A 56,310-nucleotide genomic window follows, 5' to 3' on the forward strand; every position below is an offset into this window, starting at 1 on the left:
GACCCTCGAGAAGGCGGTGCCCCGCCTCGAGAAGGAGGTGAAGGGCAAGAAGACCGACAAGGCGGTGCTCGACACCGCTCTGGCTGCCCAGAAGGTGCTCGAGGAGGGCACGACCCTGTATGCCGCGGGCGCGGCTTCCGGGGTCGACATGGACCTGGCGAGGGAGCTGGGCCTGCTCACCACCAAGCCGTTCCTCTACGTCTTCAACGTCGACGAGGAGCAGCTGACCGACGAGGCCCTGCAAAAGGAGCTGTCGGCAATGGTCGCCCCGGCCGACGCGATCTTCCTCAACGCCAAGCTCGAGTCCGAGCTCGCTGAGCTCGACGACGAGGAGGCGCGCGAGCTGCTGGAGTCGGTCGGTGTCTCCGAGCCTGGCCTGAACCAGCTGGCGCACAAGGGTTTTCACACCCTCGGGCTGCAGACCTACCTGACGGCAGGGCCGAAGGAGTCGCGCGCCTGGACGATCCGCAAGGGCTGGACGGCCCCGCAGGCTGCCGGTGTGATCCACACCGATTTCCAGCGCGGCTTCATCAAGGCCGAGATCGTCTCGTTCGACGACCTGGTCGAGGCCGGCTCGATGAACGCCGCCAAGGCGGCCGGCAAGGTCCGCATGGAGGGCAAGGAGTACGTCATGGCCGACGGCGACGTGGTGGAGTTCCGCTTCAACGTCTGAAACACGGCCATCACCGCAGGTCAGCGACCTGCGACCTCCCCGTGGGGCACAGGTGGGGCACATGCGGCCCAGGCACTGTCGACCGCTCGCCGGGTTCGGTCCTCCGAATCCGGCATCAGGTGGCCGTACGTGGACAGCACCAGCCCCGCGTTGTGGTGCCCCAGCCGCTCGGCCACCGCGATGACCGACTCGCCCTGGGCCAGCAGCACCGAGGCGTAGTGGTGCCGCAGGTCGTGGGACGTGGTCGACTTCGGCAGTCCGCTCTTGGCGACTGCCTCGGCGAAGATCCGCGTCCCGTAGTAGTCGTGCCGGTATGGCGCCCCGAACCGTGTGGTGAAGAGGCTGCCGTCCTCACCCGGCATGAACTCTTCGAGATGGATCGACAGCGCCTCGGCCACCACCTGGGGGAGTGGCACGGTCCTGGTCGACCGCCGCGTCTTCGGGGCGCTGCGCGTCTTCTGCCCGGGAGCGAGCTGCCACTCGATGCGCACCGACCGACGCATGAAGTCGACGTCCTGCACTCTCAGGCTGAGCAGCTCGCCGATCCGCAGCCCTAGACCGGCTTGGGTGATGACCATTGCCCGATTGCGGCGCGGCATTGCCTCGGCAAGAGCTAGCACCTGCTCGACCGACAGCGGGACGACGCGTTCCCGGTGCGTCGGCGGGAGGGAGAGCCGCACTACCGGGGACGAAGCGACCAGCCGGTCGAGAACGGCCGACGCGTAGACCGACCGCAGCAGGCTCACGAGGTTCCGCAATGTCGTCGGTGCCAGAACCTGGGCGCGGTCGGACGCCCACGCCTGCACCTCCGACGGGGTGACCACCGCGAGACGTCGTGCGCCCAACGTGGTGCCCGCGATGTGGGTGTCGATCATGCTCTCCACGCGCCGTGCTGTCGTCGGCCGATGGATGCGTGCTCCTGCCCAGCGGCGGGCGTACTCGAGGACGGTCGTCGTGTCGAAGGGGTCGACGTACTGCCCCCGCAACAGGTCCGCCTCGAGCTGCGTGACGAAGCGTTGGGCGTCGATCTTGCGGCTGAACGACCGCTTGCGCTGCCTCCCCGTGTCGTCGCGCCAGCGTGCGAGCCAGGTGACCGTGCCACCTCGCTCACGCTTGTCGATGCTGGCCACGTCACGCCGCCGAGTCCGTGACCCAGGCCCTGACCCGGTCGGGGTCGAAGCGGACGTGGCGACCGACCTTGAAGGCCGGTGGACCCTCGCCGCGGACGCGCCACTGGTAGAGCGTCCCCACCGGAACCTTCAGGAAGTCCGAGACGTCCTGGAGCGTCCACAACCGGGCGCAGGTGGGCGGTCGAGACGCACCGGTTTCACCAGCCGGCGCTGGTCTTCGTGCTGGCATCACTGTCTCCTCTCAGGGGGATGTTGCGTCGGTGTGCTGCGCGCTCCTGGGCGTACTCGCGGGCGCGGGCGGCTGCCGCGACGGCCAGGGCGGTCTCGCCGTCGTTCGCCCAGCCGGAACCGGCGTAGGCCCATGACCCGATGACGACGGTGGTCTCGTCGTGGTCGTCGGCGACGAGCTCGGCCTCGAGCTGGCGCAGGTCGATCGGGGTGCCGGTTCGATTGGCCTCGGCGATCCGGGCCTGGGCTCGCTGCCGGGCGCGTCGGAGCTGGCCGAGGGTGACCGAGTAGCGGCGAGACTTGGTCGCGAAGTGCCCGCGGAAGCCGAGGCTGTGCGCCCACTTGCCGAGCAGCCCGTACGGCGCGTCGGGGTCCTCTTCGAGACTCGCGGTGCGGCCGGCGAGGTGGCGCGTGGTGGCCTCCAGCCGCCGCAGGTGGGCGTTGTCCTTGGCCTCGGTGTCGCCGGTCGACTTGGTGGCGTACTTGGCGAGGTAGCCGGCGACCTGCTCGGGGGTCAGTGACCGGTCCGGGTCGTCGGTGCGGCGGCTCGTGCGGACCGGCCGGGTGTCGACCTGGGCGCCGAACGCCAGCAGCCGGGCGGGGTCGTCGTCGTGGACCGGTGGGGCGGTGAATCGCACGGCGGTGGCGGCCTGCCCGACCAGGGCGGCCAGGACCGGGGCGGTAACTGATGGTGGGGCGGGGGCGAAGCCTTCCGGGGTTTGCGGGCCGTCGAGGCGGACCAGGGCGTGGAAGTGCACAGCACCCCGCAGCTGGTACTCGGCGACCTTGGCGTACTGCAGGCTCGCCACCTTCCCCAACCGCCCGGGGGTCGTACCGAGGTGGTGGGCGAGCAGGCGGCGCAGGGTGATGGTGAAGCGCCGCCACAGCTCGGGTGCCCACCACTGCCACACCACCTGCGAGCCGTAGTCGTAGCAGTCGTGACACAACGGCTGTCCTGTCGCGGGGTCGTCGTCGCTGTGGACCGCCATGCAGGACATCGGGTATCCGTGGGGGCAGCGGCGGCCGGTGTCTCGGCGCGGCCGGCACCGGCCGCCGTTCGGGCGGGTGCCGTGGACCGGACCGAAGGAGGGTGCCGTGAGGGTGGCGAAGACCAGCGGATTGTCCGCGACCGTCTCGGGGACGGTCTTGCCCCCGGCGATGCCGGCGCGGATCAGCTGGAACGTGTCCGCCGCGTAGAGGCGGGAGCAGGACTCGCACTTGTCGGCCCGGCGGTTGCCGCAGCGGGTGAACGTCACGCCCAGCGCCTCGTCGGCCGAGCCGTAGGAGCGGACGAGTTCCCCGGTTCGGGTGTCGAAGGTCTCGGAGCGGCCGATCAGGCGGATCGGGTTGGCGCAGAAGCCTACGCGCGACAGGACTTCGGACCAGTCGTCGAAGTCCCGCGAGAAGAGGCGGGCGACGAGCTGACGCTCGGTGACCGGGTCGAGGTCGAGGTCGAGCGGCCGTTCCTCGTCGAACTGCACGGGCGGCAGGGCGGTCCAGACCTGGTTACGTGTTGCCAGAGTCATGGCCACCCCCTCTCCCGGTGGGTGTGCCGTGCGGAACGGGGGGGCTTATCCGCACGGCACACCCGGTCCTTGGGTGGGCCACCTCAGTGAGCTGCCCAGCCCCCGAAGCCCCGTCGGTTGCTGGTCTGTACAGACCCCGCCGGCCTGATCGAGGCTGTCGTGCCGCCTGCCCAGTGGAAACCACTGACAAACAACCGCAACCAACAACGACCAGCCGTGAGTCCATCTCTCGAATTCCGTTGCCTTACAGCGACTTACGGACTTCGCCCTGCCTGCCGACGAGCGCGCTGTCGACGTTTTGACGGTGGCAGGCAGCCAACGGCTCAGTCCACACTTTGTCCCTTTTGTCCCGTCTCCTTGACCAGATCTTTACCTTTTGGAGCGGTGATGGCGTGGCGCGCCGAGCCGCACTCCCCTGCGTGTCAGCAGCCACCGGTGGCCCCGGATGGTGGGACCCTCTCGCCATGGCACGGCGGGGGAACTGTGGGTCAAGCTGGTGCGCGCGACGCAGAACTGGCACGTGCGGACATCACCGGGCATGACAATGTTCGATGAAGCCGCAACGTGGCGACTCGCCCTGGCGGGAGATGGGGACGCCTTCGGTCGCGTCTTCGATGCCCATCAGCAGCGCGTCTACCGCCATGCATTCCGGATGGTCAGTGACCAGCACGACGCCGAGGACGTCCTCGCGGCCACCTTCCTGGAACTGTGGCGGCGCCGTCACGCTGTGCGTGTGGTGGACGGCTCCGTTCTGCCCTGGTTACTCGTCACTGCCGGCAATCTGAGCCTCAACCACGGTCGTGGGCTCCGCCGGTACCGGGTGTTCCTGAACCGCCTTCCACGTTCCGAGGGGTTCGTGGCCCCAGCCGAGACGCAGGCCTTGTCGCAGCTCGACCTCGACGTCGACCCGGCCCTGCTGGCGACGATCACATCCTTGAACGTCACGGACCGACAACTGCTGTCACTCGTCGCGCTGGAGGACTACCCCCTGCGAGCAGCCGCCGAGGTCCTCGGGCTGAGCGAGCAGGCCGCCCGCTCCCGCTGGCAACGGCTCCGGCGGCGCCTCGCACAGCAGCACACCCCTGACTCCCTGACCCTTGCGGTCGAGCACTGAACCGGAGACCGACCATGAACACCACTGTTGACCCCGTCTTCGCCGCCGCACTCCGCCGCGAGCTCGTCGCCCTCCCCGCAGCCAAGCCGCGCCGCACCCGCCGGCGCGTCGCCATCGTCACCGGAGGCACCATCGGCGTCTTCGCCCTCGGAGGCGTCGCCGCCGTCGCCAACCTGCGCCCCGCCGGCGAGATCGCCACTCCAGCGCTGGCCGCGCCCGTCATCGTCAACGGCGTCGGCCCCGCCACCGTCGCGCTGCCCGCCGCGCCACGGGACGCGACGTACGTCCGGATCGAACTGGCCTGCTACGACGGTCTACGCTGCGCAACCCCCGGTGGAAGCGTGGAAGGCCCGAACAGCCCGGACTACACCAAGGTGCAGCGGGATGCACTTCCCCTGACCAGCGCCACCGATCCCAGCAATGCCCAAGTCCTGGCACCCGTAGATCCCGCCAAGGGCATCCCCGTCGACGTGGACGCGGGCACCCACTGGCGCCTCTACGCGGTCTACACGGACCGGCTGAACCCCAAGTCAGCCCCCGTCGGTGACGGTCGGATCCTCGGCATCCCGTCCAACACCGAGATGCCCGATCTCGTGCCGGCCGTCGCCAACAACGGCAAGAGCGGATGGGTCGACTACCACCAGCTGACCGACCAAGCCAAGCCGACCCTGACCGATATCGGCACCAGCCAAGCGCCCATCCCGGTCTACGAAGACGACGGCAGGACCATCATCGGCAACATCGACGTGAGCCGACCTCGATCCTGAAGCGCAGCGGCATACCAGCGAGACTGCCCGCTTCTGCCTTGGCCACTGAAGGCCGGACCCAGAGTCACAGATCGAATCGGTGAGTAGTTTCTTCACTGGCTCAAGCGCGGCTTCGCCGCGACGCGGGGCCCCGCGATGGGGCCCCGCGCTGCGGGCGGCGCTGGCGCGCCGTCCTCGCGCACCCCACCGCACCCCGCGCGCAACGAAGTGCCCCCGAACCAGTCCGAGGCACTCCTCACCACCGAGCCGCCGACCCGACTCCGCAGCATCCGGCCGGCATCGACGAGCCCGTCAAGGCCGCAGCTCCCAGCGACTCCCGGTGCACACTCCGTGTACCGCCGGATCACCACCGCGTTCAGGGCGACCTTGACCGGCTCGACGGCCGCCCTCCACTGCTCCGCCATCGGGTCGGTGGCTCTCCCTGGCCGGCCAGCGTGGGGCACATTTGGGGCACACGAGAGATGCGCCCTGCGGCAGCCACCGTCATACGACCGGAACGACACAAAGCTCTGACCTGCACGAATGTCACAGCCACGCAGGTGGCTACCCTTGGGTCGCAGTTCCGCTTCAACGTCTGAGAGACCGGCTCTCTCTGACCCGGCGTTGTCCTCCCGCCACACGCGTGCGCAGTTGACCGACGGGGGTTCAGCGCACCTAATGGTGAGGTGTCCACGCTGCGCGCCGTCGTGCTGGTCGAGGGGGCCAGCGACCGGGTGGCGCTGCACACCTTGGCGGAGCGCGGCGGCCGGGACCTCTCTGCCGAGGGCATCGAGGTCGTCGCGATGGGCGGGATCACCAACACCCGCACCTTCGCGACGCGATACGGGCCGCACGGGCTCGGAATCCCCCTGGCGGGGCTGTACGACGCCGCTGACGAGGCCAAGCTCCTCCACGGCCTGGCCGCTGCGGGCCTGGGCGGCGCACCCCTCGAGGCTGGGGTGCCGTCGGGTCTGGGCTTCTACAAGTGCTCGGCGGATCTGGAGGACGAGCTCATCAGGGCACTTGGTGCCGATGCCGTCGAGGGCGTCATCGAGGCGGCCGGCGAAGGGCGCTCGCTGCGGCTCCTGGCGGGCATGCCCGCGCAGCGGGACTGGGCGCGAGAGGCGGTGCTCCGGCGTTTCCTCGGGGCCCGGTCCGGGCGCAAGGCGCGCTACGCGGCGCTGCTGGTCGAGGCTCTGGAGCCCGGCCGCGTGCCCGAGCCGTTGGCTGCCGTGCTCGCCCGGGTCTGAGGGAGCCCGTCACTCCCGGGCATCGCCACCTGCGATGTTGACCAGCCAGGCGATGCCGAAGCGGTCGGAGCACATCCCGAACGTGTCGCCCCACATCTGCCTCTCGAGCGGCGTCGTCACCGTGCCGCCCTCGGACAGCTTGTCCCAGTAGCCGCGCAGTTCCTGCTCGTCGTCGCCGCTCAGGCTGATCGAGATGCTCTGTCCTGGCGTGTACGCCATTCCCTCCGGGGTGTCGGCGGCCATGAGCGTGAAGCCCGAGTCGGTCTCGAGCATGGCGTGCATGACCTTGTCGGCGTCGGGGCTGTCCACGGCGCCGAACTCGCCGAACGTGTTCATCGAGAGCGTTCCGCCGAAGACGCTCCGGTAGAACTCCATCGCCTCCCGAGCGTCGTCCTTGAAGCTGATGTAGGGGTTCAAGCGCGAAGCCATGGTCACTGCTCCTCTCGGTGGTCCAGCCGGTCGGGTGCCAGGGCGAGGCACGTCACCACCATGCCTCGCCGTCCGTCAGGACGCGAGCCCGCTGCTGCCCAGGTGGTGCTGGAGGACGGCCAGCCGTGGCTCCACCCGCAGGAGGCGCACCTTGGTCCAGGCGTGGAGCAGGCCGGTCAGGAGATCACAGGTCTCCCAGAGCAGCACGCGCTCACGGGAGACCGTGGCGTGCCGCTCGTAGGCGGAGAGGAACTCCTCGCACAGGCTGTCCATGAGGGCGAGGTGCTCCCCGAGGGGTGCGCCCGCGAGGGGCTGGCCGGTGTAGAGCAGCGAGCTGATGCCGATGTCGCGCAGCTTGGCCATGAACCGGCCCAGGTCGAGGGCGGGTTCGGCCATCGAGGCGCCGTCGAAGTCGATGAACCCGATGCGGCCGTGGTCGAGCAGCACCTGGGCGGGCCGGAAGTCGTGGTGCGCCGGCACGACCGGGTCGGCCGGGTGCCGCTGGGCCACCTCCTCCAGCCGGCTCAGCAGCGGCTCGGCCGCGCCCTCGATCTCCGGGATGGTCAGCTCCAGCCGGTCGAGCACCTCGCGGATCTCGGCGACCTCGTCCTCGAGGGTGGCCGTGCGGCCGTATGCCGCGCCCGAGCCGTGGAGTGCCGCGAGCGCGCGCCCCGTCCGGGCCAGCTCGGTGCGCAGCCGTGCCAGCAGCTCCGGGTCGCCGCCGGCGAAGGCCTGGCGAGCCAGCTCCTTGAGCGTGAGCTCCTCGCCGATGGGCCCCTGGACTAGGATGCGGTCCTCGGGAAGGAACGCCAGCGGCTGCGCCATCTCGACGATCCCGCGCCAGGCCTCTGGTCGTTCCCACAGGGCCGTCATGGCCGCCCACGCCGTCTGGCCCTTGTCGCCCTGGTGGGTCTTCAGCACCACCGGTGAGGGCGGTCGCGGGCCCGGCGTGGCGGCATACTCCACGCCCACCACGACGGTGCACCGGCTGCCGGGCTTGTAGCGGACCACGACCGGGTCGCAGGAGGTGATGGTGGCCTCCGGGTGGCCCGCCTGCCTCACGACGGGCTCGAGCAACGCCGCGACCGCATCGGGCTCGGTGAGCAGGGGCAGGGCCGGGAGGGCCACGTCGGTCTCCTCGTGGTGCAGGTGCAGGCGCAGGTCGGGCAGCCAGACCGACCACGCCCCCTGGCCCAGCGCCACTCCCTGCACCCCCGGCGCCACGCCGGGTGGTGCCGGCTGCGACGGTGCGACCAGGTTGCCGACGAGCACGACGTCGCGCTCACCGTCCGGGTCGGCCACACGCAGTCGGTAGCGCGCTATCCACTCGCCGTCCTTCGCGCGCAGGCGTTCGGGCTGGCACTCGACCAGAGTGGCTGCGCCGGAACGGAACTCGGGCACCGCGTCCCGGAGGCTGGCGGCGACCCGTTCGGGCTGCATGCCGGCGGCGAGCCACTCGGGCAGCACCGCGAAGGAGTTGAGGGCGTCGTTCACCTGGTTGCGGTCGGAGATCAGCGTCATTGGTCCACCCTCCTGGTGGGACGGGACTCGAGCAGGGACAGGGCCAGGTCGAGGCGGTAGGCCTTGAGCTGGCGGGCGGCACGCAGGGCGCTGCGGGACAGCGTTGCGCTGCGGTAGAAGGTGATCCGCTCGAAGGCCGAGGCTGCGGCCGACGTCCGCTTGCCCATGCCGCCGTAGCCGGCCAGGAACGAGCGGGCGAGCTCGCGGGCGAGGGTCCGGCCGGACCGGCCACCACGCTTCGCGGCGAGCAGCTCGAGGTGGGCGATGAAGCGGCCGAGGTCGAGGGCAGGGTCGGCCCAGCACAGGGTGTCGAGGTCCACGACGGCCGCGTTCCTCCCGTCGAGGAGCACCTGCGACGGGGTGAAGTCCCCGTGCGAGAGCACCACGTCGGGAGCCTCGGGAGGTGGCTCGAGCAGCACGGGGCTGCTCGCCCGCACCCGGTCGGCGGCCTCGGGCCAGAAGCGGGACACCAGGTCCAGGCCCTGGACCAGGCCGTCCTTCTCGTCGGCCGCGGTGTGGACCGGTGCAGTGGCGAGGTCGCTCCCGTGCATCAGGGCGAGCGCCTCCCCGGCGGCCCGCACCGCGGCGTGCAGCTCGGCGCTCTCCTTGCCGAGCTCGGCGGCCAGCGGCGTGGCCAGCACCGAGCCCAGCAGCCTGGGGATGACCGGCTCCCCGGGAAGGGCCTCGGTCACCAACAGGTGCAGGCCCGGTGCGTAGATCACCGGCTCCGGGAAGCGCCGGCCGTTTGCACGACCGGCCGACGCACGCCCGCTCGCGCGTCCGGCCCCGCGTCCGGCAGCAGTCCTCGCACCGCGCGGCTGGCGCCCGAGCGCGCGGAGGAAACTGTCCACCGCCTCGCCCTCGAGCCCGGGATACACCTTGCCGTACAGGCGTCGCGGCCCGCTGTCGTCCTCCCCGGCAAGGGTGTAGCGCAGGACGCAGGCTCCTTCACGCGGGTGGTGCACCACCTCGACCAGGGGCGGCTCGGCGCTGCTGAGCGGGCTGTGGGCCAGCCGGGCCACCGTGCGGGGGTTCATCGCCTGCCGCAGCGTCGGCAGGTCGGGATCGACGGGGAAGACGTGCAGCGCCAGCGCGGCCTCGGGCACGACGGCTGCCCGCGCTCGCCATGGCGGTCCGGCGGCGCGCCGCCCGTCGGCCAGGGGCCGCAGCCGTTGCTCGAGGTAGGCACGCGCCGAGTCCTCGTCCTGGTGCACCCGTCCGAGGACGACGTGCTCGCTCTCGGCCCCCTCGGGGGTGACGACCCGCACGTCGTAGCGCAGCGTGCAGCTGCCGTCGTCGCGCAGCCAGAACGTGCCGGGGCTGACGCTGCGCACCCAGTGGCGCGTGTCGAGGAGGCACTCGCCGATCCGCTCCGCCATGCGAGCGGGGTCCAGGGCGTGGACCAGGCCGGGCAGGTGCTCGTGCAGCCTCGGGCTGACGGGCACCGCCGGTGACGGCTCGGCGACCGGCTCGGGCGGCGGGGCCACCTCGGCTCCCGCGCCCGCGGCATACAGCTCGGCGAAGTGGCCCCGGCCGCGCATCAGGGCCTCCGGCGTGCCGGACTCCACGATGCGGCCACGGGAGATGACGAGCACCCGGTCGGCACCCTGCACGAGGCCGGGGTCGTGCGAGATGACGATCGTCGTGGTGCCGCGCATCAGCTCGCGCAGCGCGCTCACGACGGTATGCGCCGACTCGGCGTCGAGGCCCGTCGTCGGCTCGTCGAGGATGAGGATGGGAGCTCGCCGGATGAAGGCCCGCGCGATGGCCAGGCGCTGCCGCTGCCCGCCGGAGAGGGTCGAGCCCCGCTCGCCGAGCACCGTGTCGTAGCCGTCCGGCATGGCCATGATGAAGTCGTGCGCGTTGGCCATCCGGGCCGCCGCCTCGATCTCCTCAGGGGTGGCGTCGGCGATGCCGTAGCCGATGTTCTCGGCCACGGTGCCGCTGAGCAGCACCGTCTCCTGGAGGACCAGGCTGACCTGGCTGCGCAGCGAGGCGAGGGTGAGCCCGCGCACGTCCATGTCGTCGACGAGCACCGCGCCGGAGTCGGGGTCGTAGAGCCGCGGGACCAGCTGGGCGATCGTGCTCTTGCCCGCTCCGCTGAACCCGACGAGCGCGACGACCTCGCCGGGGGCGACGTCGAAGTCGATGTCCCGCAGCACCTGGGGCCGGGAGGTGGCAGCCGAGCCGTCCTCGTGCTCGGCGGGGTAGGTGAAGCTGACGTGCTGGAACGTGAGGCGGCCCTCCAGCGGCGGCGCGGGCTGGGCGTGCGGGCTGTCGGTGACCACCACCTCCCGGTCGAGCAGGTCCTCGATCCGCTCGACGCTGGCGAAGACCTTACCGATCTTGTACCACTCGCTGACGATCTTGCGCGCCGGCTTGAACATGTTCTGCAGCAGCAGGACGAAGAGCACCAGGGTGCCGATGCTGATGGCGCTGCGGTCGACCAGCCACACGCCGAGCCACACCACGGCGGAGATGGAGAGGGCCTCGACGAGAGCGATGACGAAGCTGAACTTGGCCTGGATGTTGGCCGCCTTCAGGGAGGCCAGCATGCTGCTTCCGGTCTGGTCGGAGAACTTCTCGAGGTCGACGGTGCCGCGGCCGTAGCTCTGCACGAGGCGGATCGAGGACAGCATCTCCTGGGCCGTGGAGGCGAGGTCGCCCTCCCGGTCGCGCTGGGTCTTCGACGCCACCTTGATCCGGCGCGAGTAGTGGTTCGACACCAGCGCGAGGGATGGGACGACGACCACCGCGACGAGGGCGACCGTCCACGACTGCCACAGCAGGAAGACGAAGCTGCCGACGAGCACCATGAGGCTGCCGAGGATGTTGCTGACCGACTTCACGACGAAGTCCTCCACCACGAGCACGTCGCCGGTGACGCGGGTGAGCACGTCACCGGTGCGCTTCTTGTCGTGGTAGCCGAGCGGGAGCCTCTGCAGGTGCGAGTACATCTCGACGCGGATGCTGTAGCCGAGCGACCGGCCACCGCGCGCCATGCAGACCTCCGTGAGGGAGTCGGCCGCGCTGTTCACCGTCGCGATCCCGATGATCGCGATGGTCAGCAGCAGGATCGTCTCGAAGCGCTCCGAGGCCAGCACCTGCGGCGCCCCCAGGTCGCGCAGGCTCTCGCGGCTGCCCTGGAGGAAGTCGATGAGGAACGCGATCGGCCACGGCTCGAACACCGCGGTGACCGCCTCCACGACGAGGAACAGCACGCCGAGCACGTACACCTTCCGGCCGCCCATGAACCGCCGGAACAGCCGCACGGTCCTGCGGAGGTCACCGGCCGGCCGCCGCTGCCCCTGGTGCCTGTGCCTGGTCACGCTGCCTCCCTGAGGTCGTCGAGGCACCGTTGTGCCTCCTGGATGAGTGCCGCCGCCATCGGGGAGCGGGGAGCCCGCGCGAAGGCGCGCAGTGCCTTGCGCTCCAGGGCGACGGCCACGTGCCAGTGGATGCGCGGCAGGTCGCCGACCTCTCCGCCTGCCCGCAGGTAGCCGTCGAGGAACGATGCGGCCAGCGTGTCGAGTGCCTCGTCGGCCGGCCCCCGGTTCGCGAGCCGTCGCCGGATGCCCTGCTGGCGCAGCGACGCGAGGAACGTCCCCACGTCACCGGCCTGGTCGGAGACGCCGACGTGGTCGAGGTCGAGCACGCACACGCGGGTGCGCCCGAGCAGGAACTGGCTCGGCTTGCAGTCGCCGTGGACCGGTCCCACGCGCGGTGGTGGCAGGAGGCGCTGGGTCGCGCCCAGCCGGTGCGCGAGTGCGGCTGCGGCCTCGCCGAGGCCACGGTCGACAGTGCCGACCCGGGCCGCCCGCTCGCCGAACCGCGTGAGCTCGCGGTCCACCGGGCGCTGGCGCGTGGTCACCACCGCCTGCTGGTGGAGCTCGGCGAGCGCGGCGGCAGCACGGACGACCCCGGCGCGGGCGGCCGCGGTGTCGGGGCGCCGTGACGTGGTGAGCGCGTCCAGTGGGGTGCCCGACACGACCTCCTGCACCACGAGCGCCAGCTCGGGCACGTATGCCGCGGTGCGCGCGAAGGCGAGCACGCCGCCTCTGCCGCCCCTCGGGCTCGGGGCCTCGGCGACGACGGCCGCCGCCTTGTCGTCGCGGTGGTAGGCCTTGGCGACCAGGGCCAGCGCGGATCCGGAGTGTGTGGCCAGGACTGTGGCGCGCTTCTCCGGGCGGTAGCGCAGCAGGGCGAGGCGCACCAGGTCGGGCCGGCGCGCCCACGCCGAGTCGCGCTCGACGGACCCGCACTCGACCAGGGCCGCGGCCAGCAGCGGGCCGAGCTCGGCCGGGTCCATGACCCGCGGCAGGCTGGGCAGGTCGGGGTCGTGGGGGAAGGGGGAGAGGCGCACGCCCGGATCGACCACGACGCCCCCCGAGCCCCCGGCCGGCAGGACGTCGCCGCGCACCAGCCGTCCGGCCGTCTCGTAGAGCACGACCGCCCGCACCCCTGGCTCGAGCTTGGCGTCGAGGACGTGGCACCGTGCCGTGCCGGTGCCCAGCGCGGCCCCGAGGCGAGGCCCCATGACCCGCGCCGACAGGGCCACGCCGAAGCGGTCGGCCAGCGAGCTCTCGAGGCGGGCGGTCACGCGGGCACCTCCATCGTCGGTGCGCCGGCGGTGAAGAGCGCGTGGAGCCGGCGGGCCGCGTCGTCCACGTCGTAGCCCGCCACGACCGATGCCCTTGCGGCGGTGCCGAGACGTTCCCGGAGCCGGGGGTCCTTCAGGGCCTGGTGGAGCGAGTCGGCCAGTGCCGCAACGTTTCCGGGCTCGACGACCAGGCCGTCGTGCTGGTCGTGCACCAGCTCGGGGATCCCGCCGACGGCCGTCGTCACCACCGGCAGCCCGCACGCCATGGCCTCGACCAGCACGTTGGGGATGCCGTCGCGGTCGCCGTCGTCGGTGACCCGCGGAGCGAGGGTGAACACGTCGGTGGACGCCAGGGCCGCGACCACCTCGTCATTGTCTCGCGCGCCCATGAGGTCCACGCGCGAGCCGAGGCCGAGCTCGTCGCGCAGTGCCACCAACCGGTCGTGAAGCGGCCCCTCGCCGTAGAGCCGGAAGCCGAAGTCGACCCCACGGTCGCGCAGGAGCGCGAGGGCGCGCAGCAAGTCCTCGAAGCCCTTCTTCTCGACGAGCCGGCCGACCGAGGTGATGACAGGGGTGCCGTCTGCGCCCTCAGCCCGCGGCGGCACGGGAGCGAACCGGCTGAGCTCGACACCGTGGTGGACGACGAGGACGGGCGGCAGGTGCTCCGCCGGCACCGCTTCGCGGATGTAGTCGGCGTTCGCCTCGCAGCACGTGACGACTGCGGAGGCGGCCCTCGCCCGGGCAGCCAGGCTGCTCGCCGGGATCTGCAACAGGTCTCGCGCGTGCCCGGTGAACGTGAAGGGCAGGCCGGTCAGCTCGGCCGCCATCAGCCCGACCAGCGCGGGGTCGTGCGCGAAGTGGGCGTGCAGGTGGGTCACCTGCTCGCCGGCCGAGCGCCGCCGGACGGTGGCGGCGGCCACGGCGACGGCGTGCCCGAGGCACTCCAGCGCCGTGGCCTCGCCGTACCCCCAGGCGAGGTCGGGGTGGCGCAGTGCCAGCCAGGCCATGCGCGCCAGGCCCAGCGGTGAGCGCGAGGACAGCGTCGCGACGTCGCGGGCCAGGGCCCTCACGCGGCCGACACCCCGGCCGTCCAGGTGGACGACGTCGGCGCGCACCTGTGCCACCTGGGGCTGCACGAGCGTCTCGCCCGACCGTGCCAGCGCGAAGACCGTGAGCTCCACACCCCGCCGCTCGAGCGCCAGGATCTCGTTGACCACGAAGGTCTGCGAGAGCCGCGGCCAGCTCCGCACGATGTACATCACCCGCTCAGCCATGTGACCCCCCTCGTCAGAGCGTGAGCCACCCCGGCTGCGCGCTCGCCACTCGTGCTGCCACGGCACGGACCGGTGCCCCCGGCCCACTGCCGCGCGATCTTCAGCCACGCGTATGCCGCGTAGCGCGGCAACGTCTCGCTGCCCCGCCAACCCGTGGCGGCGGCATACGTGTCGACGAAGGCCTTGGCGAGCGTCCCGTCGTCGGCGCCGAACGCCTCCAGGTAGGCGCAGAAGTGCGCGACGTCGAAGGCCGGGTCGCCCTGCCGCGCCTCGTCGAGGTCCACCACGCAGACGGAGCTGCCCACGAGCACGTGCCCGGGGTGGAAGTCCTTGTGCAGCGGCACCTGCCGCGCGGGGGAGGCGGGCATGGCGTCGGCCCAGCCGCGGGCGAGCAGGTGTGCCGTCTCGGCGTGCTCGGGGTGGGCTGTGGCGACGAGGTCCGCCCACACCTGCGTGCTGGCGCGCTCCTGGGCGTGCGACAGGGTCCGGGGGAGCACGACGGCAGACGTGTGCAGCCGCGCCAGCCAGCGGGCGGCCTGCTCCACCCCGGCGAGGGCCTCGGGGCCCGGTGGCAGGAGGGAGACCGGCGTCCCCTCGCCGCAGCGGTAGAGCACGACGGTGTCGTCGGCCAGCAGCGCGAGCGGCTCGGGCACGCGGAGGTCGTCGCCGACGAACACGGCCTCGGACAGCAGGCGCAGGTGGTGATGGAGGAGCCGGGCGCGCAGCGGCTCGCTGAAGGACTTGCCGACGAGGGTGACCGGCGAGGGACCGTCCAGCCCGCGAACCGTGCACCGCACCACGCTGCGCCGGCCGGCGACCACCGTCAGCTCCTCCGTCGTGTCGACCTCCAGCTCCTGCGGGTCTGGCCTGTTCGCCTGCAGGGCAGTCCTGAGCAGGACGGTCAGGCGCGGGCCGTCGAGGAGCACCGGCAGCGGCGCGGGCTGCTCGGCCACCAGGTCCTCGGCCACCAGGTCCTGGGCCGCGTCGACCAGGCTCGCGGCCAGCCCCCAGCTCTGGGTCTCGAGCCGGCGGAACCGACGGGCCGCGACCTGCAGCAGCCCGGCCGTTCGCCACCAGCGCAGCGACTCGGGCGCGACGGGGCCGACCGTCTCCTCGTAGGCCGAGACCACGGTGGACCCAGCGGCCCCGAGGGCCTCCCGCAGGTGCGGCAACCTCAGCCCCTGCCAGGCCAGGTGGGCCAACAGCGCGCCGAGGTCGCGGCCGCCGTCACCGCGGCACAGGCCGTCGAGGTCGAGCAGGGTGAGGTGGCCGTCGGCGTCGACCACGAGCTGCCCCGCGCGGAACCCCCCGTGCGCCAGCACCGGCGTCGCGGGGGAGGGCACCGTCCGGGCGAGGGCAGCCACCACCTCTGCACACTTCTCACCCAGCCGCGGTGCCGCGACGTCGACGGCACGAAGCTGACGGGAGAGCGTGGCGAGCTGGTCGGCCGGCGTGAACGCCGGCACGACGAGGCCTTCGTGCAGGTGCAGCACCGCCAGGAGCCGGCCGACGGCGCCGGCCACGGCCTCCCGCTCGACGCCGGCGAGGTCAGGGTCGCCCAGCACGGCCGACCCGGAGCGGCCCACGGCGCCTCGGACGACCACGGCACGCAGGTCGGGCCAGACGGCGACGACGCCGGGCACCGCTCCCGCCAGCGCCGGAGCGGCGGCCAACGCGTCCGCGACCGAGGAAACGGCCCGGAAACCGTCGTGCGACAGGACCTTCGCGAACAGGGTGAGCTGGCCCTGCGGCACCTGGACGTCGTAACGGACCACGCACCTCGAGCCGGCGCGGTAGCGCACGGGCTCCACCGTGCAGCGCAGCCGTCCGCCGAACAGCGGGGCGAGCCGGGCGCTGACGGCGCCGGGGTCCAGCGCGGTCGCGAGGCCGGGGAGGCCCGGGTCATCGAGAAAATGGGAGGTCGCCACGCCGTCGGGGCCGACCCTGACGTCGTGGAAGGAGGTCACCGCTCCTGCCTGGCCGGGCGCCCGGAAGGCGAGCCGGCACCCCTCTCCCGGGGCCCAGCGCGCGTCGTGGCGCTGCCAGCCGGCTGCCTCCGCACGGGCCAGGGCAGCCTCGAGGTGGCGCAGGGCGGGATCGACCTCGGCCAGCGCGAGAGCGGGGCTGCCGTGGGCAGCGACGGAGGTCGTCATGACGCGGCCCCGCTGAGGGTGGCTCGTGCCGCCGCGGCGACCTGGGCCCGCACCCGGTTCGTCCAGCTCGGCTCGTGCACGGGGCAGCGTCGGGCAGCGAACCGGAGCATGAAGACGGGCACCAGCGCCTCAGCCCGTGCCCAGCGGTCCTCGGCAGCAGGCCCGTAACCACGCCGCAGGGCGGCGACCAACCCCGCCGGCCCGGTCGTCGTCGGGGCGGGCGACCACCAGTGCAGGTCGGCCACAAGCTTGGCCAGGTCGACCGCAGGGTCGCCCAGCGCGGCCCGGTCGAGGTCGAGGAGGTGCAGCTGGCGGCCCGCGAGGAGGTTGTCGGCCTTGAGGTCACCGTGGACCAGAGTCGGGGACCCGGGCGGGAGCGACGCGAGGGCAGCTGCGCTGGCTCGCACGATGTCGTGGAGGCTGTGGCTGACGGAGGGCAGCAGGGTCTGCAGGTGCTCGGCGGCCCGCAGCGTGGCCGCCAGCTCACCGCCCGGCTCGGTCAGCGGCAGCACCTGGCGAAGTCTCTCGGCCGCGCCGACGTCGTCGTGCACGAGCCGCAGGGCCCGCCCCACCAGCTCGAGGTGCGGGGTGCTGTCGCGCCCGGGGTCCGCCAGGCGTCGCGACAGGGGCAGCCCCTCCGCCAGTCGCCAGAGCGCGGCACGGTCCCCGGGCACCCACCCGAGGGGCTCCACGGGTGCGACGCGAGGGCTGCGGGTGCCCAGTGTGCGGTGCAGCTCTGCCGCCACGCGCACGGCCACCTCGCCGGAGCCCTCGCGGTCGGTCTTCACGACGACCCCGCCTCGCAGCGTGCCGGCCGTGGCACGCAGCACGTGGCGCTGGCCGGGTCGGTAGCGGACCGTGCGGATCCGCAGCACGTCGTGCAGGAGGGGTGGCGAGGACGTCAGGTGCCCGACCACCTCGGCGAGGTGCACCGGGTCGCTGAGGCGGGCCAGCTGGGGTATGTCGGGGTCGAGGGGGAAGGCCAGCACCGAGATGTGCTCGCCGTCGGCGCCGTGCGGCTCGAGGTGCCAGGTCACCGCCAGGTGCACGGGCGCCCCGACGGTGTGCAGAAGGTAGTAGGCGCGCAGCCGCCGCCCGGGCTTGAAGTTGCTGCGCAGGATCTCGACGCTGCCGACGCGGTGGGTGGGAACGGCGTGGGACAGCGCTGTCGCCAGGCCGTGCCGCCAGGGGTCGAGCACGAGGCGGCGCACCTCGCCCACGCCGAGCGAGCCGGAGAGCACCTCGGCCAGGCCCGGGGCCTGCGGGCCGTCGTGCAGCGAGCTCACGAACACCGTCACGCCTCGTTCGCGAGGGCACCCTGTGTGAGCACCGTCTGCCCGGGCACGGCGAAGCTCCCGGCGGCGGGGGACAGCAGGTGCTCGACGGCCCGCTGCCGGCCGTGCAGGTCGGGCTCCGGCCCGGCGGCGCGGACCGGCCCGTCCAGGGCCGCGCTCATGGCGTCGGCGAGCCGCCGCTCCCCGAGCTCCTCCGGTTTCAGCCAGTGCACCCAGCCGCGGTCGGCGAACGCCTGGGCCCGCAGCCGCTGCTCGGCGCTGGGCCCCGAGCGGGGCACCAGCAGCGCACGCGTCTTCAGCGAGAGGATCTCGGCGGTCGTGTTGTAGCCCGCCATCGCGACGACGAGGTCGGCGGCGTCGATGTAGCTCAGCGTGTCGGGCACGCTCGGGCGCAGCGTGACCGGCAGGTCCCTCGTCATCTCGGCCAACCGGTCGCGCTGGTGCGCCGGCAGGAAGGGCCCCGTCACGATGACCACCGCGCACTCACGCTCGGCGAGCAGGTGGGGCACCGCCCGCGCCACGGTCTCGAAGAGCGGGTAGCCGTCCGCCCCTCCGCCGGCCATGACGACCACCACGTCGGCGTTCGGGTTCTTGCGCAGCAGGCGCTCGCGCACGCGCCGGCGCCGTCTGATCGGTGCCGGCGCGCAGATGTAGCCGCAGTAGCGCAGGCGACTCTTCAGGGGCGCGGGCCAGTCGTACTCGGTGGCGATGTCGAAGACCTCGGGAGACCCGTAGACCAGCACCTCGTCGTAGTGCCGTTCGACCGCCTCGAACGCGCCCTCGAGGTGCCACCGCTGCCGCACCGTGTTCGGGGCGTCGAGGATGTCCCGCAGGCCGAGGATCATGCGAACGCCACGACGCTCCAGGCTCTCCAGAGCGGGCACCAGCTCGCCCATCGCGCCGTGCGGCATGTGGTCGACGAGCAGGATGTCGGGGGCGAAGCTCTCGGCGGTGGCCCTGATGATCTCGGTGCGCATGGCGAGCACGTCGGCGAAGGGCATCGACAGCGACACGGGGTGCCAGTCACCCGGGCCCACTTTGCGCACCGAGGGCAGCTTCAGGTGCTCGTGCCCCGGTGCGGTGGCGAAGAAGTGGCCCAGCGGGGAGTCGCACAGCGTCAGCACGGTGGCGTCACTGCGGGCGGACAGGAACTCCCGCGCCAGCAGAGTCGTGCGGCGCTGGTGGCCGAGTCCCAAGCCGTCCTGCGAGTAGATCAGCAGGCGCGGGCCGCTGGCCGTCGCCATGGTCAGGCCCCGACTGCGGGCAGGAGGGCCAGGTCGTCCGGCTCGCGCCGCCGACGCAGCGCGGTGTGCCACTCCACCTGGCGCTGCAGGCCTGCACGCAGGTCGGTCGTGGCGGCCCAGCCGAGACGCTGCTGGGTGATGGCGATGTTGCCCTCGGTGCGCGGCACGTCACCGCGGCGCTCCTCGCACTGCTGCACCGCAGCGCCGGCGACGCCGAGCAGCTCGTTGAGGCAGCCGATCAGGGTGCTGACCGCAGTGGGCCGACCGCTCGCCACATCGAGGACCGCAGCCGGAGGGAGGTCCGCGGTGAGCGACCTGACCGTCGCGGCCACGATGTCCCCGACATACGTGAAGTCCCGCACCTGGCTGCCGTCCCCGAAGACGGTCAGGGGGCGCCCGTCGAGCAGCGACTCGATGAACCGGTGCGCCGCCATGTCAGGACGTTGCCGGGGGCCGTAGACGGAGAAGTAGCGCAGCGACACCGTCGACAGGCCGTGGCCGACGGCATACGCGCCGACCAGTGTCTCGGCGGCCAGCTTGCTCACGCCGTAGGGGCTGTACGGGCGTGGTTCGGCGCGGGCGATGAGGGCCTCCGCCTCCCCGCCGTACACGGAGGAGCTGGAGGCGTACACGAGACGCTGCACCGTGCCGGAGTGCGCGGCGGCCTCCAGCAGGCGCTGGGTCGCCATGACGTTGCGCTCCACGTAGCGCCTGAACGAAGGCCCCCAGGACGTGGAAACACCTGGCTCCCCGGCCAGGTGGACGATCGCGGTGACGCCGTCGAGCGTCGCCCCCAGGTCGACATGGAGCAGGTCGTCCTCGACCAGCGCGAAGCCCGGATGCCCCATGGCCTCGCGAAGGTTGTCGCGCTTGCGGGTCGGGTCGTAGAACTCGGTGAAGGCGTCCAGTCCCCTGACCCGCCACCCCTGCTCCAGCAGCGCCTCGCAGAGGTGGCTGCCGATGAAACCTGCCGCCCCGGTCACCAGGATCCATCCGTCGCTCATTGATTTCCTCCAAACACCGTCGGTCCCCCCGATGACGAGCGGGTGAACTCGTCCCCTCCGTCGAGCAAATCAGGGAACGTACGGTCGGGGATCGGGCTGAAGCCGTACAGCCCGCTGTGCCCCGGTGCGACGGTCGGTTGAGGGTCGGCTCATGTAGCCGGACTACGGCGCGACGGGGCCGGCGTCCGGGCGGCCCGCACACGGCGGGAGGAAGAGGTTCCCCTCGGGGGCGGTCATGTGCTCCAGTGTCCGGGTGGACGCGAAAGCGGTGGCGCGAACCTTCGGCCTCGGCCGGGGCGGATGCCTGTCGGAGGGACCCGTGGCCAGGGGCAGGCAGGGGCTGGTCTGGCGGCTGGAGACGGCGGATGGCCGCTGGGCGGTGAAGGTTGCGCTGCACCGGAGCACCGAGGAGGAGGTCGAGCCGGCCACCGCCTTCCACGAGCAGGCGTGGGCCTGCGGTGTGCCGACCCCACGCGTGGTGCGCACCCTCGAGGGCTCGGTCCTGGCCGAGGTCGGTGAGCACCAGGTCCGCCTCTACGAGTGGGTCGACCTGTTGCCTCCCGACCCGCAGGTCGATCCCGTGCTGGTCGGGGCGGTGGTGGCGGCCGTCCACCGTGTGGTCGTGCCTGCCTCTGGTCCGCCCGACGCGTGGAGCCAAGAGCCGGTGGGCGCCGCGCGCTGGGACGAGCTGGTGCGCCGGCTCACGCAGGAGGGCGCGCCCTTCGCCCCGAGGCTCGCGGACCTGCGCGACGAGCTCGTGGCGCTGGAGTCCTGGATCGAGCCGCCCCAGGTCCTGCAGACCTGTCACCGAGACCTCTGGGCCGACAACGTCCTGCCGACGGCTGACGGTGGTCTGTGCGTCATCGACTGGGAGAACAGCGGACCCGCCGACCCCAGCCACGAGCTGGGCTGTGTGCTCTTCGAGTTCGCCCGCACCGACCCTGACCGGGTCAGGACGCTGCTGTCCGCCTACCGTGGGTCGGGCGGTTCGGCGAGGGTGGAGCGACGGGGGCAGTTCTCGATGCTCATCGCGCAGCTCGGGCACATCACCGAGATCGCTGCACGCGACTGGTTGACGCCGAACCCGAGGTCTCCTCGCCGCGAGGACGCGCAGGCATGGATCAGCGAGGTCTTCGACGAGCCGCACACCCGTGCGGTGCTCGACGACCTCCTGCGGCAGGCGCGGCCGGTCTGGGGCGCCCCGTCGGTGTCAGCGCCCTGAGTGTCAGCGCCCAGAGACGGCGTCCAGGGCAGCCTGCAGGCGCGTGCCCGCGTCGGTGGACACCTCCGACAGGGCGTCGTTGCCGGTCAGCTCCACCATCGTGGCCGGGTCGAGGGCCTCGACCACGGTCTGGTCCGCGCCGGTGCTGCGCACCACGACGTTGCAGGGCAGCAGGAGGCCCACCGACGGCTCGGCCTGCAGGGCGGCGTGCGCGAGGGGTGGCCGGCAGGCGCCGAGGATGACCTGCGGCTCGATGTCCGCGTCGATCTTCGCCTTCAGGGTCGCCTTGAGGTCGATCTCGGTGAGGACGCCGAAGCCCTGTTCCTGCAGGGCCGTGCGAACGGACTCCAGGGTCTCGTCGAACGGGCGGTTGACGGTCGTGCTGAGGGCGTAGCCCATCGGTGCTGCCTCCTCGCGTCGCAGGCGTCTGCCAACGTCCGCAGCATACTGGGCCGGGTATCGCCGGACCATCGGAGCGCAGGGCAGTCCGCGGTCAGCGGCGGGGGAGCCGGAGCACGACGTACGCGGCGGCGACCATGACCACGGCCAGCACCGCCATGACCCCGTCGAGCAGGGCCTGAGCGGTCGGAGTGCTGAGGTGGAGGGAGTCCCGCAGGGCTACGGCGGCAAGAGGCAGGGTCAGGGCAAGAGCCGCGACGATGCCGAATGCCCTGTGCCACAGGGGAACCCGTCTCATGGCTCATGGTGGGGCCAGACTCGGGGGCGGCACCTGCGGCAGGAGGGTGAGATCTCGGCGCGCCGGCATCACCCCTTTGAGCGATCGTCGACGCGGTGCACCAGCCACGAGGAGGTCGCCATGGTGACGGCGAGCACGACGCCCAGGGCGCCGTAGCCGGGTCCGGCGAGCACGGCCCCGCCCACGACGGCGCCGACCAGGTAGCCGGACTGCGTCGCGGCCGTGCGGGCAGCCATCATCGCCGCCGGGTGGTCGGGAAGCTGCTCGAGCGCGAGCCCGGCCGACGCGGGGGTCCGGATGCCCGCGACGAACCCGATGAGGCAGAAGAGCGGGGCGGCCAGCTCGGCGCTGCGCGGACCGCTCAGCATCGCCGGCAGGAGGCCGGCCATGACCAGGGCTGACGTCCACACGAGGCGGCGTGGTGGCACCCGCCGCGCCATCCGGCCGGCGCCGCTCGAGGCGGCGAGGTAGGCCGCAGCCCCGGCGGCGAGCAGCCACCCGGCGAGGGCCTCGGGGACCCCGAGCTGCTCGATGAAGTAGGCGCCGGAGAAGGTCAGCAGGCAGGTCCACGCGGCGAAGGCGGTGACCTCGCTCACGATCCACCGGCGGGCAGGCGTCACGGTGAGGGGCTCCAACAGCCGACCGGGGACCCTGCCCCACGGCACCGGTACGGCGCGCCCCGCTGTCACGAGTGCCGCCACGGCGATCAGGGCGGGCACCGCCATCGCGGCGCGCCAGGACACCCGCGCCGTGAGACCGGACGTCAAGGGGTTCACCACGATCCAGGCCAGGGCGTTGGCGCCCGCGACGTACCCGGTCGCCCACGCCCGCCGGTCCGGTCCGAAGGCGGCGATGCCGGCGAAGCCGCCGGAGAGCAACGGGGCGAAGGCCAGGCCCACCAGCACGTGGGCAGAGAGGAAGGCGGCGGTGCTGCCCGAGGCGGCCACGAGCCCGCAGGCCACCACCGCCAGGGCGGACCCGGTGCGCAGCAGGGTGCGCACGGCCAGGCGGTCGGCCCGCGCCGTGATCGCCAGCGAGGCGGTCACGGAGACCAGCGCCGTGACGGAGCGCGCCTGCCCCACCGTGGCCACCGGCGCCCGCAGCTCGGTGCTGATCGCGACCATCGTCGGGGCGAGGACGACGAGCAGTGACTGGGACGCCATGGTGGCCAGCACCAGGGGCGACAGCATGCGCCAGGGCTGGACGTCCACGCCGCAGATGGCCGCTCAGCCGGCGGCGCTGTGCAGGTGCGGCGGCTCGGGGTCGCTGGTCCGGTCGATGAACTCGCGCACCACCTCGGCGAACCGCTCCGGCTCGTCAAGGTGCGGGAAGTGTCCGGCCCCCTCGAACAGCTCGACGCGGCATCCCGGGATCGACCTGTGGGCCAGGACGGCGTGCCAGGCCGGGATCATCCGGTCGCGGGTGCCCCAGACGACCAGGGCGGGCATGCCGGCGATCTCGGGCAGGAAGTCGCGCGCGCTGACGCTCTGGCCACCGGGGTCGATGACGGCTCGGGTCGTGGCGAGGAAGGCACGCCGGCTGTCGGCGTCGCAGAGCGAGGTGAACCCGTGCCACACCGCCGTGAGGTCGGCCCCCGGTCGCCACCCGACCTTGCCCAGGGCCCGGCCCACCATCTCCACCCCTCCGAGCAGCCATCCCGACGCCGCGACCTGGAGCACCAGCTCGGCCCCCGGCAGGGTGGCGGAGCGCAGGAGGGGGCTGACCTCCCGTCCCAGCCCGCCGGTGCCGACCAGCACGAGGCGCTCGACGCGCTCGGGGAACAGGTAGCAGAACTCCAGCGAGATGCCACCGCCGAGGGAGTGCCCGACCAGGGTCACCCGTTCGATGTCGAGGCGGTCGAGCAGGTCCCTGAGGGTGGCCGCATGGGCGCCGAGGGAGTAGTCGCCCGCGGGCTTGGCAGAGGCGCCGTGGCCGAAGAGGTCGGGCACGACCACCCGGTGCGCGTCGTCGAGGCGGTCGATGAGGTGCCGCCAGTTGCGGTGGGACCCCAGCAGCCCGTGCACGAAGAGCACCGCGGGGCCACTGCCGCTGTCCACGTAGGAGAGGTCCTGGCCGTGCAGCGTCATCCTGAGGGGGCTGATCTCGCTCATGGCGCCTCCCGGGTCACCGCTACTTCAGGGTAGCCAGCGCGCCCGCCGCTCCGCAGCGATTCGGGAGGAGACCGTCGTCGCCGCGACAGGCGAGTGCCAGGCGGCGGTCGCAGGCGCCTGGCACCCGTTCTCCCTTGGGGCAGCTAGAGCGGGAGGGTGTCGTCCTCGCCGAGGTGCGTCACTCCCGCAGGCCCGGCACGCCGGCCGGCGACGACGGCGACCATGGACGTAACCGTCGCCGCTGCGGCCAGCGCGATGAGGTCGGGCGACCACGGGCCCGGGTGGGCCCCGTGCCGGAGCACCGCTCGCGCGGTGTCGGTGCGGTCACCTGTCCTCATGGCCCCATGCTCGGTGCGGCGCCGGCCCGGGCACAGGGCCCAAAGGCCCCAGGGGTATGCCGTCAGTCCTCTCCCAGCGCCGTGCGCACCGCCGCCTCGAGCCGGCCGGGTTCCCGCTCGCGGAGGTCGTACCGCGCGCGGACGACGGGCTTGGACACGGTGAGCACCCGCCTCAGGTCGATGGGGGTCCCGGAGACGACGACGTCGCAGGGAGTGGCCTCGATGGTCGCGGCGAGGTCCGCCACCTGCTGGGCTCCGTACCCCATGGCCGGGAGCACACCGCGGGCGTTCGGGTACTGGTCGTAGGTGGCGGCCAGCGACCCCACGGCATACGGGCTGGGGTCGACGATGGCCTCGGCGCCCGCGGCACGGGCGCCCACGACCCCGGCCCCCCACGACATCGAGCCGTGGGTCAGGGTCGGTCCGTCCTCGACCACGACCACCTTGCGGCCCGCCACGGACGCACCGTCGTCGAGGGTGACGGGGCTGTCGGCGCGCAGGACGGTCGCCGCGGGGTTGAGCGCGCGCACCGACGCCTCGACGGCTTCGATGTCCTCCGCCGCGGCGGAGTCGCACTTGCCCACGATCACGAGGTCGGCCATCCGGACGTTGGTCTCACCCGGGTGGTAGGCCTGCTCGTCGCCCGGCCGGAGCGGGTCGGCGACGACGATGTGCAGGTCGGGCACGTAGAAGGGCAGGTCGTTGTTGCCCCCGTCCCAGAGGATGACGTCGGCCTCCTGCTCGGCCGCAGCGAGGATCTGGGCGTAGTCCACGCCCGCGTAGACCACCGCGCCGCTGTCGATGTGCGGCTCGTACTCCTCGCGCTCCTCGATGGTGCAGTCGTGGCGGTCGAGGTCGGCGTGGTCGGCGAAGCGCTGGCAGGCCTGCTTCTCGAGGTCGCCGTAGGGCATGGGGTGGCGGATGGCGACCACGCGCTTTCCCATGTCGCGCAACAGCTTCGAGAGGTAACGGGTGGTCTGGCTCTTGCCGGCGCCCGTCCGCACGGCGGTGACGGCGATGACGGGCACCGACGAGCGCAGCATGGTGTGGGCAGCGCTCTGCAGCAGGAAGTCGGCCCCTGCGGCGAGGCACTGGGACGCGAGGTGCATCACCTGGGTGTGGGGCACGTCCGAGTACGCGAAGACGGCGACGTCGACCTTCTCGCGCTCGATGAGCTCCGCGAGACCGGACTCGGGGACGATCGGGATTCCCTGTGGGTACTGGGAACCCGCGAGGCCGGGTGGATAGGCGCGTCCGGAGATGTTGGGGATCTGCGTCGCCGTGAACGCCACGACCACGTCGTCGGCGCTGTCACGGAACACGGTGTTGAAGTTGTGGAAGTCGCGGCCGGCGGCTCCGAGGATGACGACCCTGCGCTGTCTGCCCATGGCCGAAGGGTAGAGACGGAAACGGGGGCTATCCCGGGGCGGAAGTCCCGGAACAGCCCCCGCTTCGACGAGGGGCCTGGGCGGTCGTCAGCCGGCAGGCGCGAAGTCGAACGCCTCCTCGAGCCAGTCCTGCACCGCCGGGATGTCGACGCGCTGCAGCCCGTCGAGGTAGCGGCAGTTGCTGGTGTAGCCGTAGCTGGTCACGGTCACCTGCAGGTCGTCGTGGAAGGTCGGGCCGCCGGAGTCGCCGAAGCAGCTGCCGCCGCCGCCGCGAGGGTCGTTCTCGTTGCCGTTGACCTGGAGGATCTGCGGGGTGAGCTTCTGGCCGGGCGCGTCGGTGTAGCGACGGACCATCGGGTAGCTCTCGGGGGTCGGCTTCATGTTGCCGTTGTCCGCAGCGTCCTGACGGACCTCGGTGCCGTAGCCGACGATCGTGAACAGCGTCTTGTTGAGCGTCTTCGGGGCGAACTGGTCGAGGTACCCGACCGGCGCGAGCTCGACCGGTTTGATGTCGTCGTTGACCGGCTTGTCGAGGACGACGACACCGACGTCGTTCCAGTTCCTCAGGTCGGTGAAGTTCGAGTAGTCGGGGTGGGTGTTGGCATCGCCCGAGAGGTAACCGGCTTCCTGCAGCTGCGCCTGGGTGTACCCCGCGTCCGGGTCCTTGGCAGTGGGCAGCGGTGACGGCGGGGCCTCGGCGACCTTCCAGTCGAAGGTGACGGCGACCTTGCCGGTGACCCCGTCGGTGCAGTGGGCCGCCGTGAGGAGCAGGGTGGGCGAGATCAGGCTCGCGCTGCACCGGTAGCGGGCGCCCTCGGAGTAGAACGCGATCAGGGCGACGTTCGAGTACGTGTTCCCCGAGTCGACGGTGCCGCCGGTGATCGCGGACGCCGCGAGGGCCGTGCCGGCGACCAGGGTCCCGGTCACGGCTGCCACTGTGGTTGAGCGGGCAAGTCTCATCTGTCCTCCAGGAATGAGTTGGTGTCTCCCTCACGACGCCGCCGTCCCGCCGGCGCCGAGGGCAGTCAATCCGCCGCCTGCGCCGCTGTCCACCACTGCCGCGGCGCGCTGCCGAACTCGGTCCGGCATATCACGACAGAACGGGTCATGACGCCACGGATCGGCCATCGGCAGGACTAGGGCAAACGTGGGTCCGTCCCGTGCTGCCCCCGCAGGAGGATGGGCCCGTGCGGGAGAAGCGACGGTGGAAGGACCTCGACGAGGGGCAGCGCCGGATGGTGGTGGTAGGCGCCGTCATCCAGGTCACCCTGCAGCTCCTCGCCCTGCGTGACCTGCGGCGGAGGCCGAAGGAGCTGGTCCGGGGCCCGAAGTGGGCGTGGGTGCCCGCGACCTCGGTGAACTTCGCGGGGCCGATCGCCTACTTCGTCCTCGGGCGCCGCCGCAGTCCCGCAGGGGGCTGAGGAGCCCGGGGCACAAAGGCCCTACCCGGCAGGGGGACGCCGGCGCGACGCTGCAGTCATGACGGGCACGTCCATCGTGCGCACGCACGGCCTGACCAAGCACTACGGTCACACCGTCGCGCTGCGGGACCTCGACCTCGAGGTGGAGCGCGGCGAGGTGTTCGGCTACCTCGGCCCCAACGGGGCCGGGAAGACCACCACGCTGCGGCTGCTCATGGGGCTGCTGCGGCCCACCAGCGGGTCGGCGGAGATCGACGGGCTCGACACCTGGCGACAGTCGGTCGACGTGCGCCGCCGGGTCGGCTACCTCTCCGGCGAGCCGGCGCTCTACGGCAAGCTGACCGGGGCACAGCACGTCGGCTACCTGGGCCACCTGCGCGGGGAGGACGGCACGGCGGCCGCCGGTCGCTACGCCGAGCGCCTCGACCTCGACCTCACCAGGCCGGCACGCGAGCTGTCGAAGGGCAACCGGCAGAAGCTCGCCCTGGTGCTCGCCCTCATGTCCCAGCCCGCGCTGCTGGTGCTGGACGAGCCCACCGGTGGCCTGGATCCCCTTGCGCAGCAGGAGTTCTACGCGATCCTGCACGAGCACACCGCCGACGGACGTTCGGTGCTGCTCAGCTCGCACGTCCTCAGCGAGGTGCAGCGCGTCGCCGACCGCGTGGGGGTGCTGCGCGAGGGCCGCCTCATCGCCGTCGACCGGCTCGCCAACTTGCGGGAGCGCTCGCTCCACCACATCCGCGCGACCTTCGCCGACGACGTCGAACAGGGCGACTTCGCCGCGCTCCCCGGCCTGCGGGACCTCAAGGTCGACGACCACTCGTTCTCGTGCAGCGCGCCGGAGAGCGCGCTCGACGCGGTGATCAAGGAGGTCGGCCGGCACACCGTCCTCGACTTCGAGTGTGCCGAGGCCGAGCTCGAGGAGACCTTCCTCGCCTACTACGAGAAGGAGGCCGTCCATGCTCCGTAGCGTCTTCGCCAAGACCGCCTACGAGCAGCGGCGCTCACTGCTGGGCTGGGCCACGGCGATCGTGCTGCTCGTGCTGATGTATGCCGCCATCTGGCCGGGGATCCGCGACCAGCCGTCGCTGAACGACTTCCTCGACACGATGCCGGAGGCGTTCCGCTCCCTCTTCGCCTCCTCCGGCGCCGACATGTCGACGCCCGTCGGCTACATCCAGATCGAGCTGATGTCCTTCATGGGTCCCATCCTCGTGATCCTGTATGCCGTGGCGCAGGGTTCGCGGGGCGTGGCCGGCGAGGAGGACCGCCGGACCATGGACCTGCTCCTCGCCGAGCCGGTCAGCCGCACCCGCGTGCTGCTCGAGAAGGCCGGCGCCATGGTGGCCGGCACGTTCGTGCTGTCGGCCACCCTCGGTCTCGCGCTGGTCGTGGAGGGCAGGCTCTTCGACATGGTGATCCCGGTCGACCGGGTCGCCGCCGCCATGCTGCACCTCGCCCTCCTCGGGCTCGTCTTCGGGGCGATGGCGCTCGCGGTGGGCGCGGTGACCGGCGACGTCGGCCTGAGCCGGGCGATCCCGACCGGTGTCGCGGTCGTGGCCTACCTCGTCAACGGGCTCGGCGCGATGGTCTCGTGGCTCGAGCCGTTGCAGCCCTACTCGCCCTTCTACCAGTACATCGCCCACGACCCGTTGCGCACCGGCGTCTCCGGACCAGCAGCCGCCGTCGCGGCTGCGACCGTGGTCGTCTTCGTGGCCGTCGGCGTGTGGGGTTTCCGGCGCCGCGACGTCCGCGGGTGAGCCGCCGGGCGCGCGAGCCCGGCGGCTACGGGCCGGCGTGGTCGACCGACGGCGGCGTGAGCCGCACCCGCGTGATGGCGTGGTGGCCCACCTCGAGCACCTCGATGCGCCAGCCGTCCACGGTGACCTCGTCGCCCGGCGCCTCGGGCACCCGGCCGAGGTGGCTGAGGACGAGCCCGGCAACGGTCGTGTAGTCGCCGGTCGCCGACTCCAGGCGCACACCCACGTCGTCGAGGTCGTGGACGGGGAAGGTGCCCGGCAGCGTCACCGCGCCGTCCGCGGACCGCTCGGCGCCGAGGACGTCGCGGTCGGTCTCGTCCCAGATCTCACCGACGATCTCCTCCAGCAGGTCCTCGAGCGTGACGATCCCGTCGACGGCGCCGTGCTCGTCGACGACCAGCGCCATCTGCTGGCGCTCGGCCTTGAAATGGCGCAGCGCGTCGGAGACCCGCACGGTGTCCGGCAGCACGAGGGCCGGCGCGGCGACCGAGGACACCGGTTCGTCGCCGCCCTCGAGCACCGACGCCCAGTGCGCGATGCCCACGACGTCGTCGAGGTGGTGGCGCCGGGTCACCGGAATGCGGGAGTGGCCGGCCGCGGCCATGGCCGCCCGAGCCTCGGTGAGGGTCGCCGAGCCGTTGACGGTGACGACGGAACCGCGCGGGACGAGCACCTCGCGGAGCATGCGCTCGTGGATCTCCAGCGCCCCGCTGATGATCTCGCGCTGCTCGGGGTTGAGGTCGCGGTGGCTCGTGACGAGGTCCCGCAGCTCCTCGGGTGAGATGTGCTCCTCCTCGGACTCCGAGCGGCCCCCGAACAGGCGGACGACGGCGTCGGTCGACGCTCCCAGCAGCGCCACGGCCGGCCGCGAGACCGTGGAGAGCACGTCGAGGGGGCGCGCCACGGCGAGGGCCCAGGGCAGGGCCGTCTGCATGGCCAGGCGCTTGGGCGCCAGCTCGCCGAAGACCAGGGTCAGGAAGGTCAGCACCAGGGTCACGCCGGCGACCGCCACCGGCTGGGCCGCGGCCCCGAGGCCGGAGAGCAACGGCACGAGCGGCTCGGCCAGGGAGACCGCCGCGGTCGCCGAGGCGAGGAAGCCGGCGAGGGTGATGCCGATCTGGATGGTCGCGAGGAACCGGTTGGGATCGCGGGCGAGGCGGACCAGGCGCAGTGCCCGGGTGCCGCCCTGCCTCTCGAGCTGCTTGAGCTGCCCCTCCCTCAGCGACACGAGGGCCATCTCGCTGCCGGCGAAGGCCGCGTTGAGGAGCACGAGGAGGCCGACCAGGGCGATGTCGAGCCAGTAGCCAGACATGGAGGAGTAGCTCACCGCTTCCGCTTGGGGGAGGAGTGCGGACAACGTCCGGGGCACAGCTGGGGTTCCGCCCGACGACGAGGGGGCAGTGGGCCGTTCGGCCGACCGGCCGCCGATGTGCGTGTGTCGCGGAGGGCCGACGCCTAGCCTGTGCCGGTCCCCCCGCACCCGAGGTTCCCCGAGACGCCCCCAGATGTCCTCACGAGCACGACCCCCGCGGCTCGCCTGGCTGGTCGGCTGCGCCCTCCTCGCCGCAGCCCTCGTCTGGCCCGGCCTCTCCGGCCAGGCCGAGCCCGCCGGCACCGTGGCCGGACCGCCGGCCACCGTGGCGCCCAGCAGCGAGGAGGCGGCGCCGTCGCCCGGCGTCCCACCCGCGGCCACACCCTCGTCGCCACCCTCTTCGACACCCGCGGCGCGCACCGAGCCGGTCACGACACCGAGCAGGCCGGTGCCCCGGGCGGGCACCGCCCTGGCCGCCCTAGCCACCCTCCCGGTCAAGGGACGGGCGCCCCGCACCGGCTACGAGCGCGAGGTGTTCGGACAGGCGTGGTCCGACGTCGACCGCAACGGCTGCGACACCCGCAACGACATCCTGCGCCGCGACCTCACGGCCTACACCCTCAAGGCGGGCACGCGAGGCTGCCTCGTCCTGCGCGGCACCCTGGACGACCCCTACACCGGGGCCACCATCGCGTTCGTCCGCGGGCAGGACACCTCCAGCCGGGTGCAGGTCGACCACGTCGTCGCGCTGTCCGACGCCTGGCAGAAGGGTGCGCAGCAGCTGTCGTTCGCGCGGCGGACCGCGTTCGCCAACGACCCGTTGAACCTGCTCGCCGTCGAGGGCACGGCCAACCAGCGCAAGGGCGACGGCGACGCCGCCACCTGGCTGCCGCCGAGGCGGGCGTACCGGTGCGCGTACGTCGCGCGCCAGGTCGCCGTGAAGCAGCGCTACGGCCTGTGGGTCACCGCCGCCGAGCGTGACGCGGTCAGCCGGGTGCTCTCCGGCTGCCCCGGTGAGCCCCTGCCCCGTGCTGGGCAGGTGCCGCTGGGCGGCGGGCCGGAGGAGGCCGCCACGGCTCCCTCGGCGCCGCGGCCCAGCCCGAGCAGCACCGCCGCCGTCGCGCCCGCCGCACGCCCGGCAGGGAGCGACCCTCGCTTCGAAACGTGCTCGGCGGCGACGTCAGCCGGCTACGGGCCGTACGTGTCCGGTCGGGACCCCGAGTACGACTGGTACCGGGACCGTGACGGCGACGGCGTCGTCTGCGAGTAGCCCGACCTACCGGCCCGCGGGTTCCGCGCCGGCACGGCTGAGCAGCCAGGCAGCGCCGAGCAGGACGGCGCCGGCGGCGGGGGCGAACCGCTGGCCCGCGAGGGCGATCCCGCTGCGCTCCAGCGGGTCGGCGAAGCCCGCGCAGGCGAGCATGGTGAGGCCTGCGACGGACAGGACCGCGGCGACCCCACCCCACCGGGCCGTCGCGGAGCGCGCGCGAGCCGCGGCGGCGCGCTCCACCGGGCCGAAGAGCAGCACCAGACCGGTGGTGACCACTGCCGCGGCCAACAGCCAGAGCGGCTTCTCGAGCCACCAGCGGGCCGAGCCGATCGCCGGCAGCGGCAGGCCCGACAGGTAGGCGGCCCCCGCCGCCAGCACGAGGCCGGTGAGGTGCCAGAGGAAGACGGTCACCACCACGGCGCTGGCGGCCACCGTCGCCCGCCACACCCGCGGTCGCTCGAGCCAGCGCAGCAGTGCGGGCCTGGCGAGCATGACGATCCCGAGCTGCACGACGCCGACCGCGACCACGCACACGCTCGGCGGCAGCATGTTCGACACCCGCTGGCCGGGCAGGCCCAGCATGCTCACCGGGTAGGGGCCCGGCCCGGTCAGCAGCAGCAGCGCGCCGAGCGCACCGGCGGTGGCGAGCAGCCACCAGCGGCGACGGGCGCGCACGAGCGCCCCGTCGGCATACAGGAATCCCAGCTGCTGGCTGAAGCCGAACACCACCAGGTAGTTGAGGTAGCCCAGCGGGGTCAGCGCCGTGCCCTGGGCGCGGTCCAGCACCACGGCGAGCACCGGAAGGACGGCCAGGAGGAGCCACGGACGGCGGCGGTGCAACCGGTGCTGCACCGGGGCGACCATGGCGAGGAGCAGGAAGACCGCGAGGAACCACAGCGGCATGGCCGCGGCGTCACCGGCGGCGTCGACGACCGGCGCCGGCACGCCGACCCGGACGAGGACCCACGAGAGCACCAGCCAGACCGCGACGAGGACCACCGTCGGCGGGAGCACGCGCACCAGACGGGTGGCGACGAAGGCGGACCAGCTGCGGTGGTGCCGCCGCAGGGCCAGGGCGCTGGTGAAACCTGCGGCGAAGAAGAGCAGCGGCATGACCTGGAACACCCAGGTGAGCGCGTGCGCCCACGGCGTGACCTCGAGGATGTTGCGCAGCCGCAGACCGCCGTCCGGGCGGGGTTCGAGCGCGGCCATGGTCCAGTGCCCCACGGCGACCACCAGGATGCTGGCGGCCCGCACCAGGTCGACGAGCCGATCGCGGTCGGTCGGTGTGGCGTCGGCGAGCGCGGCCAGCCCCGGTGAGGCGGGTCCGCGGCGCGCTCGCATGGGACCAGTGTCAGACGGCGATGCCGACGAGGGAGCCGATCGCGTAGGTGACCGCCATGGCCAGGGCGCCGCCACCGACGTTGCGCACGATCGCCGGCCGCGTCGCGGCGCCACCCATCCGGGCGCTGATCCAGCCGGTGAGCGCCAGGGCGAGCACCACGGACGCCGCGGTCAGCGGGATCCGCCCGGTCGCCGACGGGAGCAGGATCGCGATGAGCGGCAGCAGCGCACCCACCGTGAACGCCAGCATCGACGCCCAGGCCGCGTGCCACGGGTTGGTCAGCTCGTTCGGGTCGATGCCGAGCTCGACCTCGGCATGGGCGGCGAGGGCGTCGTGCTCCGTGAGTTCGACGGCCACCTGCTGCGCCAGGGCCCGGCTGAGGCCCCGTTGCTCGTAGAGCGCTGCCAGCTCGGCGAGCTCCTCCTCGGGCATCTCGGCCAGCTCGCGGCGTTCCTTGGCGAGCAGCGCCCGCTCGGTGTCGCGCTGGGTGCTCACCGAGACGTACTCGCCCGCAGCCATGCTCATCGCGCCGGCAGCCAGGCCGGCGAGGCCGGCGGTGAGGATCGCCCCACGGTCGCTCGTGGCCGCTGCGACGCCGATGACCAGACCCGCGGTGGACACGATGCCGTCGTTGGCCCCCAGCACCCCGGCGCGCAACCAGTTGAGGCGCGCAGCGTGGTTCTGGTCGTGGGGCTCGTCCGCGTGCAGCTGGTCCTCAGCCACGGGCGTGCACCCCCAGCAGCGTGGCCGCCCGGGCGATGCGGTGGGCCAGCTCGATGTCGAGCTGGGTGAGCCCGCTCTCGGAGTGGGTGGACAGGCGCCAGTGGGTGGTGCGCCAGCGGATGTCGATGTCGGGGTGGTGGTTCATCTCCTCTGCCTCCACGGCCACCTCGTCCACGAGCCGGACCGCCGTGGGGAAGTCGGGGGCCTCGAGGGTGGCCACGATGGCGGCTCCCTCGCGGGACCAGCCGGGCAGGTCGCCGAGCTGCCGCTCGACCTCGTCGTCAGTCAGCAGGCGGGCCATGGGCACACTCTGGCAAACGAGCAGTCCGCTGTCATGGAGGGAGGGGCACCCCGGCGTCGTGGCGTGGGCCACCGAGCCGGAGGCGGACCACGGCTCCGCTCTCGTCGGTGGACACTTCCGCGGAGCCGCCCGACCGCTGGGCCAGGCGCTGGGCGATGTCGAGGCCGAGGCCGCTCGAACCGGCTCGGCTCTCCCCGCGGCGGAGGATGTGCTCGTCCGGGAAACCCGGACCCGTGTCATGGACGGTGAGGGTGGCGCCGCCCGCGTCGTGGGGTTCGACGACGACGGTGAAGTCCGTGCCCTCGGGGGTGTGGGCGAAGACGTTGTCGAGCAGGGCGTCGAGGGCGGCACAGACCTCGTCCCGGCGGGCGGCCACGAGGCACGGGCCCGGCGGCAGCGCCATCGTCACGTGCCGCGCCTGCTCGTCGGCGAGCACCCTCCAGAAGTCCATCCGGTCGGCCACCACCTCCACCACGTCGGTCGCGGCAGGGGGCCGCTCGCTGACGGGTCGGCGGGCGTGGTCGATGACCGCGTCGATCTGGGCCACGAGCTCGTCGACGTCGGCCCCGAGCCGGGCGCGCTCCGCCGGGTCCCGCAGCGTCTCGGCGTCGAGCCGCAGGGCGGTCACGGGGGTGCGCAGCCGGTGGGAGAGGTCGGCGACGGCCTCCCGCTCGGTCGCCAGCAGCGACGTGATGCGCTGGGCCATCGTGTTCAGGGCCGCGGCGACGTTGCGGATCTCGGGTGGGCCCTCCGGGCGCACCGTGGTCTCCAGGTCGCCGCCACCCAGGCGCTCAGCCGCCGCCGCGAGGTCGGCGGCCGGGCGCGTGATCGACCGGGCGAGCCGGTCGGCCACCAGCAGCGAGAGCGCCACCAGCACGGTCCCGAGGGTCAGCAGGACACCCCAGGCGTGCCAGACCCCCCGGTCCAGCCTGCTGGAGGACACCCTCGTGCTGATCACGGCGGTCCCGTCGGCGCGGAACACCGGCTGGTCCACCACGGCACTCCCGTCCGGCAGCCTTCGCTGCACCGCCGTCCTGATCTCCCCGCGCGGCCGACCACCGCGCCACCCGGCTGTCTGGGTGGTCAGGGTCCTGCCGTCAGGAAGGAAGATGGCGACGCTGTACCCGCTTCCGGAGACCGCCCGTGCCGCCTCGAGCGCCGCCGTGTTGTCGGCTGTCGCCACGAACGGCGCGATCGACTGGCCGCGCCTGGTGGCCGCCGCGATCGCGGCGGTGTCGGCAGTGCGGTCCACGAGGAGTGCCAGGGGCAGGACGAAGGCGAGCATGACCAGCGACGTGGTCGCACCCACCAGGAGCCAGACCTGCCGTCGCACAGCCGCCTCGTGTCACGGCGTCGTGGCCGGCACGAGCTTGACCCCGACGTTGCGCACGGTGTGGATCAGGCGCGGGTTGCTGGCGGACTCGCCGAGCTTGCGCCGCAGCCAGGACACGTGCACGTCGACGGTCTTGTCCGCACCGCCATAGGGCAGGTGCCAGACCTCGGCCATGATCTCGCGGCGCGAGACGACCACGCCCGGCCGGCCGGCCAGGAAGGCGAGCAGCTCGAACTCGCGGGGCCGCAGGTCGAGCAGCCTTCCGCCGAGCCGGGCGGTGCGTCCGGCGAGGTCGACCGTGAGTGTCCCGACGTGGAGGACCTCCTCGCGCGTGCCGGCGTCGCTGCGACGGAGGACGGCGGCGATCCGGGCCCCCAGCGTCGAGGAGGAGAAGGGCTTGACCACGTAGTCGTCCGCACCGTGCTCGAGGAGGTCGACGACCGAGGCGTCGTCGTCGCGCGCCGTGGTCACGATCACCGGGATGCTGCTCACGGCCCTCAGCATGCGCAGCAGCTGGGCGCCGTCGATGTCGGGGAGTCCGAGGTCGAGCACGACGAGGTCGTGCCTGCCCTCGATGGCCTGCTCGAGGCCTGACCTGCCCGTCGCCGTCCACGTGACGGCATGACCCCGCTCGCTCAGCGCGCGCAGCAGCGCACAGCGGATGCGGGTGTCGTCCTCGACGAGCAGCAGGGACGCCATGAGCGCACGGTACGGGCGGACCCCCCGCTCCACCCACGGCCATCTGGCGTAGTCGGCCGTGGCATCGGTCGTACTTATGGTGCGCCTTCCACCCGTTTAGTGCGCCCTTAACCTCGCGGTGCCGACAATGGGGACATGAGGCGGGTGCTGCTCCTGGCGGCCCTGTGGCTGGTCTTCGCCGTCGCTTCGGTGGGCGTCGGGTTCACCGCTGCCGGGCTGATCGAGGGGCCGTTGGCCACCGTTGCGGGACCGCGGGCCGTGGCAGCGGCCGCCACCACGCCCGCCACGGCGGAGGGGCCCTCCGCGACTGCTTCGGCCGCCGACCCGCTGCCCTCCGGCGCGACGCGCGGCATCGCCACCGCTGGAGGCTACGTCAGCGGCGTCTGCGAGGCCGGCCTGATCAGGCTCAGTGCATCTCCGGAGCCCGGCTGGGAGCTCGTCGAGCTCTCCAACTCCGACACCGAGGACGACCCGGACGGGCTGCGGGGCGGCGACGTGGAGTTCGAGCAGGCCGGGGTGGGCACCGGCGCGGTCTCGGTGGAGGCCTGGTGCAGCGACGGCATCCCCAGGTTCGTGGTCGAGGCTGACCAGGACGACATGTTCGACGACGACGACTGAGGTCCGGCCCCGCGGCGAGCAGAGGGGACCGCCGGGGCTTAACCGGGCGTTAGCGCACGTTTAGGGCTGACCGGCCCACGATGGCATCGTGACGCGGATCGCGCTCTACTCGCACGACGCACTGGGCCTCGGGCACGTCAGGCGCAGCCTCGCGCTTGCCCAGGCCTTCAGCGGCCTGGGCCCGCGTCCCGACCTCCTGGTGCTCAGCAGCGTCCCCGAGGCGGCGCTCCTCCCGCGACCTCGTGGCTGCGACGTCCTTACGCTGCCCGGCCTGCTCAGGCGCGGCCAGGAGCGGTATGCCGCCCGCGACCTCCTCGGCGTGCCGCCGCCGGAGGTGCGCCTGCTCAGGTCGGTCGCGTTGCGGGCGGCGCTCACGGCCTTCGCTCCCGACCTCCTCGTCGTCGACCGGCACCCCCGGGGAGCCCACGCAGAGCTCGAGACGGCGCTGGCCGCGCTCCCGTCCACGACCCGGGTGGTCCTCGGGCTGCGGGACGTGCTCGACGAGCCGGTCGCTGCGGCCGGCGAGTGGACGGCGCATCGTTGCACGGAGGCGCTCGACGCCTGGTACGACGCGGTCTGGGTCTACGGCGACCGCGTTCTGCACGACCCCACCGAGCACATCCGCATCCCTCACCGGCTGCGGGACGACGTGGTGTTCACGGGTTACCTCGCCCCGGCCCGGCGCCGCCCCTCGCCGCCAGCGGACCAGGAGGGCACACCGGGACCCGTGCTCGGCCTCGTCGGCGGCGGGGCCGACGGGGCGGCAACCGCGCACGCCTTCGTCGCAGCGGCCTGCCTCCACGGACGCCCCGCCGTCCTGGTGCTGGGCCCGCAGATGCCGGGGGAGGAGCGAGTCGCCCTGCGCTCGGCGGCCCTGGGCGTGCCCACCCTCCTCGTGCACGACTTCGTCCGTGACACCGCGTCGCTGCTGGACCGCTCGTCGGCCGTGGTGGCCATGGGCGGCTACGGCACCACGTGCGAGGTGCTCGCGAGCGGCCTGCCCGCGCTCGTGGTGCCGCGCACCAGGCCGCGGCGCGAACAGATGCTGCGCGCCTCCCTGCTGGCCCGGCGCCGGCTGGTGGACCTGCTGCACCCGGACGACCTGGGGCCCGAGGCCGTGGCCAGCTGGGTGAGCGGCGTCAGCGGGGGCCGCAGGCCCGCAGGGTCGTACGGCGTCGACCTCGACGGCCTGGCCCGTGTGCGGGACCTCGCCGCCGCCGTGCTGGAGGGCAGGCGGCCGGTCCATGTCGCCGTGTGAGCCGCCGCCGTGTGAGCGGCCCTGCCGCACGCCGCGTCGAGCTGCCCTCCCGCCCGCCGCGTCGAGCCGGCGTCACCGGACCCCTCACCCAGCCCGGTGACGCCCTCGAGCGGCGGCCACCGCCGTCAGCCGCTCGCCTCCGGCTCTCCGCCCGTCACGCCGCCGTGGGCTCGACCAGCTTGACGCCGACGTTGCGGACGGTGCGGATGAGGCGAGGCTCGTCCGCGCTCTCCCCGAGCTTGCGCCTCAGCCAGGAGAGGTGGGCGTCCACCGTCTTGTCCGCCCCGCCACAGGGCAGGTGCCACACCTGCGCCATGATCTCCCGCCTCGAGACGACCACGCCCGGCCGGGAGGCCAGGAAGGCCAGCAGCTCGAACTCGCGCGGCCGCAGGTCGAGGAGGTGACCGCCGAGCTCCACCGTGTGGGCGCGCAGGTCGACCACGAGGTCGCCCACCACCAGGCGCTGGTCCGGGGTGGCCGCACCAGCCCGGCGCAGCACCGCGGTGATGCGCGCGCTGAGGTGCGCGGCGGTGAACGGCTTGATGACGTAGTCGTCGGCCCCGTGCTCGAGCAGGTCCACCACCGACTCGTCGTCGTCGCGCGCGGTGACGACGATGACCGGCACCCTGCTGACGGCTCGCAGCATGCGCAACATGGGCGCCCCGTCGATGTCCGGCAGGCCGAGATCCAGGACGACGAGGTCGAGCCCGTCCTCCAGCGCGCGCTGGAGGCCTGAGCGGCCGGTGGCGGCCCACGCGACGGTGTGGCCACGGGCCGCCAGGGCGCGCAGCAGGGCGCTGCCGAACCGGGCGTCGTCCTCCACGAGCAGCAGGGAGGCCATGCGGGCACGCTAACGCGGGGGCCGCGCCCGGCAGCACGGTTGTTCGGCGTAGTCAGCGCGCCCTCGACCTCCGCCTTGCAGACGGTCCGGCACGGGCACGGACCACCGTTTACCGCGCGTTAGCGTGCCTTTAAGGGCCGGGCTCGCAGCCTGACATGGTGACCCGCATCGCGCTGTACTGCCACGACGCGCTGGGTCTCGGCCACATCCGGCGCACGCTCTCCCTGGCCCGGGCCTTCAGCGACCTGGCCCCCCGCCCGGACATCCTCGTCCTCAGCGGAGCGCAGGAGGCTCTCGCGCTCCCCAGGCCCCCGGGCTGCGACGTGCTGCGGCTCCCCGGCTTGGTCAAGCAGGGCCGGGACAGGTATGCCGCGCGGGACCTGCCCGGGGTCGCCCCCGCAGAGCTGTGTGCCCTGCGCTCGGGCGTCGCAGCCGCTGCGCTGACGTCCTTCGCGCCTGACCTGCTGGTGGTCGACCGGCACCCGCGTGGGGTGGGCGGGGAGCTGGAGGCCGCCCTGATGGCCCTGGCTGGGCGCTCGACCGTCGTGCTGGGCCTGCGAGACGTGCTCGACGACCCCGCCGCTGCCGGGCGGGAGTGGTTCGCGCACCGGTGCGCCGCGGCGCTGGACGCGTGGTACGACGCGGTGTGGGTGTACGGCGACCGGCGCGTGTACGACGTCACCGCGGACATCGTCGTGCCCCCGCGCCTGCGAGAGGCGGTGCACTTCACCGGATACCTCGCGCACGGCCGTGACGAGCGGACGGCTCGGACGGGCGCGCGCCGGACCGTGCTGGGGCTCGTCGGTGGCGGCGGCGACGGCGCTGAGCTGGCACGCGCCTTCGTCGAGGCGGCGCCGTTGCACGGCAGGAGCGCCACCCTGGTGCTCGGACCGCAGATGCCATGGGAGGACCGCACCTGGCTCCACGCCACCGCTCGTGACGTTTCCACCCTCCGGGTGCTGGACTTCGTGAGCGACATGGCGGTGCTGCTGGACCAGGCCCGGGCCGTGGTCGCCATGGCCGGCTACAACACCGCCTGCGAGGTCTTGGACCGCCGGCTGCCCACCCTGATGGTGCCCCGGGTGACGCCGCGCGCGGAGCAGCTGGTGCGTGCGGCCCGGCTCGAGGACCACGGCCTGGTCACGTTGCTGCGCCCCGGCGACCTGACCCCCCAGTCGGTGGCCTCCTGGGTCGCCGGGGCCATGTCGCGAGCCGGTCGCGGTCCGCTTCCGGTGCCCCGGCTGGATGGGCTGTCGCAGGTCAACCGCCTCGCGGCCGCGCTGCTCGAGGAGAGGCGGGCTGCGCATGTCGCGGTCTGAGCCGCGGGTCGGCTACGTCGCCAAGATGTATCCGCGTTTCTCGGAGACGTTCGTGGTCAACGAGATCAGGGCGCGTGAGGCACAAGGGGAGCAGATCGAGGTCTTCTCGCTCCGGCCACCCATCGATGGTCGCTTCCACGGCACGCTCGCCGAGGTGCGGGCACCGGTGACCTACCTCAGCCACTCGAGCCTGCGCGCGAGCCAGCTGTGGGACCTGGCCCGTGCGGCGCAGGCGGCCCACCCGACCGTGGGCCGCCACCTCGAGGCACTCCTCGGCCTCGAGGCGCTGGAGGCCGCCGAGGCGCTCGAGCTGGCCACGTGTGTCGCGCAACGGGGGATCGACCACCTGCACGCCCACTTCGGCAGCTCCGCGACCAGTGTGGCCCGGGTCGCCGCGCGCATCTCCGGGCGGCCCTACTCCTTCACTGCCCACGCCAAGGACATCTTCCACACCGAGGTCGACCACCGCGACCTCGAGCGCAAACTGGCCGACGCACACCACGTCGTCACGGTGAGTGACTACAACCTGCAGCACCTGCGCCACGTCTTCCCCACCGCCAGCCGAGCGGTCCACCGGGTCTACAACGGGGTGGACCTCGACCGCTTCGGCTTCGAGCCGGGGCCGCGCCGGAACGAGGTCGTCGCCGTGGGCCGGCTCGTGGAGAAGAAGGGCTTCGCCGTCCTGGTCGACGCCGTGGCCCTGCTCGCCGCACGGGGCCATGAGGTTCCGTGCCTGGTCGCCGGGGACGGGCCGCTCGCCGAAGAGCTGGCGGCTCGGGCCCGTGCGGCCGGGGTGCAGCACCTGGTGCGCTTTCTCGGGCCGCTGCCGGAGAACGAGATTCGGGCACTGGTGGCCGGTGCGGCGGTGCTCGCGGCCCCCTGCGTGGTCGGTGCCGACGGCAACGCGGACGGGCTCCCGACGGTGCTGCTCGAGGCCTTGGCCCTGGGCACACCCTGCGTCTCGACCTACGTGACCGGCATCCCGGAGGCCGTGCGTCACGAGTCGACCGGGCTGCTGGTGCCGCCGGGTGACGCGTCCGCCCTGGCAGGGGCGCTGGAGCGCCTGCTCGCTGACGAGGCGTTGCGGGAGCGGTTGGCACGGCAGGGGCGCGCCCTGGTGGAGGCGGAGTTCGACCTGCGGCGGCAGGCGCGGGTGCTGCGCTCGCTGGTCGGCTCCCGTGGGTTGGCGCGAAGCGGCGAGGTGGCGTGATGCGCGTCGCGTACGTCTGCGCCGACCCCGGCGTGCCCGTCTTCGGGACGAAGGGCAGCTCCATCCACGTGCAGGAGGTGCTGCGCCAGCTGGCGCGCAGAGGCGTGCAGCTGACCCTCTGGTGCGCCCGGACCGGTGGCGCACCGGCTGCTGGGCTGGAGGAGGTGGAGGTGCGCTGCCTCCCGCCGGCGGGGGGCGGCCCCCCCGCGCAGCGCGAGGAGCAGCAGCGCAGCACCGACCTCGAGCTGGCCGCGCGGCTGGGTGAGGGGCCCCGGGTCGACCTCGTCTACGAGCGGTACTCCCTGTGGGGCACGGCCGGCATGCGGCACGCCAGCCTGCTCGGGGTGCCGGGCCTGCTCGAGGTCAACGCCCCGCTCGTCGAGGAGCAGGCGCGCCACCGTCAGCTGGTCGACCGCGACGGGGCGCTGGCCCGGGCCGGGGCCGTCTTCGCCCTGGCCCGCTCGGTGCTGTGCGTGTCCGAGCCGGTGGCCTCCTGGGTGCGCGAGGTCGCCCCGGGTGCCCGCACCGTGGTCCTGCCCAACGGCGTGGACCCGGCCCGGTTCACGCCCGGACCCGAACCGGCTGGGCCGTTCACCGTGGGATTCGTCGGGACGCTCAAGCCGTGGCACGGCGTCGACGTCCTGGTCCGGGCGGTCGCCCTGCTGGACGGGGTGCGGCTCCGCGTCATCGGGGACGGCCCGGAACGCGAGGCCCTCGAGCGGCTCGCGGTCCGGCTGCTCGGCGCGCACCGCGCGGACTTCGTGGGCGCGGTGCCGCCCCGGCAGCTTCCCGCCGAGCTCGCCCGTCTGCACGTCGCGGCGGCGCCGTACCCCGTCGCGGACACGTACTTCTCGCCGCTCAAGGTCTTCGAGTACCTCGCGGCGGGGCTTCCCGTGGTGGCCAGCCGGTCCGGCCAGCTGTCGCAGCTCCTGGCTGACGGCGTCGACGGGCTGCTCACCCCCGCGGGTGACGTGGTGGCCCTGGCCGCGGCGATCGCCAGGCTGCGCTCCGAGCCCGAGCTCAGGGTGAGGCTGGGACGGGCGGCACGGCACACGGCGCAGCGGCACACCTGGGAGGCCGTCGTCGACGCGTCGCTGGCCTCGGCCGGCCTCCCGCTCCGGCCGCCCGCACCGGTGGTGGTGTGATGGGCCGGCACCAGGCCACGCTGACCGAGGCGGTCCCCAGCCTCCGGCACACGATGCGGATGCTGGGCCCGTACGTGCGATCGCAGCGAGCCCTCCTGGCGGGTGGGCTGGCGGCAATGCTGGCCGAGGTCGCCTTCCGGCTCCTCGAGCCGTGGCCGCTGAAGGTCGTCATCGACGCGGTGGTGGCCCCGGGGGCGGCCGGCCAGCCCGGCATCACCCGGCTGCTCGTGCTGGCCTCGCTGGCGATCGTCGCAGTCGCAGCCCTGCGGGCCGGGGCGTCGTACCTGTCGACGGTGTGCCTGGCGCTCGCCGGGACCCGCGCCATGACCCAGGTCCGCGCAGTGCTGTTCGACCACCTGCTGGGCCTGTCGCTGCGCTACCACGGAACGGCCCGCACCGGAGATCTGGTCACCCGCCTGATCACCGACGTCGGCCGTCTCCAGGACGTCGCTGTCACCGCCGCCCTGCCGCTGGTGGGCAACGTGATCACGCTGGTGGGGATGGTCGTGGTGATGATGGTCCTCGACCCCCTGATGGGGCTGATCGTCGTCGCCGCCCTCCCGGTGTTCCTGCTCATGAGCGGCCGTCGCAGCCGCAGGATCACCGGCGCTGCGCGCGAACAGCGGCGCAGGGAGGGCCAGCTCGCCAACACCGCCGCCGAGGGACTGAGCGCGATGCCGGTCGTGCACGCGTACGGGCTCGAGCGGGTGCTTCGAGGTCAGTTCGCGGCCAGCAACCAGCGCAGCCTTGCCGAGGGGGCCAGGGCGACCCGGCTGTCCGCCGGGCTGGAGCGGCACACCGACCTGCTCGTGGGGGTGGCCACGGCGGCAGTGGTGCTGGTCGGCGCCACCCGCGTCCTGCATGGCCAGCTCACCGTGGGTGAGCTCGTGGTGTTCGTGAGCTACCTCAAGGGCGCCTTCAAACCGATGCGGGACATGGCCAAGTACACCGGGCGGATCGCCAAGGCGGCGGCCTCGGGCGAGCGGATCCTGGGTGTGCTGGCCGTTCCGGCCGACGTGACCGACCGCCCCGATGCGGTGGTCGCACCCCGCCTGCGCGGCGAGCTCCGGCTCGAGGACGTGACCGTCGACTTCGGTCGTGGGGAGCCGGCGCTGCGCGGGGTGAGCCTGCACGTGCCGGCCGGGACCCGGCTCGGGCTGGTCGGACCGTCCGGCTCGGGGAAGTCGACCGTGGCCGCCCTGCTCCTTCGCCTGCACGACGTGGACAGCGGCCGGGTCCTGGTCGACGGGGTCGACGTCCGCGAGTACGTCCTGGCGTCGCTGCGCGCCCAGCAGGCCATCGTCCTGCAGGAGTCGGTGCTGTTCGCCGGCTCGGTGCGGGAGAACATCCGCCTGGGCCGGCCGGACGCCAGCGATGCCGACGTCGAACGGGCTGCCCGTCTGGCCCGCGCCCACACCTTCATCACCGAGGTGCTGGGCGGCTACGACGCCCTGCTCGGGGAACGCGGTGCCACCCTCTCGGGCGGCCAGCGGCAGCGCCTGGCCATCGCACGGGCCATCCTGCGCGACCCGTCGGTGATCATCCTCGACGAGGCCACCACGGGGCTGGACCCGGTCAACCAGCGCGAGGTGCAGGCCGCGCTGTCCAACCTGTGCTCAGGTCGGACCGCCGTGGTGATCTCCCACGACCTCCACGCGGTGCTGGACTGCGACGTCGTGGCCTGCCTCGACGGTGGGCGGGTCGTCGAGGTGGGGCCACCCGCAGAGCTGCTGGCCCGCCGCGACGGCGTCCTGGCGACGCTGCACCAGCTCGACGGAAGCGGCGGGAGGAGCGGTGCTCTCACCTGACGACGCGGAAGTGGTGGCCCGGGACCCGGAGGTGCTCGCGATGGCAGACCTGCTGGACCCGGACCGCGCCGCGCGCCGGATCGCCGCCGTGGCCGCCCCGGACTGGGGCACGGTGGCCTCTGCCCGCGTCACGTACCTGAGGTACAAGCCCGGTGTCAGCCTCACGGCCGCCGTGGAGGCGGTCACACCCTCCGGGGTGCGCCACGGGTACGCCGTGGCGGGGACGGCCACCACGGCCGACAAGCTGGCCAAGCCGGTGCTCCGGGGCCGGCAGGCACCCGGGGACTTCGCTCCGTGCCTGGCCGACGACGTGCTCCTCCTCGGCCCCCTCACGGCCGACCCGGCCCTGCGGGCGGCCCGAAGGGTGGTCGCCGAACCGGCGGACCTGGTCCCCGGCGCGGTGCGGACCACCGTGCTCACCTACAAGCCGGCGCGCCGCCTCGTCGCCCGCCTGGACGGCGCCGGGGGGCCCGTGCGCGTCGCCAGGGTGCAGCCCACCGGCACGACGCTGCCCACCGCCGCGGCGGCCCGGTGCTGGGCCGAGCTGGGCGTCGAGGTGGCCGCGGTGCACCGCCCGCGTCGCGGTGGCCGGGTCACCCTGGTCGACTTCCTCCAGGGAGCGCACCCGGTGGACGGGACGGAGCCCGGGCTGTTGGCAGAGGCAGGCGCGCTGCTCGCCCGGGCTCACCGGGCCCAGCCCTTCCGCGGGGCTGCCTCCGCCGACCACCGGGCCAGTGCCCGGGCCGCGGTCCGTTCCGTCATCGCGGTCGCCCCGCACCTCGGCGCCGCCGCGACCGCCGTCGCGGCCCGCCTTGGGGCCCTGCTCGACCCCCGGGCGCCGGGCGTGCTGGTGCACGGCGACCTGTCAGTCGACCAGGTCCTGGTGCGCGGCCGCGGCCTGGCGCTGCTCGACCTCGACCGGGTCCGCGTGGACCTGCCGGCAGCCGATGCCGCCTCGTGGTTCGCTGCCGAGGTCCTGGCCGGCCGGTGGCCCCCGGACGCCGACCCCGTGGACGTGCTCCAGCCGATGATCCGCGCGTATGCCGCGGGGCCCGCGGGGCGGCTTACCGACCGCCTGCGCCCGTTGGCCGCCCTGGCCCTGCTGCAGCGCGCGGGTGAACCGTTCCGGCTGCGGCAGGGGGACGGGGAGTGGGCCGAGCGAGTGGCGGCCCTCGTGCAGGGCGCCGCGGCACAGACGGGCCGGCGGTGAACACGGGGAGCCTCGCGGCCGCGGCCCGGCTGGAGGCCGCCGCCGGGCCGCTGGGGCTTCGTCGCGCCTGGCCGCGCCCGGACGGCTCCCTCCACCTCGAGTACGTCGACGCCCGCGGAGACACCGTGGCGGCGCAGCTGCTGCCGGACCGGGCCCGCGCCGAGACCGTGGTGACGGCAGCGGGCAGGGGCGCGGAGCTGCACCCGGCACAGCCCGTGGTCCTGCACTGGTCCGGGGCGGACGGCCGGCTCGGCGCCCTGCCCGGACTGGTGCGTCGCGGAGCCCGGGTCGTCAGCCACCGGCCGGAGCGCCGGGCGGTGGTGCAGCGCCCGGACGGCGCCTACGCCAAGGTGGTGCGGCCGGGCACCAGCTCGGGGCTGGTGGCGACCAGCGAGCGGACGCGCCTGGCGGCCCGGCGCGCGTTTCTCGTGCCCCGCGTGCTGGCGCACGACCTGTCCGCGGGGGTGGTCACGTGGGAGGAGGTCCCCGGCCCCACCCTGCTGCAGGTCGGACGCAGTGCGCCGGGCCCGGTCGACCTCGTCCAGGCCTGGACGGCCGCCGGCCGCGCCGTCGCCGACCTGCACCGGCACGACGCCACGGACCTGCCGGTCCACGACGCCCGCGACGAGGTGCGCACGACCGAGGGGTGGGTGGAGTCGGCCGTCGCCTGGGGCCTGCTGCCCGCGGCAGCCGACCCGGCGGCATACCGGCTCCTGCTGGCCGGTCCGCCGGGGCCGGTGGGGGTGCTGCACCGGGACCTGCACGACAAGCAGGTGGTGCTGGCCCGGGACGGCGTCGGCGTCCTGGACCTCGACACCCTCGCCGTGGGTGAGCGAGCCCTGGACCTCGGGAACGTCCTGGCGCACCTCGAGCTGCGCGTTGCCCAGGGCCTGCTCGGCGAGCGGGCAGCCCAGCTGGCGGGGGCGGCGTTCCTGGCGGGCGCCGCCCCCGACGCCGACACGCTGCGCCGCGTCCCCGCCTACCAGCAGGTGGCCCGGCTGCGGCTGGCCGGCGTCTACGCCTTCCGGCCGGGCTGGAACGCGCTGGCTCGGCGGTGGTGGGCCAGCGCTACATCGCCTCGGTGACCGAGGCGGGCCCCACGAACTCGTCGCCGCCGGCGCCGGTGTCGGTCTGCTCGGTCAGCAGGGTCGCCACCTCGTGCGGCTGGATCTCGCCGGACTCGATCTGCTCGGCCCAGTGGCACGCGACGCGGTGCGACGACGGGACGCCGTCGACCTGCACGACCCGCAGCTGGGGGCGCTCGGTGTCGCACTTGGTCTCCTGCCGCCACGGGCAGCGGGTGTGGAACCGGCAGCCCCGGGGCGGGTTGGCGGGGGAGGGCAGGTCGCCCTTGAGCAGGATGCGCTCGCGGCGGTCCTCCACCAGCGGGTCGGGAACCGGGACCGCCGACATCAGGGCCCGGGTGTACGGGTGCAGCGGCTGCGCGTAGAGGTCGTCGGCCGCGGCCTCCTCGACCAGCGCACCGAGGTACATCACGCCGATGCGGTCGCTGATGTGGCGGACGACGGCGAGGTCGTGGGCCACGACGAGGTAGGTCAGGCCGAACTCGTCCTGGAGGTCCTGCAGGAGGTTGATGACCTGCGCCTGCACGGAGACGTCGAGGGCGCTGACCGGCTCGTCGGCGACGATGAGCTTCGGGTTCACCGACAGGGCGCGGGCGATGCCGATGCGCTGGCGCTGACCGCCGGAGAACTCGTGCGGGTACTTCTTCAGGGCCGCCGGGGGCAGGCCGACCGCCGCGAGGAGCTCGCGCAGCCGCTTGGCGGCGCTCTTCTCGTCCTTGGCGAGGCCGTGGGCCTTCATCCCCTCGATCAGCAGCGACTCGACCGACTGCCGCGGGTCGAGGCTGCCCATGGGGTCCTGGAACACCATCTGGATGTCCTGGCGCTTGTGGCGCAGCGCCTCACCGCTGAGGGAGGCGATGTCCTCGCCGTCGAAGACGACCGAGCCCTCGGTCGGGGTCTCCAGGTTGAGGATGGCCCGGCCCAGGGTGGACTTGCCGCAGCCCGACTCGCCCACCAGGCCGTAGGTCTCGCCGCGGCGGATCTGCAGGTCCACCCCGTCGACGGCGTAGACGAAGCCGACGACCTTGTCGAAGATGACCCCCTTCTTGATGGGGAAGTGCACCTTGACGCCCTTGACGTCGACGAGGACGTCGTCGGCTCCTGCCTTCTCGGTCGTGGCCGTCGTCTCGCTGACGGTCATCGGGTCACCTCCAGGGGGTTCTCCACGGGGTTGTGGCAGCGCAGCCAGCGGCCGCCGCCGTCGTCGAGCAGCTCGGGCCGCACCTCGCGGCACTTCTCGAGCGCGTTGGGGCAGCGCGGCGCGAAGGCGCAGGCGTGCTCCCAGGGCAGGTTGTCCGACACCGAGCCGGGGATGGGCGTCAGCTTCTCGCCGCGCGCCCCGTCGAGCCGGGGGATCGACCCGAGCAGCCCCACGGTGTAGGGGTGGCGCGGGTGGGCGAACAGCGGGTGCCGGTCACCGCGCTCGACGATCTTGCCGCCGTAGAGGACGTTGACGCGGTCGCACAGGCCGGCCACGACGCCGAGGTCGTGGGTGATCATGACCAGCGCGGTGCCGGTGTCCTGCACCAGCTCCTTGAGCAGGGCCAGGATCTGGGCCTGGATCGTCACGTCGAGCGCCGTGGTCGGCTCGTCGGCGATGAGCACGCGCGGCTGGCAGGCCAGGGCCATCGCGATGAGGGCGCGCTGGCGCATGCCACCGGAGAGCTGGTGCGGGTAGTCCTTGAGGCGCCGGTCGGGGTCGGGGATGCCGACCTTGTCGAGCATCTCGCGGGCCACCGGGGTCGCGGCCTTGCGGGACATCCCGCGGTGGCGCTCGAGCACCTCGGTCACCTGCACGCCGATGGGCACGACGGGGTTCAGGGACGACAGCGGGTCCTGGAAGATCATGCCCAGGTCGCGGCCCCGACGGTCACGCATCTGCTCGTCGGACTGCCGGAGCAGGTCGGTGCCCTGGAAGTCGACCTCGCCCTCGACCGTCACGGCCCGCTTGGGCAGCAGGCCCATGATGGCGAGCGAGGTCACGGACTTGCCGCAGCCCGACTCGCCCACGAGGCCGACGGTCTCGCCCGGCCGGACGTCGAAGCTGACGCCGTCGACGGCGACGAACGGCTTCTCCCCGTGGCGCTGGAAGGTCACCCGCAGGTCGCGGACGCTGAGCAGCGGCTCGTTCCGGTTGGTCTGGGTCTGGACGTTCTCGATGGTCTCGGTCATGCCCTTACCTCCGGGTCTTCGGGTCGAGCGCCTCGCGCAGCGACTCGCCCATGAGCGTGAAGCCGAGGGCGACGATGATGATGCACGCGGCCGGGTAGAACGCCAGGTGCGGGTAGTCGCCGAGGAACTCCTGGGCCTGGCCGAGCATCTGGCCCCACTCCGGCCTGCGGTCGTCCGGGTTGCCGAGGCCGAGGAAGGACAGCGCCGCGGCGTCGATGATCGCGGTGGCCAGCACGATCGTGGCCTGCACGATCACCGGCGCCAGGGAGTTCGGGATGATGTGCCGGAACACGATCGCCGACTTCTTCACGCCCAGGGCCCTGGCCGCCAGCACGTGGTCGCTGTGGCGCACTGCCAGCATCGAGCCGCGCAGCAGGCGGGCGAAGATCGGGATCTGCACGATGGCGATGGCGATGATGACCGTCCACATGCTGGGGCGCGCTGCCACCGCGGCGATCGACATGGCCAGCAGCAGCGACGGGATGGAGAGCATCACGTCGACGACCCGCATGACGAAGGAGTCGACCCAGCCGCCGAAGGCGCCTGCCAGGGTGCCGAGGAACAGGCCGCCGATCAGGCCCAGGACCGTCGACACGACGCCGACGATGAGGGTCTGCTGGGCGCCCACGATGAGGCGGGACAGCAGGTCGCGCCCACGGTTGTCGGCCCCGAGCGGGAAGCCGGGCTCCGGCCCCGGGATCGGGTTGGACTGCTGGCGCACCTTGTCGAGCAGCAGGCCCTCCGTGGGGTCGTGCGGTGCGACCCAGGGGGCGACCAGCGCGAGGACCACGAAGGCCAGGGTGATGCCGGCTCCGACCAGGAACACCGGGTTGCGGCGCAGCCGGCGCCACGCGCTCGCGATGAGGGAGACGCCGGGCGCCTCCTCGATCTCACCCGCGCCGGTCACGGTGCCGCCGCCGGCGGTGGCGGCGAGGCTGTCGATCCGCTCCTTGCGCCGGTCGGCCTGGGTCTTGAGGGGGTTGCGGTTCATGGGGCTCACCTCGTGCGGACGCGCGGGTCGATGACGGCGTAGGCGACGTCGACGATCAGGTTGATCACCACGAAGGTGACGGCCGCCGCCAGGATGAGGATCTGGAGCACGGCGTAGTCGCGCAGCGTGAACGCGTTCGCGAGGGCGTCGCCGATGCCGCCCCACGAGAAGACGCGTTCGGTGAGCACGGCGCCGACCAGCAGGCCACCGGTCTGCAGGCCGATGGTCGTGATGACGGGCAGCAGCGCGTTGCGCAGGATGTGGCGGCCACGGATGGTGCTGTTGGCCAGGCCCTTGGACTCGGCGGTGCGCACGTAGTCCTCGTCCATCACCTCGAGCACCGAGGCGCGCGTGATGCGGAAGATCACCGCGAACGGGATGCTCGACAGGGCCAGCGCGGGCAGGATCAGGTGCTTGAACGAGTCCCAGGCCGCGTCCCACTCGCGGGTGAGCACGCCGTCGAGCACGAAGAACCCGGTGACCCGGGTCGCGTCGATGCCGGTGCTCTGGCGGCCCGACACGGGCAGCACGCCGAGCTCCTCGGCGAAGATGAACTTGAGGACGAACGCCAGGAAGAAGACCGGCACCGCGACCCCGACGAGCGACCCCACGATCGAGGTGTTGTCGAGGGTCGAGCCGCGCCGCCGGGCAGCGACGTAGCCGAGCGGGATGCCCGCGGCGATCGCGATGACCATCGCGACGATGGCCAGCTCGATGGTGGCCGGCATCCGGGTCAGGAAGATGTCGAGGGCGTCACGGCCGGGCAGGACGCCCGTGGAGACGCCGAAGTCACCGCTCAGCACCCGCTGCACGAAGCGGCCGTACTGCACCCAGATGGGCTGGTCGAGCCCGAGCTCCTTGGTCAGCCGGGCCGTCGACTCCGGCGTCGCGCGGTCTCCCAGCATGGCCGAGACCGTGCCCCCCGGCAGGGATCTCAGCCAGATGAACAGCAGCAGCGACAGGACGATGACCACCCCCACCATCTGGATCAGTCGCCGCACAATGAACCTCAGCACGCGGTGGTCTCCTCACTCCTTCGTGACGGTGGCCGCCCCAGCGTATGTGCTGGGACGGCCACCGGGTACTGCCTGGATGGTGCTTGCCGTCTAGAGAACGGCGGTCACCTTACTTGCCGACGGTCACGCCGGAGAACTCCTCCGCCGTCAGCGGCGACGGGACGACGCCCTCGACCTTCGGGCCGGTGACGAGCGCCGGCGGCGAGTGGCTGATCGCCAGACCCGGGAGGTACTCCTCCATGATCTGCTTGTTGACCTCTTCGTAGGCCTTGGTGCGCTCCGCCTCGTCGACGATGCCGTCGGCCTTGGCGAGGTCCTCGGACAGCTTCTTGCCGTAGTCGGTGACCTTGGTGTGGAAGTCGTTGACCGACAGGTTGCCGAAGAAGGTGCCGATGAAGTTGTCGGCCGAGTCGTAGTCGCCGGTCCAGCCGAGCAGCCAGGCGTCGAACTGACCGTTGTCGACACCGTCGAGGTAGCCGCCGTTCCACGGCTTGGTGACGACGTTGACCTTGATGCCGACCTTCTCGAGGTCCGTGCGCAGCGCGTCGTGGATCTTCTGCGGGTTCGGCATGTACGGACGCGAGACCTCGGACGGGTACGCGAAGGTCAGGCTCATGCCCGTGGCGCCGGCCTCGGCGAGCAGGCTCTTGGCCTTCTCGGGGTCGTAGGCGTAGGGCTGCAGGTCCTTGTTGTAGCCCTTGACCGCCTCAGGCATGAACTGGGTGGCCACCGTCGCGCCCTCGGGCAGCTGGGTCTTGACCAGCTGGTCCCGGTTGAGGGCGTGGTAGAGGGCCTGGCGGACCTTGATGTCCTTGAGCTTCGGGTTCTTCTCCGGGTTCAGGCCCATGTAGAGGATGTTGAACGCGGGACGCACCTCGACCTTGTTGCCGTCGCTCTCGAGACCCTTCCAGTCCACCGGGTTCGGCAGGTCGTAGGCGTCGATGCTGCCGGCCTTGAGCTCCTGGCGACGGGTGCTCTCGTCGGGGATGATCTTGAAGATGATCTTCGAGGTCTTGGCCTTCTCGCCCCAGTAGTCGTCGTTGCGCACGAGCGTGACCGTCTTGTTGGCCTCGTCGTACTTGTCGAGCTTGTAGGGGCCGGTGCCGACGGGGGCCTGCGAGTAGGCCGGGTAGGCGAAGCCCTCACCCTGGGTCTTGACGTCGTTGGCCTTGCCCGCCTCGAGCGCCTTCGGCGACTGCATGGAGAAGGAGTCCAGCGACAGCATGGTCGGGAACTTCGAGGTGGCGCGGGCGACCTTGAGCACGGCGGTCGACTCGTCCTTGGCCTCGCAGCCCTGGAACAGCGACTCGGCGGCCTTGTCCTTGAAGGCACCCATCGTGTAGCCCCAGTACTCGGCCGGGCCCGCCTGGGCGGCCGCGTTCTGGTCGAACATGCGCTCGAAGTTGTAGCAGACGGCCTCGGCGTTGAAGGGCTCGCCGTCGGTGAACTTCACGCCCTTGCGCAGGGTGAAGGTCCAGGTCTTGCCGTCGTCGGAGGGCTCCCACTTCTCGGCGAGCTCGGGCTCGACCTCGGCGGTGCCGGCCTTGATGCCGACCAGCCCCTCCATCATCTGGCGGGTGATCCGGAAGGTCTCGCCGTCAGTGGCGTAGAAGGGGTCGAAGACCTCGGGAGCGCCGGCCGCACCGAAGGTGAAGGTGTCCTTGGTGTCACCGCCGCCCGCGGTGTTCTCGCCGCCGGATTCGCGCTCCGACTGGGCGCAGGCCGCCAGCGTCAGGGCCAGCGTCGTCGCCAAGACGACCGGAGTCGCCTTCCGCGTGTACTTCATCGAATACCTCGCTTGGTGTGCGAACTCCCGGGACCCCGGTCGGGTGCCCAGGATGTGCGTTGTGAGTGGTGCGCCGCAGGGCGTGACAGCACGTCTTCTACGGTTGGTCGCTGACACTAGCGAGATATGCGGTGGGCACGGGGCCGTGCCGCAGATATTTACCGGAGTGAAACACGATGGGGTCAGGGGAGGGCGGCACGCGCCGCGAGGTCGTGGGGGCGGCCATCGTCGACGACCTGCGACGGCCGGGGCTGCTGCTCTCGGCGCGGCGCACCGAGCCCTCGGCCCTCGCCGGCGGCTGGGAGTTCCCCGGCGGCAAGGTCGACCCGGGTGAGGAGCACGCCGAGGCCCTGCGGCGCGAGCTGCGCGAGGAGCTCGGCGTCGAGGTCGAGCTCGGCGAGCTGCTCGAGGGCCCGCTCGAGCGCGGGGGCTGGCCGCTGGGCGACGACTTCGTCATCTGGGTGTGGTGGGCCGTGGTCGTCGACGGCGAGCCACAGCCGCTCGAGGACCACGACCTGCTCCGCTGGCTGGGCCGCGACAGCCTGTATGCCGTGCCCTGGCTCCCGGCGGACCTCCCCATCGTGCGTGCGGTCGAGGAACGCCTCGGGCTCTCTTGACCGCAGATCACTCTGCGTTGCAGAGTTAGTGCAAGGTGGAGAGCGGAGGGCGTCATGTCACTGGAGGAGATCGGCCTGCTGTCGGAGCAGGAGCGCCTGCGCGCCCGGGCGCGCGGCGACCAGCACCTCTCGTCGGTCCCGCTGCTCGGGCTGGCCCTGCTCGTCGCGGGCAGCGCGCCGCTGGCGACCTCGAGGGGCCTGCAGGACCTGCTCTACTGGCTCATCGCCACGCCCGCGCTGTTCGTCGGACTGTGGTGGTGGCGGCGCCGCACGGTGCGGCTCACCGGACTGGGCCGCCCCAGCGCCGGTTACGGGGTCGGTGCGGTCTTCGTGGTCCTGGTGTTCCTGCTCGTGTTCCCGGTGCTCTTCCTGGCCCCCCTGGCCGCCGCCTGCGCGGTGCTCCTGGTGCTGGGCCTGCGCCAGCGCAACGGCTACCTGGCCGGCTGGTCCGCGCTTCTGGGGGTGACGGGGGCCTTGACCCATCTCGGCTTCTTCGACAACCGGCTGTACGAGCTGAACCGGTGGCTGCAGGACTACCGCGCCGCCGACGAGGGCTGGTTCGAGGGGTCGCCCGTCCTCACGCGACTCGCTCTGGCTGCGCTCGCCGCTGCAGGCGGGCTCTGGGCGCTGCGGCGGGAGCGTCGGTGACCTCGCAGGAGCCCCACCCCACCTCCGGGCTCGACGACACGGTCCACCAGCGGGCCCGGCTCGGCATCCTCACGATCCTCGACGAGTCCGACCGGGCCGACTTCGCCTACCTGAAGAAGGTGCTGGGCCTGACCGACGGCAACCTGGGCCGGCACCTCGAGGTGCTGGGCAGCCAGGACCTCGTGGCACTGGAGAAGGTGTTCGAGGGAAGGCGGCCCCGCACCTGGGTCAGCATCACCCCGGCGGGCCGCCGCGCGCTGGCGACGGAGATCGCGGCGCTGCGCGCCCTGGTGCGCCGCTTCGACGCGTCCCGGTGACGCGCGGGGCCCTCACGACCCGGCGCCACGGCATACCCGCCGGTGTGCCCGAGGTCACCGCCCCCACGGCGCTGGTTCGGAGCACGGGCAAATCCCTGAGAGAATGTCCGCCATGCCCATGAAGACCCGCGGTGACATCCGCAATGTCGCCATCGTTGCCCACGTCGACCACGGAAAGACCACGCTGGTCGACAAGATGCTGTGGGAGGCCGGCGCGTTCGGCGAGCACCAGCACGTCGACGAGCGCGCGATGGACAGCGGTGACCTCGAGCGGGAGAAGGGCATCACCATCCTCGCGAAGAACACCGCCATCCGGTATGCCGGCAAGGCGGCGGCGGACGCCGGCCTCACCGACGGCGTCACGATCAACATCATCGACACCCCCGGCCACGCCGACTTCGGTGGCGAGGTCGAGCGAGGCCTGTCGATGGTCGACGGTGTCGTGCTGCTCGTCGACGCCTCCGAGGGCCCGCTGCCGCAGACCCGTTTCGTGCTGCGCAAGGCGCTCGCGGCGAAGATGCCGGTCGTCCTGTGCATCAACAAGGTGGACCGGCCCGACTCGCGCATCCAGGAGGTCGTCGACGAGGTCTACGAGCTCTTCATGGACCTCGACGCCGACGAGAGCCAGATCGAGTTCCCGATCGTCTACGCCTCCGCCAAGGCCGGGCGCGCCTCGCTGAACCGCCCCGAGAACGGCGGCCTGCCGGACGCGGACGACCTCGAGGCGCTGTTCGCCACGATCCTCCAGACCATCCCGGCCCCCACCTACGACGACGAGGCCCCGCTGCAGGCCCACGTCACCAACCTCGACGCCTCCAACTTCCTCGGACGCCTGGCGCTGCTGCGCGTGCACAACGGCACGATCCGCAAGGGCCAGCAGGTGGCCTGGTGCAAGATCGACGGCTCCATCGAGCGGGTCAAGATCACCGAGCTGCTCATGACCGAGGCCCTCGAGCGCAAGCCCGCCGACGAGGCCGGCCCCGGCGACATCATCGCGATCGCGGGCATCGCCGACATCATGATCGGCGAGACCCTGGCCGACGCCGAGAACCCCGTGCCGCTGCCGGTCATCACCGTCGACGAGCCCGCCATATCGATGACCATCGGCACCAACACCAGCCCCATGGTCGGCCGGGTGCGCGGAGCCAAGGTCACCGCCCGCATGGTCAAGGACCGCCTCGACAAGGAGCTCGTCGGCAACGTGTCGCTGCGGGTGCTGCCCACCGAGCGCCCCGACGCCTGGGAGGTCCAGGGCCGCGGCGAGCTCGCGCTGGCCATCCTCGTGGAGCAGATGCGCCGCGAGGGCTACGAGCTGACCGTCGGCAAGCCCCAGGTGGTCACCCGCGAGGTCGACGGCAAGCTGCACGAGCCCGTCGAGCGGCTCACCATCGACACCCCCGAGGAGTTCCTCGGGGCGATCACCCAGATCCTCGCCGCCCGCAAGGGCCGCATGGAGCAGATGACCAACCACGGTACGGGCTGGATCCGGATGGAGTTCCTCGTCCCGTCGCGCGGGCTCATCGGCTTCCGCACCGAGTTCCTCACCGAGACCCGCGGCACGGGCATCGCCCACCACGTGTTCGAGGACTACGAGCCTTGGTTCGGCACCATCACGACCCGCACGAGCGGCTCGCTCGTCGCCGACCGTACCGGCGCCGTGACCGCCTACGCGATGGTGAACCTCCAGGAGCGCGGCACGCTGTTCGTCGAGCCGGGCACCGAGGTCTACGAGGGCATGATCGTCGGCGAGAACAGCCGCGCCGACGACATGGACGTCAACATCACCAAGGAGAAGAAGCTCACCAACGTGCGCGCCTCCTCGGCCGACAACTTCGAGAAGATCGTGCCCGCCCGCAAGCTCAGCCTCGAGCAGTCGCTGGAGTTCTGCCGCGAGGACGAGTGCGTCGAGGTCACCCCCGAGGCCGTGCGCATCCGCAAGGTCGAGCTGGACCAGACGGTGCGAGCCCGGACGGCGGCGCGGGCCCGCAACCGGTAGGGCATGCGCTCCACGCGACGACTGCTCGGCGCCGTCGGGGCCCTGGTGGCCCCGGCGCTCGCTGCGGGCTGCTCGGCGGTCTCCTTCGACCAGGCCGGCGGCACCGACGAGGGGACCCTCACCGCGGTCTCGCTCGGCCCGGCCGCGACCTGGGACCCGCAGCGGA

The 56,310-nt window shown here is 72.7% G+C and carries 53 protein-coding genes (2 of these 53 only partly in view); 22 read left to right on the forward strand and 31 right to left on the reverse strand.

Annotated features, from left to right (window positions below; translation table 11 throughout):
- Positions 1–673 carry the 3' portion of a redox-regulated ATPase YchF gene (gene ychF / locus P0Y31_RS13335; RefSeq protein WP_275870130.1) on the forward strand. It extends 413 nt beyond the left edge of the window, so the window shows 673 of its 1,086 coding nt (coding positions 414–1,086); its start codon lies off the left edge, out of view; the stop codon is at positions 671–673.
- A 20-nt stretch (positions 674–693) separates the two neighbouring features.
- Here ychF and P0Y31_RS13340 read toward each other — a convergent pair whose 3' ends face one another.
- From P0Y31_RS13340 to P0Y31_RS13350, 3 genes are read right to left on the reverse strand one after another with little or no spacing between them, the layout of a single operon-like run.
- Positions 694–1,803 (reverse strand): site-specific integrase, encoded by a 1,110-nt coding sequence (locus tag P0Y31_RS13340; protein ID WP_275870132.1) that lies wholly within the window; start codon positions 1,801–1,803, stop codon positions 694–696.
- A 1-nt stretch (position 1,804) separates the two neighbouring features.
- On the reverse strand, positions 1,805–2,032 hold the full coding sequence (locus P0Y31_RS13345) for a helix-turn-helix domain-containing protein (RefSeq protein WP_275870134.1): 228 nt from the start codon (positions 2,030–2,032) through the stop codon (positions 1,805–1,807).
- Complete coding sequence (locus P0Y31_RS13350; protein ID WP_275870135.1) at positions 2,001–3,557, reverse strand: replication initiator; 1,557 nt, start codon at positions 3,555–3,557, stop codon at positions 2,001–2,003. The genes P0Y31_RS13345 and P0Y31_RS13350 overlap by 32 nt, the downstream gene beginning before the upstream one ends.
- Before the next feature lie 496 nt (positions 3,558–4,053).
- Here P0Y31_RS13350 and P0Y31_RS13355 point away from each other — a divergent pair, with 496 nt between their 5' ends.
- The 3 genes from P0Y31_RS13355 (at position 4,054) to P0Y31_RS13365 (ending at position 6,667) form a co-directional block, all read left to right on the forward strand.
- The gene (locus tag P0Y31_RS13355) at positions 4,054–4,671 is read left to right on the forward strand and encodes an RNA polymerase sigma factor (protein WP_275870136.1); all 618 of its coding nucleotides are present in this window, start codon (positions 4,054–4,056) and stop codon (positions 4,669–4,671) included.
- A gap of 14 nt (positions 4,672–4,685) precedes the next feature.
- A complete protein-coding gene (locus tag P0Y31_RS13360; protein ID WP_275870137.1) occupies positions 4,686–5,438 on the forward strand; it encodes a hypothetical protein in 753 nt (250 codons plus the stop codon).
- Between the two features lie 665 nt (positions 5,439–6,103).
- Positions 6,104–6,667: a TOPRIM nucleotidyl transferase/hydrolase domain-containing protein gene (locus P0Y31_RS13365; RefSeq protein ID WP_275870138.1), complete on the forward strand. Its 564-nt coding sequence runs from the start codon at positions 6,104–6,106 to the stop codon at positions 6,665–6,667.
- 9 nt (positions 6,668–6,676) lie between these two features.
- Here the strand turns inward: P0Y31_RS13365 and P0Y31_RS13370 are convergent, their stop codons facing one another.
- From P0Y31_RS13370 to P0Y31_RS13410, 9 genes are all read right to left on the reverse strand, one after another.
- A complete protein-coding gene (locus tag P0Y31_RS13370; protein ID WP_275870139.1) occupies positions 6,677–7,096 on the reverse strand; it encodes a VOC family protein in 420 nt (139 codons plus the stop codon).
- A 75-nt stretch (positions 7,097–7,171) separates the two neighbouring features.
- Positions 7,172–8,617 (reverse strand): phosphotransferase, encoded by a 1,446-nt coding sequence (locus tag P0Y31_RS13375; RefSeq protein ID WP_275870141.1) that lies wholly within the window; start codon positions 8,615–8,617, stop codon positions 7,172–7,174.
- Positions 8,614–11,946, reverse strand: coding sequence for an ABC transporter transmembrane domain-containing protein (locus tag P0Y31_RS13380; RefSeq protein ID WP_275870143.1), 3,333 nt, complete (start codon positions 11,944–11,946; stop codon positions 8,614–8,616). Before P0Y31_RS13380 ends, P0Y31_RS13375 begins: the two co-directional genes overlap by 4 nt.
- On the reverse strand, positions 11,943–13,217 hold the full coding sequence (locus P0Y31_RS13385) for a hypothetical protein (protein ID WP_275870146.1): 1,275 nt from the start codon (positions 13,215–13,217) through the stop codon (positions 11,943–11,945). Before P0Y31_RS13385 ends, P0Y31_RS13380 begins: the two co-directional genes overlap by 4 nt.
- On the reverse strand, positions 13,214–14,491 hold the full coding sequence (locus P0Y31_RS13390) for a glycosyltransferase (protein ID WP_275870148.1): 1,278 nt from the start codon (positions 14,489–14,491) through the stop codon (positions 13,214–13,216). Before P0Y31_RS13390 ends, P0Y31_RS13385 begins: the two co-directional genes overlap by 4 nt.
- Positions 14,476–16,644, reverse strand: a complete 2,169-nt coding sequence (locus tag P0Y31_RS13395) for an aminoglycoside phosphotransferase family protein (protein ID WP_275870150.1) — start codon at positions 16,642–16,644, stop codon at positions 14,476–14,478. The genes P0Y31_RS13390 and P0Y31_RS13395 overlap by 16 nt, the downstream gene beginning before the upstream one ends.
- A complete protein-coding gene (locus P0Y31_RS13400; RefSeq protein WP_275870151.1) occupies positions 16,641–17,942 on the reverse strand; it encodes an aminoglycoside phosphotransferase family protein in 1,302 nt (433 codons plus the stop codon). The genes P0Y31_RS13395 and P0Y31_RS13400 overlap by 4 nt, the downstream gene beginning before the upstream one ends.
- The gene (locus tag P0Y31_RS13405; RefSeq protein ID WP_275870153.1) at positions 17,939–19,183 is read right to left on the reverse strand and encodes a glycosyltransferase; all 1,245 of its coding nucleotides are present in this window, start codon (positions 19,181–19,183) and stop codon (positions 17,939–17,941) included. The genes P0Y31_RS13400 and P0Y31_RS13405 overlap by 4 nt, the downstream gene beginning before the upstream one ends.
- Before the next feature lie 2 nt (positions 19,184–19,185).
- On the reverse strand, positions 19,186–20,187 hold the full coding sequence (locus tag P0Y31_RS13410; protein WP_275870154.1) for an NAD-dependent epimerase/dehydratase family protein: 1,002 nt from the start codon (positions 20,185–20,187) through the stop codon (positions 19,186–19,188).
- Positions 20,188–20,506: 319 nt separating this feature from the next.
- Between P0Y31_RS13410 and P0Y31_RS13415 the strand changes: the two genes are divergently transcribed.
- Positions 20,507–21,409, forward strand: coding sequence for a phosphotransferase (locus P0Y31_RS13415; protein WP_275870157.1), 903 nt, complete (start codon positions 20,507–20,509; stop codon positions 21,407–21,409).
- A 3-nt stretch (positions 21,410–21,412) separates the two neighbouring features.
- Here P0Y31_RS13415 and P0Y31_RS13420 read toward each other — a convergent pair whose 3' ends face one another.
- The 7 genes from P0Y31_RS13420 to P0Y31_RS13450 all read right to left on the reverse strand — a co-directional run bounded on the left by P0Y31_RS13420 (position 21,413) and on the right by P0Y31_RS13450 (position 26,870).
- Complete coding sequence (locus P0Y31_RS13420) at positions 21,413–21,808, reverse strand: DUF302 domain-containing protein (RefSeq protein WP_275870159.1); 396 nt, start codon at positions 21,806–21,808, stop codon at positions 21,413–21,415.
- A gap of 94 nt (positions 21,809–21,902) precedes the next feature.
- Complete coding sequence (locus tag P0Y31_RS13425; RefSeq protein WP_275870161.1) at positions 21,903–22,106, reverse strand: hypothetical protein; 204 nt, start codon at positions 22,104–22,106, stop codon at positions 21,903–21,905.
- A gap of 68 nt (positions 22,107–22,174) precedes the next feature.
- The gene (locus P0Y31_RS13430; protein WP_275870163.1) at positions 22,175–23,296 is read right to left on the reverse strand and encodes an MFS transporter; all 1,122 of its coding nucleotides are present in this window, start codon (positions 23,294–23,296) and stop codon (positions 22,175–22,177) included.
- Between the two features lie 36 nt (positions 23,297–23,332).
- Positions 23,333–24,217, reverse strand: coding sequence for an alpha/beta fold hydrolase (locus P0Y31_RS13435; protein ID WP_275870165.1), 885 nt, complete (start codon positions 24,215–24,217; stop codon positions 23,333–23,335).
- Positions 24,218–24,360: 143 nt separating this feature from the next.
- The gene (locus P0Y31_RS13440; RefSeq protein ID WP_275870167.1) at positions 24,361–24,555 is read right to left on the reverse strand and encodes a hypothetical protein; all 195 of its coding nucleotides are present in this window, start codon (positions 24,553–24,555) and stop codon (positions 24,361–24,363) included.
- A 62-nt stretch (positions 24,556–24,617) separates the two neighbouring features.
- The gene (locus tag P0Y31_RS13445) at positions 24,618–25,943 is read right to left on the reverse strand and encodes a cyclic 2,3-diphosphoglycerate synthase (RefSeq protein WP_275870169.1); all 1,326 of its coding nucleotides are present in this window, start codon (positions 25,941–25,943) and stop codon (positions 24,618–24,620) included.
- 87 nt (positions 25,944–26,030) lie between these two features.
- A complete protein-coding gene (locus tag P0Y31_RS13450; protein ID WP_275870171.1) occupies positions 26,031–26,870 on the reverse strand; it encodes a trypsin-like serine protease in 840 nt (279 codons plus the stop codon).
- 260 nt (positions 26,871–27,130) lie between these two features.
- On the opposite strand from P0Y31_RS13450, the gene P0Y31_RS13455 reads away from it, so the two are divergent.
- The 3 genes from P0Y31_RS13455 to P0Y31_RS13465 are packed head-to-tail and all read left to right on the forward strand — an operon-like array spanning position 27,131 to position 29,124.
- A complete protein-coding gene (locus P0Y31_RS13455) occupies positions 27,131–27,364 on the forward strand; it encodes a PLDc N-terminal domain-containing protein (RefSeq protein ID WP_275870173.1) in 234 nt (77 codons plus the stop codon).
- 58 nt (positions 27,365–27,422) lie between these two features.
- Positions 27,423–28,334, forward strand: a complete 912-nt coding sequence (locus P0Y31_RS13460; RefSeq protein ID WP_275870175.1) for an ABC transporter ATP-binding protein — start codon at positions 27,423–27,425, stop codon at positions 28,332–28,334.
- Positions 28,324–29,124 (forward strand): ABC transporter permease subunit, encoded by an 801-nt coding sequence (locus P0Y31_RS13465; protein WP_275870177.1) that lies wholly within the window; start codon positions 28,324–28,326, stop codon positions 29,122–29,124. The genes P0Y31_RS13460 and P0Y31_RS13465 overlap by 11 nt, the downstream gene beginning before the upstream one ends.
- Positions 29,125–29,149: 25 nt before the next feature.
- On the opposite strand, the gene P0Y31_RS13470 is transcribed toward P0Y31_RS13465, so the two are convergent.
- On the reverse strand, positions 29,150–30,436 hold the full coding sequence (locus tag P0Y31_RS13470) for a hemolysin family protein (protein WP_275870179.1): 1,287 nt from the start codon (positions 30,434–30,436) through the stop codon (positions 29,150–29,152).
- A 193-nt stretch (positions 30,437–30,629) separates the two neighbouring features.
- On the opposite strand from P0Y31_RS13470, the gene P0Y31_RS13475 reads away from it, so the two are divergent.
- Positions 30,630–31,706 carry a DUF1524 domain-containing protein gene (locus tag P0Y31_RS13475; RefSeq protein WP_275870180.1) on the forward strand — a complete coding sequence of 359 codons (1,077 nt, stop codon included), beginning with the start codon at positions 30,630–30,632 and terminating at the stop codon, positions 31,704–31,706.
- A 6-nt stretch (positions 31,707–31,712) separates the two neighbouring features.
- Here P0Y31_RS13475 and P0Y31_RS13480 read toward each other — a convergent pair whose 3' ends face one another.
- From P0Y31_RS13480 to P0Y31_RS13500, 5 genes are read right to left on the reverse strand one after another with little or no spacing between them, the layout of a single operon-like run.
- Positions 31,713–33,050, reverse strand: a complete 1,338-nt coding sequence (locus P0Y31_RS13480) for an acyltransferase family protein (protein ID WP_275870182.1) — start codon at positions 33,048–33,050, stop codon at positions 31,713–31,715.
- 10 nt (positions 33,051–33,060) lie between these two features.
- Complete coding sequence (locus P0Y31_RS13485) at positions 33,061–33,774, reverse strand: VIT family protein (protein ID WP_275870184.1); 714 nt, start codon at positions 33,772–33,774, stop codon at positions 33,061–33,063.
- Positions 33,767–34,075: a 4a-hydroxytetrahydrobiopterin dehydratase gene (locus P0Y31_RS13490; protein ID WP_275870186.1), complete on the reverse strand. Its 309-nt coding sequence runs from the start codon at positions 34,073–34,075 to the stop codon at positions 33,767–33,769. The genes P0Y31_RS13485 and P0Y31_RS13490 overlap by 8 nt, the downstream gene beginning before the upstream one ends.
- 31 nt (positions 34,076–34,106) lie before the next feature.
- Positions 34,107–35,408 carry a HAMP domain-containing sensor histidine kinase gene (locus P0Y31_RS13495; protein WP_275870188.1) on the reverse strand — a complete coding sequence of 434 codons (1,302 nt, stop codon included), beginning with the start codon at positions 35,406–35,408 and terminating at the stop codon, positions 34,107–34,109.
- A gap of 12 nt (positions 35,409–35,420) precedes the next feature.
- On the reverse strand, positions 35,421–36,107 hold the full coding sequence (locus P0Y31_RS13500) for a response regulator transcription factor (RefSeq protein WP_275870190.1): 687 nt from the start codon (positions 36,105–36,107) through the stop codon (positions 35,421–35,423).
- 135 nt (positions 36,108–36,242) lie between these two features.
- Here P0Y31_RS13500 and P0Y31_RS13505 point away from each other — a divergent pair, with 135 nt between their 5' ends.
- Positions 36,243–36,725, forward strand: coding sequence for a hypothetical protein (locus P0Y31_RS13505; RefSeq protein WP_275870192.1), 483 nt, complete (start codon positions 36,243–36,245; stop codon positions 36,723–36,725).
- A gap of 88 nt (positions 36,726–36,813) precedes the next feature.
- Positions 36,814–37,983 carry a glycosyltransferase gene (locus P0Y31_RS13510; RefSeq protein WP_275870194.1) on the forward strand — a complete coding sequence of 390 codons (1,170 nt, stop codon included), beginning with the start codon at positions 36,814–36,816 and terminating at the stop codon, positions 37,981–37,983.
- Between the two features lie 154 nt (positions 37,984–38,137).
- Here the strand turns inward: P0Y31_RS13510 and P0Y31_RS13515 are convergent, their stop codons facing one another.
- The gene (locus tag P0Y31_RS13515; protein WP_275870195.1) at positions 38,138–38,824 is read right to left on the reverse strand and encodes a response regulator transcription factor; all 687 of its coding nucleotides are present in this window, start codon (positions 38,822–38,824) and stop codon (positions 38,138–38,140) included.
- Between the two features lie 158 nt (positions 38,825–38,982).
- Here P0Y31_RS13515 and P0Y31_RS13520 point away from each other — a divergent pair, with 158 nt between their 5' ends.
- Genes P0Y31_RS13520 through P0Y31_RS13545 form a run of 6 tightly spaced genes read left to right on the forward strand, consistent with a single transcriptional unit; the run spans position 38,983 to position 46,601 of the window.
- Positions 38,983–40,143 (forward strand): glycosyltransferase, encoded by a 1,161-nt coding sequence (locus P0Y31_RS13520; RefSeq protein WP_275870197.1) that lies wholly within the window; start codon positions 38,983–38,985, stop codon positions 40,141–40,143.
- The gene (locus P0Y31_RS13525; RefSeq protein ID WP_275870199.1) at positions 40,130–41,353 is read left to right on the forward strand and encodes a glycosyltransferase family 4 protein; all 1,224 of its coding nucleotides are present in this window, start codon (positions 40,130–40,132) and stop codon (positions 41,351–41,353) included. The genes P0Y31_RS13520 and P0Y31_RS13525 overlap by 14 nt, the downstream gene beginning before the upstream one ends.
- On the forward strand, positions 41,353–42,498 hold the full coding sequence (locus P0Y31_RS13530) for a glycosyltransferase family 4 protein (RefSeq protein WP_275870200.1): 1,146 nt from the start codon (positions 41,353–41,355) through the stop codon (positions 42,496–42,498). Before P0Y31_RS13525 ends, P0Y31_RS13530 begins: the two co-directional genes overlap by 1 nt.
- Positions 42,498–44,306, forward strand: a complete 1,809-nt coding sequence (locus P0Y31_RS13535; protein WP_275870201.1) for an ABC transporter ATP-binding protein — start codon at positions 42,498–42,500, stop codon at positions 44,304–44,306. The genes P0Y31_RS13530 and P0Y31_RS13535 overlap by 1 nt, the downstream gene beginning before the upstream one ends.
- Entirely contained in the window at positions 44,293–45,516 is a 1,224-nt protein-coding gene (locus P0Y31_RS13540) for a phosphotransferase (protein WP_275870202.1), read from the forward strand. The genes P0Y31_RS13535 and P0Y31_RS13540 overlap by 14 nt, the downstream gene beginning before the upstream one ends.
- Complete coding sequence (locus P0Y31_RS13545) at positions 45,513–46,601, forward strand: aminoglycoside phosphotransferase family protein (protein WP_275870203.1); 1,089 nt, start codon at positions 45,513–45,515, stop codon at positions 46,599–46,601. The genes P0Y31_RS13540 and P0Y31_RS13545 overlap by 4 nt, the downstream gene beginning before the upstream one ends.
- Here P0Y31_RS13545 and P0Y31_RS13550 read toward each other — a convergent pair.
- From P0Y31_RS13550 to P0Y31_RS13570, 5 genes are all read right to left on the reverse strand, one after another.
- Entirely contained in the window at positions 46,585–47,742 is a 1,158-nt protein-coding gene (locus P0Y31_RS13550) for an oligopeptide/dipeptide ABC transporter ATP-binding protein (protein WP_275870204.1), read from the reverse strand. The genes P0Y31_RS13545 and P0Y31_RS13550 overlap by 17 nt on opposite strands.
- The gene (locus P0Y31_RS13555; protein WP_275870206.1) at positions 47,739–48,773 is read right to left on the reverse strand and encodes an ABC transporter ATP-binding protein; all 1,035 of its coding nucleotides are present in this window, start codon (positions 48,771–48,773) and stop codon (positions 47,739–47,741) included. The genes P0Y31_RS13550 and P0Y31_RS13555 overlap by 4 nt, the downstream gene beginning before the upstream one ends.
- A gap of 4 nt (positions 48,774–48,777) precedes the next feature.
- Positions 48,778–49,764, reverse strand: a complete 987-nt coding sequence (locus P0Y31_RS13560) for an ABC transporter permease (RefSeq protein ID WP_275870208.1) — start codon at positions 49,762–49,764, stop codon at positions 48,778–48,780.
- A gap of 5 nt (positions 49,765–49,769) precedes the next feature.
- Positions 49,770–50,780 (reverse strand): ABC transporter permease, encoded by a 1,011-nt coding sequence (locus P0Y31_RS13565; protein ID WP_275870210.1) that lies wholly within the window; start codon positions 50,778–50,780, stop codon positions 49,770–49,772.
- A gap of 109 nt (positions 50,781–50,889) precedes the next feature.
- On the reverse strand, positions 50,890–52,566 hold the full coding sequence (locus tag P0Y31_RS13570; protein WP_275870212.1) for an ABC transporter substrate-binding protein: 1,677 nt from the start codon (positions 52,564–52,566) through the stop codon (positions 50,890–50,892).
- Positions 52,567–52,742: 176 nt separating this feature from the next.
- Between P0Y31_RS13570 and P0Y31_RS13575 the strand changes: the two genes are divergently transcribed.
- The 5 genes from P0Y31_RS13575 to P0Y31_RS13595 form a co-directional block, all read left to right on the forward strand.
- Positions 52,743–53,183 (forward strand): NUDIX domain-containing protein, encoded by a 441-nt coding sequence (locus P0Y31_RS13575; RefSeq protein WP_275870214.1) that lies wholly within the window; start codon positions 52,743–52,745, stop codon positions 53,181–53,183.
- A 54-nt stretch (positions 53,184–53,237) separates the two neighbouring features.
- Complete coding sequence (locus P0Y31_RS13580; protein ID WP_275870215.1) at positions 53,238–53,831, forward strand: hypothetical protein; 594 nt, start codon at positions 53,238–53,240, stop codon at positions 53,829–53,831.
- Positions 53,828–54,148: a transcriptional regulator gene (locus P0Y31_RS13585; RefSeq protein ID WP_275870217.1), complete on the forward strand. Its 321-nt coding sequence runs from the start codon at positions 53,828–53,830 to the stop codon at positions 54,146–54,148. The genes P0Y31_RS13580 and P0Y31_RS13585 overlap by 4 nt, the downstream gene beginning before the upstream one ends.
- Before the next feature lie 112 nt (positions 54,149–54,260).
- Positions 54,261–56,144, forward strand: coding sequence for a translational GTPase TypA (typA, locus tag P0Y31_RS13590; protein ID WP_275870219.1), 1,884 nt, complete (start codon positions 54,261–54,263; stop codon positions 56,142–56,144).
- 3 nt (positions 56,145–56,147) lie between these two features.
- Positions 56,148–56,310, forward strand: partial view of an ABC transporter substrate-binding protein gene (locus P0Y31_RS13595; RefSeq protein WP_275870222.1) — the 5' end (the start) only. The gene runs 1,562 nt beyond the window's last position; 163 of the gene's 1,725 nt are visible here — the first part of the coding sequence; its start codon is at positions 56,148–56,150; its stop codon lies off the right edge, out of view.

It is taken from the genome of Knoellia sp. 3-2P3 (assembly GCF_029223115.1).
In the GTDB taxonomy this organism is placed as follows: Bacteria; Actinomycetota; Actinomycetes; order Actinomycetales; family Dermatophilaceae; genus Pedococcus_A.

Coding starts and splice junctions, on each gene's coding strand:
- P0Y31_RS13345 (WP_275870134.1), bottom strand. CDS start 2,032: ATGCCAGCACGAAGACCAGCGCCGGCTGGTGAAACCGGTGCGTCTCGA.
- P0Y31_RS13350 (WP_275870135.1), bottom strand. CDS start 3,557: ATGACTCTGGCAACACGTAACCAGGTCTGGACCGCCCTGCCGCCCGTG.
- P0Y31_RS13360 (WP_275870137.1), top strand. CDS start 4,686: ATGAACACCACTGTTGACCCCGTCTTCGCCGCCGCACTCCGCCGCGAG.
- P0Y31_RS13370 (WP_275870139.1), bottom strand. CDS start 7,096: ATGGCTTCGCGCTTGAACCCCTACATCAGCTTCAAGGACGACGCTCGG.
- P0Y31_RS13375 (WP_275870141.1), bottom strand. CDS start 8,617: ATGACGCTGATCTCCGACCGCAACCAGGTGAACGACGCCCTCAACTCC.
- P0Y31_RS13390 (WP_275870148.1), bottom strand. CDS start 14,491: ATGGCTGAGCGGGTGATGTACATCGTGCGGAGCTGGCCGCGGCTCTCG.
- P0Y31_RS13395 (WP_275870150.1), bottom strand. CDS start 16,644: ATGACGACCTCCGTCGCTGCCCACGGCAGCCCCGCTCTCGCGCTGGCC.
- P0Y31_RS13405 (WP_275870153.1), bottom strand. CDS start 19,183: ATGGCGACGGCCAGCGGCCCGCGCCTGCTGATCTACTCGCAGGACGGC.
- P0Y31_RS13410 (WP_275870154.1), bottom strand. CDS start 20,187: ATGAGCGACGGATGGATCCTGGTGACCGGGGCGGCAGGTTTCATCGGC.
- P0Y31_RS13420 (WP_275870159.1), bottom strand. CDS start 21,808: ATGGGCTACGCCCTCAGCACGACCGTCAACCGCCCGTTCGACGAGACC.
- P0Y31_RS13425 (WP_275870161.1), bottom strand. CDS start 22,106: ATGAGACGGGTTCCCCTGTGGCACAGGGCATTCGGCATCGTCGCGGCT.
- P0Y31_RS13430 (WP_275870163.1), bottom strand. CDS start 23,296: ATGCTGTCGCCCCTGGTGCTGGCCACCATGGCGTCCCAGTCACTGCTC.
- P0Y31_RS13435 (WP_275870165.1), bottom strand. CDS start 24,217: ATGAGCGAGATCAGCCCCCTCAGGATGACGCTGCACGGCCAGGACCTC.
- P0Y31_RS13440 (WP_275870167.1), bottom strand. CDS start 24,555: ATGAGGACAGGTGACCGCACCGACACCGCGCGAGCGGTGCTCCGGCAC.
- P0Y31_RS13445 (WP_275870169.1), bottom strand. CDS start 25,943: ATGGGCAGACAGCGCAGGGTCGTCATCCTCGGAGCCGCCGGCCGCGAC.
- P0Y31_RS13460 (WP_275870175.1), top strand. CDS start 27,423: ATGACGGGCACGTCCATCGTGCGCACGCACGGCCTGACCAAGCACTAC.
- P0Y31_RS13465 (WP_275870177.1), top strand. CDS start 28,324: ATGCTCCGTAGCGTCTTCGCCAAGACCGCCTACGAGCAGCGGCGCTCA.
- P0Y31_RS13470 (WP_275870179.1), bottom strand. CDS start 30,436: ATGTCTGGCTACTGGCTCGACATCGCCCTGGTCGGCCTCCTCGTGCTC.
- P0Y31_RS13475 (WP_275870180.1), top strand. CDS start 30,630: ATGTCCTCACGAGCACGACCCCCGCGGCTCGCCTGGCTGGTCGGCTGC.
- P0Y31_RS13480 (WP_275870182.1), bottom strand. CDS start 33,050: ATGCGAGCGCGCCGCGGACCCGCCTCACCGGGGCTGGCCGCGCTCGCC.
- P0Y31_RS13490 (WP_275870186.1), bottom strand. CDS start 34,075: ATGGCCCGCCTGCTGACTGACGACGAGGTCGAGCGGCAGCTCGGCGAC.
- P0Y31_RS13500 (WP_275870190.1), bottom strand. CDS start 36,107: ATGGCGTCCCTGCTGCTCGTCGAGGACGACACCCGCATCCGCTGTGCG.
- P0Y31_RS13505 (WP_275870192.1), top strand. CDS start 36,243: ATGAGGCGGGTGCTGCTCCTGGCGGCCCTGTGGCTGGTCTTCGCCGTC.
- P0Y31_RS13515 (WP_275870195.1), bottom strand. CDS start 38,824: ATGGCCTCCCTGCTGCTCGTGGAGGACGACGCCCGGTTCGGCAGCGCC.
- P0Y31_RS13525 (WP_275870199.1), top strand. CDS start 40,130: ATGTCGCGGTCTGAGCCGCGGGTCGGCTACGTCGCCAAGATGTATCCG.
- P0Y31_RS13530 (WP_275870200.1), top strand. CDS start 41,353: ATGCGCGTCGCGTACGTCTGCGCCGACCCCGGCGTGCCCGTCTTCGGG.
- P0Y31_RS13535 (WP_275870201.1), top strand. CDS start 42,498: ATGGGCCGGCACCAGGCCACGCTGACCGAGGCGGTCCCCAGCCTCCGG.
- P0Y31_RS13550 (WP_275870204.1), bottom strand. CDS start 47,742: ATGACCGTCAGCGAGACGACGGCCACGACCGAGAAGGCAGGAGCCGAC.
- P0Y31_RS13555 (WP_275870206.1), bottom strand. CDS start 48,773: ATGACCGAGACCATCGAGAACGTCCAGACCCAGACCAACCGGAACGAG.
- P0Y31_RS13560 (WP_275870208.1), bottom strand. CDS start 49,764: ATGAACCGCAACCCCCTCAAGACCCAGGCCGACCGGCGCAAGGAGCGG.
- P0Y31_RS13570 (WP_275870212.1), bottom strand. CDS start 52,566: ATGAAGTACACGCGGAAGGCGACTCCGGTCGTCTTGGCGACGACGCTG.
- P0Y31_RS13575 (WP_275870214.1), top strand. CDS start 52,743: ATGGGGTCAGGGGAGGGCGGCACGCGCCGCGAGGTCGTGGGGGCGGCC.
- P0Y31_RS13580 (WP_275870215.1), top strand. CDS start 53,238: ATGTCACTGGAGGAGATCGGCCTGCTGTCGGAGCAGGAGCGCCTGCGC.
- typA (WP_275870219.1), top strand. CDS start 54,261: ATGCCCATGAAGACCCGCGGTGACATCCGCAATGTCGCCATCGTTGCC.